This is a genomic window from Bradyrhizobium sp. USDA 4503, from assembly GCF_054055815.1.
The window spans coordinates 4,691,988-4,737,500 of sequence record NZ_JBSRXS010000001.1 but is presented as its reverse complement, the minus strand read 5'-3'; the positions used below and the strand labels follow the sequence as shown (position 1 = coordinate 4,737,500).

34 protein-coding genes and 1 tRNA gene (2 of these 35 running past the window's edge) are annotated in these 45,513 nt (G+C 64.2%); 14 read left to right on the top strand and 21 right to left on the bottom strand.

Features of this window, described 5'->3' with window-relative positions:
- Together ACVMIH_RS22885 and ACVMIH_RS22880 are read left to right on the top strand one after the other, a co-directional pair.
- Positions 1-202, top strand: the final stretch of a protein-coding gene (locus tag ACVMIH_RS22885; RefSeq protein WP_456863435.1) for a hypothetical protein. The gene continues 554 nt to the left of window position 1, outside the view; only the last 202 of its 756 coding nucleotides appear in the window; the start codon falls outside the window, past its left edge; it ends in the stop codon at positions 200-202.
- A 249-nt stretch (positions 203-451) separates the two neighbouring features.
- Entirely contained in the window at positions 452-1,087 is a 636-nt protein-coding gene (locus ACVMIH_RS22880) for a hypothetical protein (protein ID WP_076827472.1), read from the top strand.
- Positions 1,088-1,342: 255 nt separating this feature from the next.
- Here ACVMIH_RS22880 and ACVMIH_RS22875 read toward each other — a convergent pair whose 3' ends face one another.
- Complete coding sequence (locus ACVMIH_RS22875; RefSeq protein WP_057017852.1) at positions 1,343-2,431, bottom strand: TRAP transporter substrate-binding protein; 1,089 nt, start codon at positions 2,429-2,431, stop codon at positions 1,343-1,345.
- Between the two features lie 308 nt (positions 2,432-2,739).
- On the opposite strand from ACVMIH_RS22875, the gene ACVMIH_RS22870 reads away from it, so the two are divergent.
- The gene (locus tag ACVMIH_RS22870) at positions 2,740-3,825 is read left to right on the top strand and encodes an NAD-dependent epimerase/dehydratase family protein (RefSeq protein ID WP_456863432.1); all 1,086 of its coding nucleotides are present in this window, start codon (positions 2,740-2,742) and stop codon (positions 3,823-3,825) included.
- Here ACVMIH_RS22870 and ACVMIH_RS22865 read toward each other — a convergent pair whose 3' ends face one another.
- From ACVMIH_RS22865 to ACVMIH_RS22845, 5 genes are all read right to left on the bottom strand, one after another.
- A complete protein-coding gene (locus tag ACVMIH_RS22865; protein WP_456863429.1) occupies positions 3,826-5,148 on the bottom strand; it encodes an NAD(P)H-dependent oxidoreductase in 1,323 nt (440 codons plus the stop codon).
- Positions 5,149-5,275: 127 nt separating this feature from the next.
- The gene (locus tag ACVMIH_RS22860) at positions 5,276-6,076 is read right to left on the bottom strand and encodes a phytanoyl-CoA dioxygenase family protein (RefSeq protein WP_050425629.1); all 801 of its coding nucleotides are present in this window, start codon (positions 6,074-6,076) and stop codon (positions 5,276-5,278) included.
- Between the two features lie 47 nt (positions 6,077-6,123).
- A complete protein-coding gene (locus tag ACVMIH_RS22855) occupies positions 6,124-6,798 on the bottom strand; it encodes a GntR family transcriptional regulator (RefSeq protein WP_057017850.1) in 675 nt (224 codons plus the stop codon).
- A gap of 235 nt (positions 6,799-7,033) precedes the next feature.
- The gene (locus ACVMIH_RS22850; RefSeq protein ID WP_456863427.1) at positions 7,034-8,284 is read right to left on the bottom strand and encodes a M20/M25/M40 family metallo-hydrolase; all 1,251 of its coding nucleotides are present in this window, start codon (positions 8,282-8,284) and stop codon (positions 7,034-7,036) included.
- A gap of 64 nt (positions 8,285-8,348) precedes the next feature.
- A complete protein-coding gene (locus ACVMIH_RS22845) occupies positions 8,349-9,215 on the bottom strand; it encodes a sigma-70 family RNA polymerase sigma factor (RefSeq protein WP_057017848.1) in 867 nt (288 codons plus the stop codon).
- A 110-nt stretch (positions 9,216-9,325) separates the two neighbouring features.
- Here ACVMIH_RS22845 and ACVMIH_RS22840 point away from each other — a divergent pair, with 110 nt between their 5' ends.
- Positions 9,326-9,781 (top strand): carboxymuconolactone decarboxylase family protein, encoded by a 456-nt coding sequence (locus tag ACVMIH_RS22840; protein ID WP_028341912.1) that lies wholly within the window; start codon positions 9,326-9,328, stop codon positions 9,779-9,781.
- Between the two features lie 169 nt (positions 9,782-9,950).
- On the opposite strand, the gene ACVMIH_RS22835 is transcribed toward ACVMIH_RS22840, so the two are convergent.
- Positions 9,951-10,760 (bottom strand): alpha/beta fold hydrolase, encoded by an 810-nt coding sequence (locus ACVMIH_RS22835; RefSeq protein ID WP_253625376.1) that lies wholly within the window; start codon positions 10,758-10,760, stop codon positions 9,951-9,953.
- A 144-nt stretch (positions 10,761-10,904) separates the two neighbouring features.
- On the opposite strand from ACVMIH_RS22835, the gene ACVMIH_RS22830 reads away from it, so the two are divergent.
- Positions 10,905-11,447 carry a methylated-DNA--[protein]-cysteine S-methyltransferase gene (locus ACVMIH_RS22830; protein WP_057017846.1) on the top strand — a complete coding sequence of 181 codons (543 nt, stop codon included), beginning with the start codon at positions 10,905-10,907 and terminating at the stop codon, positions 11,445-11,447.
- A gap of 230 nt (positions 11,448-11,677) precedes the next feature.
- On the opposite strand, the gene ACVMIH_RS22825 is transcribed toward ACVMIH_RS22830, so the two are convergent.
- The 5 genes from ACVMIH_RS22825 to ACVMIH_RS22805 all read right to left on the bottom strand — a co-directional run bounded on the left by ACVMIH_RS22825 (position 11,678) and on the right by ACVMIH_RS22805 (position 15,431).
- Positions 11,678-12,547 carry an MBL fold metallo-hydrolase gene (locus tag ACVMIH_RS22825; protein ID WP_057017845.1) on the bottom strand — a complete coding sequence of 290 codons (870 nt, stop codon included), beginning with the start codon at positions 12,545-12,547 and terminating at the stop codon, positions 11,678-11,680.
- Between the two features lie 72 nt (positions 12,548-12,619).
- Positions 12,620-12,793, bottom strand: a complete 174-nt coding sequence (locus ACVMIH_RS22820) for a hypothetical protein (protein WP_156436273.1) — start codon at positions 12,791-12,793, stop codon at positions 12,620-12,622.
- A gap of 33 nt (positions 12,794-12,826) precedes the next feature.
- Positions 12,827-13,441 (bottom strand): glutathione S-transferase family protein, encoded by a 615-nt coding sequence (locus tag ACVMIH_RS22815; protein WP_456863424.1) that lies wholly within the window; start codon positions 13,439-13,441, stop codon positions 12,827-12,829.
- Between the two features lie 158 nt (positions 13,442-13,599).
- Positions 13,600-14,442, bottom strand: a complete 843-nt coding sequence (locus ACVMIH_RS22810) for a fumarylacetoacetate hydrolase family protein (protein WP_456863421.1) — start codon at positions 14,440-14,442, stop codon at positions 13,600-13,602.
- 140 nt (positions 14,443-14,582) lie between these two features.
- Complete coding sequence (locus ACVMIH_RS22805) at positions 14,583-15,431, bottom strand: MBL fold metallo-hydrolase (protein ID WP_253625377.1); 849 nt, start codon at positions 15,429-15,431, stop codon at positions 14,583-14,585.
- 118 nt (positions 15,432-15,549) lie between these two features.
- Between ACVMIH_RS22805 and ACVMIH_RS22800 the strand changes: the two genes are divergently transcribed.
- Positions 15,550-15,963, top strand: coding sequence for a DUF3775 domain-containing protein (locus ACVMIH_RS22800; protein ID WP_057017842.1), 414 nt, complete (start codon positions 15,550-15,552; stop codon positions 15,961-15,963).
- A 182-nt stretch (positions 15,964-16,145) separates the two neighbouring features.
- Here ACVMIH_RS22800 and ACVMIH_RS22795 read toward each other — a convergent pair whose 3' ends face one another.
- From ACVMIH_RS22795 to ACVMIH_RS22785, 3 genes are all read right to left on the bottom strand, one after another.
- Positions 16,146-17,135 carry an NADPH:quinone reductase gene (locus ACVMIH_RS22795; protein ID WP_076828120.1) on the bottom strand — a complete coding sequence of 330 codons (990 nt, stop codon included), beginning with the start codon at positions 17,133-17,135 and terminating at the stop codon, positions 16,146-16,148.
- On the bottom strand, positions 17,132-17,914 hold the full coding sequence (locus ACVMIH_RS22790; RefSeq protein ID WP_057017840.1) for an SDR family oxidoreductase: 783 nt from the start codon (positions 17,912-17,914) through the stop codon (positions 17,132-17,134). Before ACVMIH_RS22790 ends, ACVMIH_RS22795 begins: the two co-directional genes overlap by 4 nt.
- 133 nt (positions 17,915-18,047) lie before the next feature.
- Complete coding sequence (locus tag ACVMIH_RS22785) at positions 18,048-18,563, bottom strand: CvpA family protein (protein ID WP_057017839.1); 516 nt, start codon at positions 18,561-18,563, stop codon at positions 18,048-18,050.
- Between the two features lie 110 nt (positions 18,564-18,673).
- On the opposite strand from ACVMIH_RS22785, the gene ACVMIH_RS22780 reads away from it, so the two are divergent.
- Both ACVMIH_RS22780 and ACVMIH_RS22775 read left to right on the top strand, forming a co-directional pair.
- Positions 18,674-19,435: an SDR family NAD(P)-dependent oxidoreductase gene (locus ACVMIH_RS22780; protein WP_057017838.1), complete on the top strand. Its 762-nt coding sequence runs from the start codon at positions 18,674-18,676 to the stop codon at positions 19,433-19,435.
- Positions 19,436-19,742: 307 nt separating this feature from the next.
- Entirely contained in the window at positions 19,743-21,059 is a 1,317-nt protein-coding gene (locus ACVMIH_RS22775; RefSeq protein ID WP_456855478.1) for an ISNCY family transposase, read from the top strand.
- Between the two features lie 254 nt (positions 21,060-21,313).
- On the opposite strand, the gene ACVMIH_RS22770 is transcribed toward ACVMIH_RS22775, so the two are convergent.
- Together ACVMIH_RS22770 and ACVMIH_RS22765 are read right to left on the bottom strand one after the other, a co-directional pair.
- Positions 21,314-22,921, bottom strand: coding sequence for a GMC family oxidoreductase (locus ACVMIH_RS22770; protein WP_456855200.1), 1,608 nt, complete (start codon positions 22,919-22,921; stop codon positions 21,314-21,316).
- A 115-nt stretch (positions 22,922-23,036) separates the two neighbouring features.
- Positions 23,037-24,470: a coniferyl aldehyde dehydrogenase gene (locus tag ACVMIH_RS22765; protein ID WP_057017836.1), complete on the bottom strand. Its 1,434-nt coding sequence runs from the start codon at positions 24,468-24,470 to the stop codon at positions 23,037-23,039.
- 317 nt (positions 24,471-24,787) lie between these two features.
- Between ACVMIH_RS22765 and ACVMIH_RS22760 the strand changes: the two genes are divergently transcribed.
- Positions 24,788-24,864 (top strand) — tRNA-Met (locus ACVMIH_RS22760).
- A gap of 131 nt (positions 24,865-24,995) precedes the next feature.
- Here ACVMIH_RS22760 and ACVMIH_RS22755 read toward each other — a convergent pair.
- Positions 24,996-27,998: a hypothetical protein gene (locus tag ACVMIH_RS22755; protein ID WP_456863418.1), complete on the bottom strand. Its 3,003-nt coding sequence runs from the start codon at positions 27,996-27,998 to the stop codon at positions 24,996-24,998.
- A gap of 406 nt (positions 27,999-28,404) precedes the next feature.
- On the opposite strand from ACVMIH_RS22755, the gene ACVMIH_RS22750 reads away from it, so the two are divergent.
- A complete protein-coding gene (locus tag ACVMIH_RS22750; protein ID WP_057017787.1) occupies positions 28,405-30,546 on the top strand; it encodes a type I secretion system permease/ATPase in 2,142 nt (713 codons plus the stop codon).
- Complete coding sequence (locus tag ACVMIH_RS22745) at positions 30,530-31,942, top strand: HlyD family type I secretion periplasmic adaptor subunit (protein ID WP_057017786.1); 1,413 nt, start codon at positions 30,530-30,532, stop codon at positions 31,940-31,942. Before ACVMIH_RS22750 ends, ACVMIH_RS22745 begins: the two co-directional genes overlap by 17 nt.
- A gap of 19 nt (positions 31,943-31,961) precedes the next feature.
- Here the strand turns inward: ACVMIH_RS22745 and ACVMIH_RS22740 are convergent, their stop codons facing one another.
- Entirely contained in the window at positions 31,962-32,765 is an 804-nt protein-coding gene (locus ACVMIH_RS22740) for an FkbM family methyltransferase (protein WP_057017785.1), read from the bottom strand.
- Positions 32,766-32,909: 144 nt separating this feature from the next.
- Here ACVMIH_RS22740 and ACVMIH_RS22735 point away from each other — a divergent pair, with 144 nt between their 5' ends.
- Together ACVMIH_RS22735 and ACVMIH_RS22730 are read left to right on the top strand one after the other, a co-directional pair.
- Positions 32,910-34,220, top strand: coding sequence for an autotransporter strand-loop-strand O-heptosyltransferase (locus ACVMIH_RS22735; protein ID WP_229189200.1), 1,311 nt, complete (start codon positions 32,910-32,912; stop codon positions 34,218-34,220).
- Positions 34,221-34,259: 39 nt separating this feature from the next.
- Entirely contained in the window at positions 34,260-41,282 is a 7,023-nt protein-coding gene (locus ACVMIH_RS22730) for a beta strand repeat-containing protein (RefSeq protein ID WP_456863412.1), read from the top strand.
- A 161-nt stretch (positions 41,283-41,443) separates the two neighbouring features.
- Here the strand turns inward: ACVMIH_RS22730 and ACVMIH_RS22725 are convergent, their stop codons facing one another.
- The gene (locus ACVMIH_RS22725) at positions 41,444-42,958 is read right to left on the bottom strand and encodes a helicase HerA domain-containing protein (RefSeq protein ID WP_456855262.1); all 1,515 of its coding nucleotides are present in this window, start codon (positions 42,956-42,958) and stop codon (positions 41,444-41,446) included.
- 762 nt (positions 42,959-43,720) lie between these two features.
- On the opposite strand from ACVMIH_RS22725, the gene ACVMIH_RS22720 reads away from it, so the two are divergent.
- On the top strand, positions 43,721-45,010 hold the full coding sequence (locus ACVMIH_RS22720) for an MFS transporter (protein ID WP_057018169.1): 1,290 nt from the start codon (positions 43,721-43,723) through the stop codon (positions 45,008-45,010).
- A 46-nt stretch (positions 45,011-45,056) separates the two neighbouring features.
- Here ACVMIH_RS22720 and ACVMIH_RS22715 read toward each other — a convergent pair whose 3' ends face one another.
- On the bottom strand, positions 45,057-45,513 hold the 3' end of the coding sequence (locus ACVMIH_RS22715; protein WP_057018168.1) for an OpgC domain-containing protein. Its footprint extends 734 nt past the window's final position; only the last 457 of its 1,191 coding nucleotides appear in the window; its start codon lies beyond the right edge, outside the window — the gene reads right to left on this strand; it ends in the stop codon at positions 45,057-45,059.

The window sequence follows — 45,513 nt, the reverse complement described above, 5'->3', positions numbered from 1 at the left end:
CGTCGTCCGCAAGACAAGCGGCGATGCCGAGATTCTGACCCTGACGGTGAGCGATGGCGGCAAGACCATGTACATGCGCTGCATCGTTGCGAAGGGCACGCGCTACACATTGACGATCGAGTTTCCCAATGCCTATCGGGACCTGGTCATTGCAAACAAAGACAGGTTCTTCGAGTCATTCAAGCTGAAGAAGAACTCCTGAGCGGCGGACCGTCAGCGCTCGCCGTGCACGGGTGCGCATAGACTTCGGCCGCGCCGCTGATCGCGATCCCATTGTGCTGCTCGACTGCTGGCTGGGCATTGCGATCAACACTCCTTGAACGCTTTGTGATGATTCGGCCACGATTGACCTTCATCGTCTACGACCAAAGTTCATGGGCCGTTCATTTCGATTTCCGTACCTGTTCCACCCAAGAAGCTCGGCAAAACCTGCCCCAACAAGGAGACTTCCATGCGTGAGATCGTCCGTCCCGTAACTGCTGCGCTGAGCGTCGCGTGTCTTGCGATCGCCATGACCGCGGCGTCGAACAGCGGCGCATTCGCGCAAGCCAAGCAGCAGCAGATGGCGCCGCCGGCCAAGCAGCCCGCGCAAGCCGCGCCACCCGCGCAGGCTGCGGCTCCGGCACAGGACCAGGCCCCGCCGATCAAGCAGATCGCGCTGACCGACAAGCAGGTCGATGGCGCGCTCGCCGCGGCCAAGGAAATGGACCCGATCACCGCGAAGCTTTCCCAGGACGCCAAGCCGGATCCGAAGATCGTCGGCCAACTCGAGGGCATCGCCAAGAAGAACGGCTTCGCCAGCTATGACGAGTACAACAACGTCGTCGACAACATCTCGCTGGTGCTCGGCGGCTTCGATCCGCAGACCAAGAAATATGTCGGTCCCGAGGCCGTGCTGAAGGCGCAGATCGCCCAGGTCCAGGCCGACAAGAAGATGTCGGCCAAGGACAAGAAGGACGCGCTCGCCGACCTCAACGACGCCCTGAAGTCGCCGCCGCCCGCGGTCGAGAACAAGGGCAACATCGATCTCGTGACCAAGAGCTACGACAAGCTGATGGAAGAGTTCGGCGGTAGCGACGACAATTAATGCGTCGCATCGAATCAGGAAGAGAGCCCCGGAGAAATTCTCCGGGGCTTTTTTATTGTCTCGGAACGCGCCCGGCTCAAGATGAACGAAATAATAAGCGCTGCTCCAGCCCCGTCATTGCGAGCCAACGGGTCGCGCGAACGCGCGCCCGATGACAGGCTCCGCGAAGCAATCCATCTCATCGCAAGCGGAGAAATGGATTGCTTCGTCGCTATCGCTCCTCGCAATGACGGCAGTGTAAAGCCATCGTCCGGTTCAGGTGCGCGTGCGCATCCGCATCATGAAGCTGTCGAACGAGAGCTCGGCGACCTGCATCCAGGCCAGCGATTCGTTGCGGTAGGCGGCGAGGCTCGCATGCATCTTGCCAAAATGCGGGTTGCTCTTGGAAAGATCCGCGTAGATCTCGTTGGCCGCGTTGTAGCAGGCTTCCAGCACCTCCTGCGGGAATGGCCGCAACTGCGCGCCGGCCACGATCAGGCGCTTCAGCGCCGGCGGGTTGACCGCGTCATATTTGCCGGTCACCCAGGTGAAGGTGTCCTCGGAAGCCGCCTGGATCGCTGCCTGATAGTGCTTCGGCAGCGCGTTCCACTTGTCCTTGTTCATCACATTGTGGCCCTGGCCGGTGCCTTCCCACCAGCCGGGGTAGTAGTAGAACTTCGCGACCTTGACGAAGCCGAGCTTCTCGTCGTCATACGGCCCGACCCATTCAGCGGCGTCGATGGTTCCTTTTTCCAGCGCCGGATAGATGTCGCCGCCGGCGATCTGCTGCGGCACCCCGCCGACCTTGGCGATGATGGTGCCGGCGAAGCCGCCGACCCGGAATTTCAAGCCCTGGAAATCCGCCATCGACTTGATCTCCTTCCTGAACCAGCCGCCCATCTGGGCGCCGGTCGAGCCGGTCGGAATGCCGATGCAGTTGAATTCTGCGAGCAGATTGTTGAGCAGGTCGGTGCCGCCGCCCCATTGCAGCCAGGAAATGTGCTGGCGCGTGTTGAGGCCGAACGGCAGCGACGTGCCGAAGGTGAAGGCGGGATTCTTGCCCCAGTAATAATACAGCGCGGTGTTGCCCATCTCGACCGTGCCGTTGGAGACGGCGTCCAGCACCTGCAGGCCGGGGACGATCTCGCCGGCGGCGAACGGCTGGATCTGGAAGCGGTTGTCGGTGATCTCGGCGACGCGCTTGCAGAAGAATTCACACCCGCCATAGAGCGTATCGAGCGCCTTCGGCCAGCTCGCCGCGAGCCGCCACCTGACCTCCGGCATCGATTGCGCGACCGCGGGCGCGGCGACCGCCGTCGCAGCCAGCCCGACGCCGCCTGCCTTCAAGAATTCACGACGTTTCATGCGTATCCCTCCTGTGTGCCGATACCTCGACAAGGGGAACGATCTTGATGCCGTCTTTCTTCGCCGATCGATCGACGTTCTGTGATGAATGTGTCCGGTGGCCCTCGACGGGCTCTTGTTGTGGAAATCCGAGTTTCCGGTTCCGCCGGTCAGGATGATCGTTTGCCGGAGGAAATCAAGCGCCTGCCTTCGTTGCAGGTGCGAAGGACAATCGGCGCTGTCGGTCTCATCCGATACCCGCCGCGATGGCTGCCGGCCCTGCCGCGATCTGCTACGCAGGGCGGGTGGGTTGATGGGAGTTCAAGGACATGGCCAACAAGAAAATCGTGGTTGCCGGCGCAACCGGCCTCGTGGGCAACGCCGCCTTGCGACACTTCGGCGCATCCGACGATTGCGAGCGCATTGCGCTGTCGCGCCGCAAGCCACGCGATCTCTATGGCGCGCGGCATGTGCGAATCGATCTCACCAGCGCGGAGGATTGCTGTCGCGCCGCGGCCGAGCTCGCCGGCGCAACGCACCTGATCTACGCCGCGCTCTATGAGGCGCCCAGCCTGGTTGATGGCTGGCGCGATGCCGGCCAGATCGAAACCAACGACCGGATGCTGCGCAATTTGATGGGCGTGCTCGAACCCGTCGCGCCCGATCTCAAGCATGTCGCGCTGCTGCAGGGCACCAAGGCCTATGGCGTGCATGTCCGGCCGCTCACGGTGCCGGCGCGCGAGGGCCGTTCCGAAATGTACGAGCAGCCGAATTTCTATTGGGCGCAGGAGAATTTCCTGCGCGAGCTGCAGCGGGGCAAGAGCTGGCACTGGAGCATCTTGCGCCCGGTCTTGATCATCGGCGAAGCCATGGGCGGCGCGATGGACCTGATCCCGCCGCTCGGCGTCTATGCGGCGGTGCTGCGCGCGCAGGGAAGGCCGCTGGATTATCCGGGCGGCGCGCCGCGCGTCGCGCAAGCGGTCGATGTCGATCTGCTGGCACGCGCGATCGCCTGGTCGGGCGACGCCGAGGCTGCGCGCAATGAAGCGTTCAACGTCACCAATGGCGACGTCTTCACCTGGGAAAATATCTGGCCGGCGGTATCGGATGCGCTCGAGATGACGCCGGGCCGGCACGTGCCGCTGTCGCTGGCGCAGGAATATCCGAAATGGATCGCGCCGTGGGACGAATTGCGCAGGACGCACGACCTGATCGCGCCCGGCCTGGAGGAATTCGTCGGCCTGTCCTTCCAATATGCCGATTACAGCATGCGCTACGGACAGACTGAATCGGGTCCGCCGTCGATCGTCTCGACGGTGAAGATCAACCAGGCCGGCTTCACCGAGATGATGGATACGGAAGCGATGTTCCGGAAGTGGTTCAGGCTGGCGAAGACGAGCCGGCTGCTGCCGTAGTCATTGAGCCGCGCTCCACCGCGAGAACGCTACTTCCATCGCCTTGCGCGTCTTGATCGTATCGTTGCTCTCGTCGACCTCGACATCGCTCCAGCGCACGACAGCGCCATGGGCGACGTCGCTCTTCAGCTTCACCCGATGGGCAAGCCCGATCGGCAATGCGCCGGCGGCGAGGCTGGCGGCGGCCGGCATCAGCTTGCCCCACACGGTGTAGCCGCCTTCGCCGTCGAGCATCTCGCCGGCGCGCAGATTGCGCTTGGCCACCGCTGCGACGTCGCCGCGGAAGCCGCGCGGCTGCCCGGTCGGCTCGTTGCGCAGCGCTGCCGACAGCACGGAGATGTTCAGCTCGAGTCCGATCAGATGATACGGCTTGTACATCGCCGCATAGCGGCCGGAGGCGTCGGTCTTGAGGCCGTACTGCTTGAAGCAATCGGCGGCATAATCGTTGGGCGCCTCCAGCACCACATAGACGCCCCAGCGCAGATCGCGGAACACCGGACGGCCGTCGCGCTCCAGCGACGACACCACTTCGACGATGCCGGATTTCTCCAGCACGCCGCCCTTGTCGCGCGGCCGCATCACATGCGGCAGGTCGTCGACGCCGCAGGGCGGAAACAGCAATCCCTCCGACGGCACGTCGAGGGTGCAGGCGTTGGCGATCGCCGCCATCTCGATCGCGGATTTGGTGCCGTCGAGGAAGGAGTTGAACATCTGCGGATTCATGCCGGCGGATTGCGCCTCGCCGGCGGTGAGCCCGTAATGCTGCCACACACCGTCCGGCGTGACGTCGTGATAGGCCGGCAGGTACTTTGTGCCCTTGCCGGCGGCGACGACGCGGAAGCCGGTCGCGCGGGCCCAGTCGACCATCTCGGCTGTCAGCGCCGGCTGGTCGCCATAGGCCAGCGAATAGACCACGCCGGCCTTGCGTGCCTCCTCGGCGAGCAGCGGCCCCGCCAGCACATCGGCCTCGACATTGACCATCACGACATGTTTGCCGGCGGCAATCGCCGCGCGGGCATGGCGGATGCCGACGGCGGGATTGCCGGTCGCTTCCACCACGACATCGAATGCGCCGCCGGCGATCGCACGCGCGCCGTCGTCGGTGAAGGTGGTGGCGCTGATCCGCGCGTCGTCCCAGCCGACCGTGCGGCACGCCTCGCGGGCCCGGTCACGGTCGAGATCGACGATCACGGGCACCTCAAGCCCCGGCGTGTGCGGCACCTGCGACAGGAACATCGAGCCGAATTTTCCGGCGCCGATCAGGACGACGCGCACCGGCTTGCCGGCGGCGGCGCGGGTTTTGAGGAGGTGATGCAGGTTCATGATGCTTTCCAAACAAAAGGGTCGTTCCGGGGCGCGTGAAACGCGAACCCGGAATCTCGAGATTCCCCGATGCGCAATTGCATCTGCGGTTCACGCTTCGTGTGCCCCGGAATGACGGTCGAAGACTTTACTCCGCCGCCTGCCGCGGTGCACGAGCGAGCCGCAGCAGCGCGTCGTCGGCGACGGTCTGGATCGGCGTGAAGTCGCGGTGCGCGATGTAGTCGGGCCGCGTCGGGGTGCGGATGTAATTCGAGACCGCGTTCAGCGTCAGGTAGACGATCTTGCGCGGGTAGGGCGTGATGTTGCCGCTCGATCCGTGCACCAGATTGCCGTGGAACATCAGCATGCCGCCGGGCTTGCCGGTCGGCGCGACGATGCCGCCCTGCTTCACGAGGCGGGTCACGGTTTCCTCGTCCAGCGTCCACAGCGGATAGGATGTGGTTTCGAGATCGTGCGAGGCTTTCAGATCGCCCGCGGTCTGGCTCTGCGGCACCAGCATCAAGGGGCCGTTGATCGGCATCACCTCGTCGAGGAAGATCGCGATGTTCATCGCGCGCGGCTCCGGCATGCCGTCATCGCGCTTCCAGGTGCCGTAGTCCTGGTGCCACTGCCAGACGTCGCCGGTGAAGGCCGCCTTCGCGTTGATCTTGAACTGATGCATGTAGACCTTCTCGCCGAACAGCTGCTCGATGGGATCGATCATGCGCGGATGCGCGCCGAGGGTGCCGAACGCCTCATTGTAGAGATGCGCGGCGAAGGCCGTGCGCGGCGCGCCGCTCTTCTCGCGCCACACCTCGGGGCGGTTGGCGTCATAGATCGAGACTGCTTCGCGCGCGAGGAAGTCGACCTCTTCCTGGCTGAACAGCTCGGGCAGGAACAGCCAGCCTTCGCGATGGAAAAATTCGACCTGCTCTTGGGTCAGTTTCATGGTGCTTTCCTCCTGTTGTTATTGTCATCCGGGGCGATGCGTGAACGTCACGCCGCCACGTCGATTGCCCTCAGCTTCTCCTCGGTCATCCGTCCTGCCGTCTGCGCATGCGCCAGCGCCGCGGCTTCTGCCGCTGCGGCATTGCCGGAAAAAACATGCGCGGCGATGGTCTCGTGCTCGGTCCAGGCGCTGCCGCGGTAATCGAGCTCGGCGAGCACGGTCGCCATCGAGCGGCGCATATGCGGCCATTGCGGCGCGATCATCTCCTCGATCGCGGAATTGCCGGCGAGGCGATAGATCGCGCTGTGGAAATCGACGTCGAGTGCGATCAGGCGCGCCAGCGGCGTGCCGTCGTCGATCGCGCGTCCGGCTTCGAGCGCGGCTTCGAGTTGCGCGCGTGCCGCGGCATCTTCCTTTACACGCGTAGCGGCAAGCCGTGCCGCCAGCGCATCGATGGCGCCGCGGACTTCATAGAGTTCGCGGATGCGCTGCGGATCGAGCTGCGTCACCTCGAAGCCGCGTTTGCCGCTCTCCGCGACAAGGCCCTGGCGATGCAACAGATGCAGGGCGTGCGAAATCGGCTGGCGCGAGACGCCGAGCCGATCGGCAAGTTCGTTCTGGGTGATGCGCTGGCCAGGCAGCAGCGTGCGGTCGATGATCGCTTCGAGCAATCGCCCGTAAACCTGGTCGATGAGGTTTGGAAGCGGGTCCAACGGGATCATACCGACTGTCCAGTTTGGAATACGGAATTCCGTGTTCGAAAATGAGGTTACTGCGGGTTGGGGGAGCGGTCAAGGCTCCGGTTTGCGACCACGCTAAGCGATTGAGAATGGGCCGGTTTTTGACCGGGCCGCGCTGCGACAGCCGTCCCAACGTCGTGATGGCCGGGCTTGGATGCCGGGACCAGAGCCGCGGATGCCCGGGACAAGCCCGGGCATGACGAGCTTTTCGGAAACGCTACTTCGCCTTGCCCAGCTCCATCAGCGTCCGCGTCATCAGATAGAGCCGCGGCACGATCGAATTGGTGTCGATGTATTCGTCGCGGGCGTGATAGCCCCAGCCGGCGAGGCCGAAGCTTTCGACCACGACCGCCTTGCCGCTGCGCGCGGCGTAGCCGGCGTCGGTCGCGCCGCCGGTCATTTCCGCGATGTCGAGCGTGCGCCCGAGCTCGGTGTAGATCGCCTGTCCCTGCCTGGCGAGCGCGCGGCCGCGATCATCGGCGACGAACGGCGGACGGCCCGCGACGACCTTCACGGTCACCTCGGTGTCCGCGATCAGTCTGTTCTTCGCCTTCTCGTCGAGCGCGGCCTGCAGCTTTTGCACGCCGTCGGGAATGGTGAGGCGGATGTCGGCGCCGGCGGTGGCATGATCGGGGATCTGGTTGCGCACAGTGCCGGCCTTCGCGGTGGTCCAGTTCAGCTGCGTGCCCGGAATCGATTTCGCGATGTCCTGGGTCTGCAGCAATTGATGCGCGAGCTCGATCAGCGCGTTGCGGCCGAGCTGCGGCGCCGCGCCGGCATGCGAGGCCTTGCCTTTCACATCGATCGTGCCGGTGGCGGTGCCGCTGGCGCCGAGCAGCAGGCTTTCATTTTTCGCGACCGGCGGCGCCACCGTCGGCTCGCAGGACAGCACCACGTCGTGCTGGTCGGCGAGCTCTGCGATGATCTCGCCGGAGCCGATCGAGCCGACCTCCTCATCCGGATTGAACGACACCGTGAGCTTGGCGTAATCGCGCCAGCCCGCATCGTTCAGGATCTTGAGCGCATGCAGGATGACGGCGATGCCGCCCTTGTCGTCGGCAATGCCGGGTCCGTAGATCCTGCTGCCGTCGATCTTGTAAGGCTGGGTGTCGAGGATGCCGTGCTCATAAACCGTGTCCATATGCGCGATCAGCATCAGCTTCTTCGTGCCGGTGCCCTCAAAGCTGCCGATCACCATGTCGGCGCCGGCGCCCTTCGTGGTCTTGCGCCGCTCGGTCTTGGCGCCGAGCGCCTTCAGCCGTGCCTCGGTGTAGTCGGCCATCTTCTTCAGGCCTTCGACATCGCCGGAGCCCGACTCGATCAGCACCATGTCGTGCAGGCTCTCGATCACGGCCGGCTGGGCCTGCTCGGCGGCCGCACGCAGCTTCTCGTCTGCGGCGGCAAAGGCGGAGGAGGAGGCAAGGGCGAGCAGGCCGGCCGACGCGAGCAATTTGATGGATAGTTTCATGATTGTCCTCCCTGCGCAGATGCAGAGAGACACTAGCATTGCGACTTTGCTGCCTCCAGCTGTGTCAGCTGCGCTCAAGCACCTCGACATCGAAGGTCTCGATCTCCGAGACGTCGGCGGTCGCATCGATCGCCGCGATCCGGTCGCCTGAGATCGTGACCTGCAGCACGACGCGGAGCGCGCCGCCGAAGATGACGGCAACGCCGATCCCGCCGTCGACCAGCGCGGGCCTCGCCGCCTGCGCGCGTCCCCTAAAGCTTTCGGCAACCGCTGCGGCGCCGCGGATGACGGGTAGCGAGCCGAGCCGCTGCGCAGCCTGATCGGCGCGCACCACGACGTCGGGCGCCAGCACGGCCAGCAGTCCTTCGAAATCGCCGTTGCGGGACGCCGCAAGAAAGGCCTCGACGATGCCGCGCTGCCGGCTGAGATCGGCATCCGGTGCGGGCGGCGTGCCCTGCACGCGACGCCTGGCGCGGCTGGCGAGCTGCCGCGCGGCGGCCGGCGTGCGCCCGACGATCGGCGCGATCTCCTCGAACGGTACCGCGAACATGTCGTGCAGCACGAAAGCCAGCCGCTCGGCCGGCGCCAGCGTTTCCAGCACCACGAGCAGCGCGGCGCCGACGGAATCGGCCATCTCGGTCTCGCGCTCGGACGGATTGTCCGCGATCGGCTCCGGCACATGTGGGCCGATCGGCTCCTCGCGGCGCGATTTGCGCGAGCGCAGCATGTCGAGACAGATGCGCGCGATCACCGTGGTCAGCCAGCCCCCGAGATTGTCGACCGCCGCCGTGTCGGTGCGGCCGAGCCGCAGCCAGGTTTCCTGCACGGCATCGTCGACTTCGGCGGTCGAGCCCAGCATGCGATAGGCCACCGCCCGCAGGCGCGGCCGGTTGGCCTCGAACTGCTCGGTGAGAGAATTTTTCTCGTCCATCGGTCACATTCCCTTTGTCCGCTCCGTCATGGCCATGACGAACGAAACTGCGCCGATGTGACAACAGATCGGCACGGCGCCGTCAAAAGGCAATTCAGGAGAATGACATGATGAAAGCCCGCATGAACCACCCGGTGATGGTTGTTCCCGAGGCCATGAAGGCGCTGCAGGCGCTGAGCGAGAGCACCAAGCCAGCTCTGCCGGAAAAGCTGCTGGAACTGGTGCATCTGCGCGCCAGCCAGATCAATGGCTGCAGCGTCTGCGTCGATATGCACCCAAAGCTCGCCCGGCGTGCCGGCGAGACCGACGAGCGGCTGTTCGCGGTCGGTGCCTGGCGCGACGCGCCGTATTTCACCGAGGCCGAGCGCGCCGCGCTGGCGCTGACCGAAGCGGTGACCCGGCTCAGCGACCGCGAGGATCCGGTGACGGACGCGGTGTGGGACGAGGCGGCCAAGCACTTCGACGAGCAGCAGCTCGCGTCCCTGGTGCTGGGTATCGCGGCGATCAACGTCTGGAACCGGCTCAACGTCGCGGTGCGCCAGCCGGTCGGCGCCTGGAAGGTGTGAGAGAGTAGCTTTCTTACTTCGCCTCTCCCCTTGTGGGAGAGGCCGCCACCGATGCGTCGCATCGGTGGCGGGTGAGGGGTCTGCCTCCGCGGAGAGAACCCCTCACCCGGCACGATGCCGCTGCGCACCATCGCGCCACCCTCTCCCACAAGGGGAAAGGGTGCACCGCTTACGCGGAGAGAAACTCCAGCACGATCTCGCAGTAGCGCTGCGGGGCCTGCTCGAACATCGGATGGGTGGTGCCCGGGATCATCTCGGTGCGCGAACCCTTCACATTGGCGGCGAGCGCGTGCAGCACCTTCGGCAGCACGCCCTTGGTGTTGGCGCCGCCGATGAACAGCGTCGGCGTCTTGATCGCTTCCGCGTCCGCCTTCGAGAATGGCGGGCGTTGGTCGCGGGTCTGGCCGATCAGCGTGGTCGCATTGTCGCGCAACAGCTGCTTGGAGGTTGCCGGAATCCGCTTCCACGCGCCGGGGCCTTCGAGCGCGTCCATGAAGATCTGCAAGCCGCCGTCGATGTCGCCCTTGGCGATTTCCGCCGCGCATGCCGCGAAGCGTGCTGCCAGCGGCGAGGGGCCCGGCTTGAAATCGGGATCGAGGGTCTCGTCGAGCTCGCCGCCCGGCTCGGCGAGGATCAGCTTGCGCAACAGGTCAGGCCGCCGCTGCGCGGCACGGAAGCAGATATGGCCGCCGCGGGAATGCCCCATCAGGTCGACCGGTCTGGTGTCGAATTTTTCGATAAAGGCGATCACGTCGTCGACGTGCTGCGCGATCGAATAGGTGTCGCCGATGCCGTCCCAATGCGCCGGGAAGAAATGCCGCAGGCTGACCGCGATCACGCGGTGCCGCCGCGTCAGCGGGCCGAGCACCGCCGACCAGATCCGGAAGTCGCACAGCGAGCCGTGCACGCAGATCAGCGGCGGGCCCTCTCCGACATCGAGATAGGGCATATCGAAACCGTTGACGTGGAGGCTGTGCATTTTGGGCTCGCGGAGAGGCAGGAGATGTTGTTGATTTGGCCGAAGTTCCCACGGAATTCGGGTGGATAGCAACATTCTCCAAGCCTAGATTCCGGATCAACGGCAGGCTCACGCGAGAGCTGAAGGGAACATCTGGAGCGAGCCATGACCGGCCAGCATTTTGCAATCTTCGAGACCATGATCGGCGCCTGTGGCGTCGTCTGGGGCGAGCACGGCGTTACCGGGGTGCAGCTGCCGATGGGCACCGAGGAGAAGACCCGCAAGCGGATCTTCCAGCGCAACGGCGAGGTCACCGAGGCGGCGCCGCCGGCCGAGGTGCAGCACGCGATCGACGGCATGATCGAGCTGCTCGCCGGCAAGCCGAACGACCTTGCCGACATTGTGCTCGATCTCGACGGCGTGCCGGAATTCAACCGCGGCGTCTACGACATCGCGCGGAAGATCCCGCCGGGCAAGACCGTAACCTATGGCGATATCGCCAAGCAGCTCGGCGGGGTCGAGCTGTCACGCGATGTCGGCCAGGCGCTCGGCCGCAACCCGTGCCCGATCGTGGTGCCTTGCCACCGCGTGCTGGCGGCGGGCAACAAGCCGGGCGGCTTCTCGGCCAATGGCGGCGTCGTCACCAAGCTGAAGATGCTGCAGATCGAAGGCGCGATCGTGAACCACACGCCGAGCTTGTTTGATTGAGGTGCACGCTCTTCTTATCCTCCCCTGGAGGGGAGGATCGGTTCGCATGAAATGCGAACCGAGGTGGGGTGAAGGTCTCTCGTAACGGGCGCTGCCCGCGTTGAGAGATCACCCCACCCCGTCTCACATTGCGCTGGGCCTGATGTGAGCCACCCAGAGAGCGAGCTACGCTCGTCTCGACCCCTCCAGGGGAGGGTGGCAGGGTGCGACTATCGCGAGTTTGGCTCACGTCACACCGTTTCGCACACAAACCCGCTGCCCTTCCGCCTGATCTTGCCAATCGACGGCGAGGGGAAATGCGCGGGGCAGCACAGCGTGTCGGTGTCGCAATAACGCTCCAGGAAGCCGCGCCGCGTCTTCGCGGCTTGCGCCTGGTCGACATCGAACTTCGCCGACAGCTCCGGATAATGCGTCTGGATCGGCGAGTGCATCAGATCGCCCGAAAAGACCGCAGCGTCCTTGCCGCGGCCGAAGGCGAAGGCGACGTGGCCCGGCGTGTGGCCGGGCGTCGGCAGGATGCGAGCATGGTCGCCGATCGCAAAGTCATGGCCGACGATCTCGGCGCGCTTGGCCTCGACCACCGGCAGCACGCTGTCCACGAAAGGCGGGACTTCCGCCTTCGCGTTGCTCTCGGTCCAGTAGTCGAACTCGGCCTTGTCGAACACGTAGCGCGCGTTTGGAAAGGTCGGCACCCAGCGGCCGTTCTCCAGCCGCGTGTTCCAGCCGACGTGATCGACATGCAGATGCGTGCACATCACATAGTCGATGTCAGCGACGGAGAAGCCGGCTGACGCCAGACTGCGCAGATAGTTGTCGTCGGTCTTCATATTCCATTTCGGCCGCGCCGGCCGCGGCTTGTCGTTGCCGATGCAGCTGTCGATCAGGATGGTATGGTGCGGTGTCTTCACGACGTAGGACTGGAACGCCAGGATCAAGGTGTCGCTGTCGTCGAGCGCACCGGTGGCCTGCATCCAGCCGCGGTTCTCGGCGAGCACGTCCGGCGTCAGTCCGGGCAGCATGTCGTGCGCGGGCAGGAACGTGGTCTCCTGCTCGACGATGCGATGAATGGTGAGATCGCCGGCGGCAAACTTCAGGCTCATGGTGATTCCTTGGCGTTGGCGCTTTCGAGCGAGGTGGAGTCCGGTTCGCGTGAAGAAGCGCGCAGGAAAGTTCTAGTGCGCGTCGCGCACGGCGGGAATGATGATGTTGGCAAGGATATCCATCGCCGCAAGGCCTTCCTTCGGCTGGCCGTACCGGGCTGCCGCCGTCATCATCACAAGGTCGAGATCGGAGCCAGGCCGGCGATGCACAAGACCTGCGCCGGGAGGTGAGAGGCGGGGAGGCATTCGCGCGTCACATGCTCCCCGCTGTTGCCGTGGTCACGCCGCCGGCGGCGCCGAGATCTTCACCGACGGCCGCTCCAGCATTTTCTGGTAGAACGCGTCGAGCTTGGGATAGGCCTTGCGCCAGCCGCAATCGGCGAAGCGGAAATCGGCATAGCCGAGCACACAAACGAGGCCGATCTGCGCGATGTCGAACGACGCGCCATCGAGAACATCCGGCCGGTTCTCGAACCGCGCCATGCCGGCCCAGGCCCTGTTCCAGTGATCGTCGTGCCAGGCCTGCCACAGCGAGCCCTGCGGCCGCACCATTTTCTCGTAGCGGCACAGCAGCATGGAATCGAGCATGCCGTTGAGCAGGGAGTGATCGGTCTTCAGCTTCCAGCGCCGCGGGCCGTAGCCCGGGATCAGTCGGCCGCCGCCGAGCTCGTTGAGATATTCGACGATGACGTAGGAATCGAGGATGACGTCGCCATGGTCGAGGATCAGCACCGGCAGTTTCTTCAGCGGCGAGATCTTGGAGTATTCGTCGTTGGCCGTGCCGGGCGCGACGGTCGCCGGCACCAGCTCGATCATGTCGATCAGGCCAAGCTCGATCGCCGCGATGCGCACCTTGCGGGCGAACGGGGAGGCGGGAGAGAAGGTGAGTTTCATGGAGATGACCTCTTTACGAACACACAGTCGTCATCCTGAGAGACCGTGAATGTATGACTCTCGATGACGCAACATACTCGATGTCGTCCCGGCCTAGTGCGCAATTGCGCACGGGAGCCGGGACGACGAGGGGAGAGATTGCGCTGTATCCCCGAAAACTACGCCCCAACGATTTCCTGGCGCTGCTCGCCGAGGCCTTCGATGCCGAGCGTCACGACGTCGCCGACGTTGAGATATTGCGGCGGTTTCATGCCGGTGCCGACGCCGGGCGGGGTGCCGGTCGTGACGATGTCGCCGGGCAGCAGCGTCATGAACTGCGAGACGTAGGAGATGCACTTCGCCATCGTGAAGATCATGGTCGAGGTCGTGCCGGTCTGGCGGCGCTGGCCGTTGACGTCGAGCCACATCGACAGCTTCTGCACGTCGGCGATTTCATCCTTGGTGACGAGCCACGGGCCGACCGGGCCGAACGTGTCGTGCGACTTGCCCTTGGTCCACTGTCCGAGGCGCTCGATCTGGAAGTTGCGCTCGGAGACGTCGTTGCAGATGCAGTAGCCGGCGACGTGGTTCAGCGCGTCGGCCTCCGAGACATATTTGGCGCGGGTGCCGATGATGGCGGCGATCTCGACTTCCCAGTCGAGCTTGGTCGAACCGCGCGGCTTCTCGACCGGATCGTTGGGACCGGACAGCGCGGTGTTGGCCTTCAGGAAGAAGATCGGCTCGGACGGGATCGGGTTGCCGGTTTCCTTGGCGTGGTCGGAATAATTCAGGCCGATCGCGACGAATTTGGAGATGCCGGTGACGGGGGCGCCGAAGCGCGGCTTGCCGGCGACGGCGGGCAGGGAGGCGGGATCGAGGGTAGCAAGCTTCTTCAGCGATTCCGGCGTGTAGGCATCGCCGGTCAGGTCCTTCAGATGGGCCGAGAGGTCGCGGAGCTGGCCGGATTTGTCGATCAGACCGGGCTTTTCCGCACCCTTTTCGCCATAACGAACAAGCTTCATGTTGATCACTCCCTACGATGTCCTGAGGATTGTTACTGATATACCTCGACACGCTTCATGGAACAGCGCGCCGGGAAATTCAACCGCCGTGAGCGCGCTGCATTGCTGCCAAGCCCTATTTCAAGGCCATTTCGGTCCAATCAGCCCAGCGCGATAAACCTGAACGCGTCGCCGTCGCGCTTGATGTGGCCGGCATTGAAATGCCCGCCGATCACCAGCGTCGACGTATCGGCAAAGCGCGCGAACAATTCGCGCCGCGTCGCGGCCGATTGCTGCTGGTCGGAGTCCGCGGTCGACGACCAGTCGAGGTGGTACATCTGGCAGGGATGATGCGCGACATCGCCGGTCAAGAGGCCTTCCTCGCCGCCGGACCTGATGTGGATGCTCATATGGCCGGGGCTGTGTCCGGGCGTCGGGATCAGCGTGATCTCCTCGGTCAGCCGGTGATCGCTCGGCACCAGTTCGGCCTTGCCGGCATCCGCGATCGGCTTCACGGAATCGGCGAACACGGCGGCATGCGCGGGATCGTCGCTATGGTCGCGCCAGTGCTCGTATTCGGTCTTGCCGAACACGTAGCGCGCCTTGGCGAAGGTCGGGACCCATTTACCGCCGACGAGTTTGGTGTTCCAGCCAACATGGTCGACATGCAGATGCGTGCACAGCACGGTGTCGATGCTGTCTGGGGCAAATCCGGCTGTGGTCAGTTTTTCCAGGAACGGATCGCTGCGGTTGTTCCAGGTCGGCACGTTGCGGCCCTGTTTGTCGTTGCCGAGCCCGGTGTCGACGATGATGCGGTGCTCCGGCGTTTCCACCAGCAGCGAATGGATCGACATCTTCAGCCGGCCGTCCTCGTTGGCGAAATGCGGGATCAGCCAGGGCAGGCTCTGGATCTCTTCCCGGCCGGCCAGCGGCAGGATGAAGCGGGTGCTGCCGACCGTCTCGAGCTCGACGACTTTCGTGATCCTGACCTTGCCTACGGTCCAGTGCATGCGGCGTGTCCTCTATTTTTTTGTTGCTCTTGCCGGACCATGCGGGTTTCCGCACGCCGACGCAATGGATCAAGTCGGCGCCTCCTGCGTTACCGCCTCGTTGACGAAGGAGTGTGCAATGCCGGAACTCGCAATCTCCCCTGAAAAGGTCGGCTTCTTGATCGAGAAGGCGCGGGAATTCGACGTCAAGGAGGGGCTCGTCGATCCCGACTCCGGCTCGAACGGCGCCGACGACGACATGATCGATGTGCTGGAGGATGACGGCACCGATCCGGTGGCGCGCGAGATCACCGGCTTCATCAACGCGCTCAGCGAGGACGAGCAGGTCGACCTCGTCGCCCTGATGCGGCTCGGCCGCGGCGACGGCACGATCGAGGAATGGGCCGATCTGCGCCGCGAGGCGGCGCGCGGACGCACCGGCCATGTCGCCAACTATCTGTTGGGCGAGCCGATGCTCGGCGATCTCCTGGCTGAAGGACTCGACGAGTTTGGCCTGGGGCCGAGCGACGAACGCATCACGCCGATCCACTAAGGATGCGGCTCCTTGCTTACCTCGCCCCGCTTGCGGGGAGAGGTCGGAATTCAAGCGTAGCTTGAATTCCGGGTGAGGGGGGCCTCCGCAATCTTTGCCTTCACCGTCTTTGCGGTGACAGCCCCTCACCCCAACCCTCTCCCCGTAAGAACGGGGAGAGGGAGCAGGAAGGAGAAACCGTGCTAACGCGCGCAGTCGACGATCACGGTGCCGATCTTGTCGCCCTTCTCGACGGCGAGATGGGCGTCGGCGGTCTCGGCGAGCGCGAATTGCCCGGCGATATTGTGCACGCGGGTGCCCGACGCCAGCCATTTGGTGATGTCGGCCTGCGCGGCCGCGAGCAGCGGCGGCGGCAGCGCGAACAGCACCAGCGAGCGCACGGTGATGCATTTCTCCATTAATTCGCGCACCGGCAGCGTGGGGGTGCGGTTGCCGTTGGTGGCGTAGACCGCGATCGTCGAGTTCATGGCCATGATCTTCAGCGTGGTCGCGAGATTGCCGCCGAAATCGACGTCGATCACGCGGTCGACACCGCGGTTCTCGGTGAAGGCCATCACCTTCGAGACGACGTCCTCGGTCCGGTAGTTGACGACGGTGTCCGCGCCGGCGAGCCGTGCCTCGACGTCCTTGACCTGCGAACTGACGGTCGCAATCACGCGCGCGCCGCCCCATTTTGCCAATTGCACGGCGTAGTGACCGACCGCGCCGGCGCCGCCGGTAACCAGCACCGTCTGCCCCGAGATCGGACCGTCGGCGAACAGCGCGCACCACGCCGTCATGCAGGGGATGCCGAGCGTAGCTCCAGCTGCGAACGACACGTCCTGCGGCAGCGGCGTCACCAGATAGTCGGCCAGCGTGATGTATTCGGCCGCGGTGCCGAAGGCGCGGCCGTTGCGCTGGCCGTTGAACAGCCAGACGCGGTCGCCGACGGCAAAGCGCGTGACGCCTTCACCGACCTGGTCGATGATCCCGGCACCGTCGCTGTTCGGGATCACGCGCGGGAATTCCATCGCGCGATAGTTGCCGCTGCGGCGGCCGACATCAGCCGGGTTGACGCCGGACGCCTCGAGGCGAACCCGGACTTCACCGGGACCAGCCTCGGGCGTCGGCATCTCGCCGACGGTAAGCACCGTCGGCGCCGCGCCGGTCCGTTCGTACCAAACAGCTCTCACAACGTGCCTGGGAAGGCGCCGCCATCGAGCAGCAGGTTCTGCCCGGTGATGAAGCCGGCCTTGGCCCCGCACAGGAATGCGCAGGCATAGCCGAATTCGTCGGGATCGCCGAAGCGGCCGGCAGGGTTCAGCTTGGCACGCTCGGCCAGCACCTGCTCGGCCGAAATGCCGCGCTTCTCGGCCTCGGGCTTCGCGGTGCCGCGCAGGCGGTCGGTCTCGAACGGGCCCGGCAGCAGGCCGTTGATGGTGACGTTGTTGATCACGGTCTTGCGCGACAGGCCGGCGACGAAGCCGGTGAGGCCGGCGCGGGCGCCGTTGGACAGGCCGAGGATCTCGATCGGTGCCTTCACCGCCGCCGAGGTGATGTTGACGATGCGGCCGAACTTGCGCGCCATCATGCCGTCGACGGTCGCCTTGATCAGCTCGATCGGCGTCAGCATGTTGGCGTCGATCGCCTTGATCCAGTCGTCGCGGGTCCAGTTGCGGAAATCGCCCGGCGGCGGGCCGCCGGCATTGTTGATCAGGATGTCGGGCTCGGGGCAGGCCTTGAGCACGGCTTCGCGTCCCGCCGCCGTCGTGATGTCGCCGACGATCTCGGTGACGGTGACGCCGGGGTGCGCCTTGCGGATTTCGTCGGCGGTCTGCTTCAGCGCCTCGGCGCCGCGCGCCGTCAGGGTAACGTGCACCCCCTCATTGGCGAGCGCGATCGCGCAGGCGCGGCCCAGTCCCTTGCTCGATGCGCAGACGATGGCACGGCGGCCTTTGATTCCAAGATCCACGGTTCACTCCCTGTGATGTCGGTCGGTTTGTAAAGGTTTGATTGCACCAGTCTAGCGAAGCTCGGCGGCGCCGATAAGGGACGTGCAATGCATAAGTGCATGCCGGGCAGGAACAGTGCGGTGGGCCGGCGCCCTAGATGCGTTGCTCGCGCCGCAGCCGCTCGATCGCCATGGTGGCCTCGGGCGGCAGCGAGCGGAATCCGGCCTGTCCGGCCGCGGAGAACAACGGCCGCAATTGCGATCCGTTGAGGAATTGCGGCTGTCTGGCGAGCGGCACCAGCTGATCGAACACCAGCACCAGCGTGGTCACGACGAGGCCGACCCTGATGGCGCCGAGCAGCGCGCCGCCGAGGCGGTCGCCGATCCCGATCTCCGAGCCGATGGTGTCGTCGAGCATCGTCCGCGCCATCTTTCCGAGGATGACGCCAATCAGGAGAAAGAGGCCGAACAGCAGCACGCCATTGGGCGGAAACGGCGACGACGGCAGCGTCGCGATGTGGGGCCCGATCATCGCCAACGCGGCGACTGCAAGCGGCATGGCGACGAGATAGGCCAGGATAGTGACCGCGCTGCGCAACAGGCCGGTCGTGAAGCCGGTCACCACTGCGAACACCGATCCGAGGATGACGGCAAGGTCGAAGAGATTCATGGATGAGGAATTCCTGCCCCAATCTCCTACTGTCCCCTGGTTGATCAAGCCTGCTTACATCAGGGACAATTGTCGCTATCACTCGTCCGCTTCAATCCGGGAACCTGTCGATGTCCGACCTATTCGATGTCAGTAAAGAAATCATCCTCATCACCGGCGCCTCGCAGGGGCTCGGGCGGCAATTCGCCCGCGTGCTGGCGGCACATGGCGCCGCGGTGGTGCTGGCCGCGCGCCAGACCGCGAAGCTGAAAAGCCTCGAGGAGGAGATCAAGGCTAAGGGCGGCCGCGCTGCCGCGGTGCAGATGGATGTCGCGGATATTTCCGGCATCGCGCAAGCGCTCGACGCTGCGGAAGCCGCGCTCGGTCCGGTCACGGTCCTGATCAACAATGCCGGCATTGCGATCGAGAAGCTGTCGACCGAGCAGACCGAGGCGGATTGGGACGCCGTGATCAGCGCTAATCTGAAGGGCGCCTACTTCCTCGCGACCGAACTTGCGCGGCGCATGATGGCGCGCAAGCAGCCGGGCAATATCATCAACGTCGCGTCCGTGCTCGGACAGGGCGTGCTCAAGGCGGTGTCGCCCTATGCGATCTCCAAGGCCGGCATGATCCAGGGCACCAAGGCAATGGCGCTGGAGCTTGCCGGCAACAACATCCGGGTCAACGCGCTGGCGCCGGGCTATATCGATACCGAGATGAACCATGATTTCTGGTCGACGCCGGCGGGCGAGCGGCTTGCCAAGCGCATCCCGCAGCGCCGGGTCGGCGCCGAGTCCGATCTCGACGGCGCGATCATGCTGCTGGCCTCGAACGCCTCGCGCTACATGACCGGGACGGTGGTGACGGTGGATGGCGGGTTCTTGCTGAACTAGCTTTGTAGCCCGGATGAAGCGCAGCGAAATCCGGGGAGCATGCGTGAAGGTCCCGGATAGCGCTTCGCTTCATCCGGGCTACGATTGCAACCCATCAGGTCACGAGCACGGCCCGAGGCAGTCGGGCGCGGTTTCTGGATAATAGAAGAATGCCGCTGATTTGCCCGACGAGTCAAGTCGCCGTGTCGAAGTGTCAGTAGCTCGTGATCTGTCGCCTGTTTGTAGCTCGTGAAGTGTCGTGTTTTCGGTGCTCCGGAACAAGGGGGGCACGATGGGCACGGCATCCATTCACGAGGGTGTACGACGGATGCGGTTTTCAGATTTGCTGGATCGGACGGAGGCGAAGGAACTGACGCAGGAGGCAGCTTCGGAGGTTCTTGGGATCAGTGTTCGGACGTTTCAACGCTGGGCGGAGCGCTATGAGGCGGAGGGCGACGACGGGCTTGTCGACCGCCGGCTGGGGCGTCGTTCGCCACGGCGGGCGCCGGAGGAGGCGCTGGAACGGATGCTTGCGCTGTACCGGGACAAGTACGCGGACTTCACGGTGAAGCACTTCCACGAGCAGATGCAAAAGCGGCACGACTATGTGCTGGGCTATACGGTGACGAAGCTGGCGCTGCACGCGGCGGGGCTGGTGCGGAAGGCTCCGAAGCGTTCGGCGCACCGCAAGAAGCGGCCGCGGCGGCCGCTTCGGGGCATGCTGCTGCACCAGGACGGATCGCGCCACGTTTGGATCGAAGGCCTGCCCGCGAGGGACCTGATCGTCACGATGGACGATGCGACCAGCGAGGTCTACTCGATGGTGCTGGTCGAGGAAGAAGGAACGGCCTCGACCTTCCAGGCCTTGCGCGAAGTGATTGGCGAGCATGGCCTGTTCTGCGCGCTCTACACCGACCGCGGCAGCCATTATTTCCTGACCCCAAAAGCTGGCGAGAAGGTCTCGAAGACGCAACAAACCCAGGTGGGACGGGCTTTGTCGCATCTTGGGATCGAGCATATCGCAGCCTATTCGCCGCAGGCGCGCGGGCGTTCCGAGCGGGTGTTCGGCACCTTGCAGGATCGGCTGCCGAAGGAGCTGCGGCTTGCCGGGATCACGACGGTTGAGGCTGCCAACGCGTGGCTGAAGGCGCATTACATCCCCGGGCACAACGCCGCGTTTGCGATCAAGCCCGAACAGGAAGGCACGGCATTCGTGGCCGATCGGCATGAGGCCTGGCGCGAGGCGCTGTGCGTGATCGAGGAGCGAACCGTCGCCAACGACAATACCGTTGCATGGAACGGTCGGCGGCTGCAGCTGCCGCAGAGCCGGCTCAGGCCTCACTTCGTCAAGGCTGTGGTGCGCCTCCATGAGTATCCCGATGGCACCGTCAGCGTGTTCCTCGGACCGCATCGATTGGCGAGGTTTGCGCCTGACGGACAGCAGATCAGCCCCGACGCGCTTCAGCCTGGCGGCGTGCTCGGAGCCGTCAAGGACAAGCCCTGGCGGGCGCGCAAGCGCGCGTCCTTGACCGCTCCTGCGCGCGCCGCCGTCGAGAAAGCGCGGGTCGGGACGGAGAAACGGGCTTCAAGTCGAACAAAGAAACTCACCCACAGGGCTAAAACCGCCACAACAGCCGTGGCATGATCAATCAGGGAAAGCCGTCCCCGCCTTCCGGCTCCCCTGCAAATCAGAAACGAAGGCGACAGATCACGAGCTACAAAAACACGACATCTTCACCCGCTACGGACAGTCGCCGTGTCGAAGCCGGCAGCCCCAGCCCCCCCCCCCCCGGCTCCTTTGCATGGGGTTGTTTTCGATATTTTGGCAATGCGGCCCTGCGACGGCAGCCTCATAGGGGGGCAAAGGCGCTCTTGCGCCGTGCCCACCCTACGCATTGGTCACCCCGCCCGCATCTCCGCCCTGATCATGTCGGCCGCCTTCTCGCCGATCATGATGGTCGGTGCATTGGTGTTGCCGCCTATCAGGGTCGGCATGATCGAGGCGTCGACTACGCGCAGGCCTTCGAGCCCGTGCACGCGCAGCTTCGGATCGACCACCGCGAGCGGATCGCCGGTGCCCATCTTGCAGGTGCCGACCGGGTGATAGACTGTGTCGACGCGCTCGCGCAGAATGCTGCGGATATCGTCGTCGGTGCGGACGTTGGACGTGAACACATCCTTCTGCTGCAGGGCGCGCAGCGCCGGCGCCTCCATCAGCCGCCGCGTGGTCTTGTAGCCCGCCACCATCGATTCGAGATCGTCTTCCTCGCCGAGGAAGTTCGGGTCGATCAGCGGCGCCCGCATCGGGTCGCTGCCGGCCAGCGCGACGCTGCCGCGGCTCTTCGGCCGCAGCAGGCAGACATGGCAGGAGAAGCCGGTGCCGCCGTGGCGCTTGCGGCCGTGGTCGTCGACCATCGCCATGCCGAAATGCAGCTGGATGTCGGGGATGTCGAGATCGGGCCGCGTCTTCAGGAAGCCGCCGCATTCGGCGAAGTTCGAGGTGAGGGGGCCGCGGCGCTCGCGCCGATATTGCATGATGGCGCGGACGAGCCGCGGCATGCCCTTCAGCGAGATGCCGGCGAAGTTCGGATTGTCGGACATGTAGCCGAAGATGAAATCGGGATGGTCCTGCAGGTTTTGGCCGACGCCGGGCAGATGATGCACGCTGGCGAGGCCGTGCTTGCCGAGCGCTGCGGCATCGCCGACGCCCGACAGCATCAACAGCTGCGGCGACTGGAACGCGCCGGCGGCAAGCAGGACTTCGCGCCGCGCGCGGATTTGCTTCAGCTCCTTGCCCTGGCGGTATTCGACGCCGACCGCGCGCTTACCCTCGAACAGGATGCGCGTCGCGTGCGCATTGGTCTCGACGCGAAGGTTGGGACGCCTGCCGATATGCGGATGCACATAGGCGCGTGCCGCGCTCCAGCGCTCGCCGTTGCGTTGCGTTACCTGGTAGATGCCGAGGCCCTCATGGTCGTCGGCATTGAAATCCTCGCGGATGCGGAATTGCGCCTCTTGCGCCGCCTGCAGGAAGGTCTGCTGGATCGGATTGCCGGAGCGCAGCTTGTTGACGGCGAGCGGGCCACCCTTGCCGTGATACTCGCCGTCGAAATCGGAATTGTCTTCCGAGCGCTTGAAATAGGGCAGCACGTCGGCGAACGCCCAGCCGGTATTGCCGAGCGCGGCCCAGTGGTCGTAATCGGCGCGATGGCCGCGAATGTAGACCATGGCGTTGATCGCCGAGGAGCCGCCGAGCCCCTTGCCGCGCGGCTGATAGCCGATGCGGCCGTTGAGGCCTTTCTGCGGCACGGTGTTGAAGGCCCAGTTGTTGACGGTGCCCGCGACCATCAGCACCAGGGCGCCCGGCGTGGTGACGACCCAATTGTCATTGGTGCCGCCGGCATCGAGAAGCGCCACCGACGTCGCCGGATCCTCCGACAGCCGCCCCGCCACCGCGCAGCCGCCGGAGCCCGCGCCCACCACCACGAAATCGAATGTGTCAGTCACGCATCTTCCCCCTTGGTCTTCGTTTTGCGTCATTGCGAGCGCAGCGAAGCAATCCATCTATCCGTTATGCGGCGCTATGGATTGCTTCGCTGCGCTCGCAATGACGGTGTGAATCCTACGACAACATCCGCATCAGCTTCTCCAGCCGCGCGACCTTCGCGCCATAGGGCGGATAGAGATCGGCAAGCCGGTTGAAGCGCGAGCGGTAGAACACCGGCTTGAACTTGGTCAGCGTCTTGAACCCCCACTCGCCGTGATAGGCGCCGGTGCCGGAGGCGCCGACGCCGCCCATCGGTTGATAGGCCTGCGCGAAGTGGAACAGGCAGTCATTGACGGTGACGCCGCCGGACACCGTGCGCGCCAGCACCGCATCGCGGGCGGCGCTGTCGGTGCCGAACCAGTACAGCGCCAGCGGGCGATCGCGGCTGTTGACGAAGGCGATCGCTTCCGTCGCATCGCGCACGCCGATGACCGGCAACAGCGGCCCGAAGATCTCTTCCTGCATCACCGTCATGTCCGGCGTCGCGCCGACGATCACGGTCGGCGGAAATTTGCGCCCCGCCTTCCACTCGCGGTCGTTCGGCGTTGCCGGCTGCATGATGGTCGCGCCCTTCGCGGCGGCGTCGGCGACCAGCCCCTCGAGCCGTGCATAGTGCCGATCCGAGACGATCGACGTGTAATCGGTGTTATCGGGATCGGTACCGAACATGTGCTGCATGTGGCCCTGCAGCCGCATCGCGAAGGGCTGCACCGCGGCCTGCGGTACCAGCACGTAATCGGGTGCGATGCAGGTCTGGCCGGCATTCAGCAGCTTGCCATAGGCGATGCGCTGCGCGGCTTCATCGATGTCGGCGGAGCCGTCGACGATCACGGGCGACTTGCCGCCGAGCTCGAGCGTCACCGGCGTCAGATTGCGGCCACAGGCTTCGGCCACCAGCCGGCCGACCCGCGTCGAACCGGTGAAGATCAGATGATCGAACGGCAGCGCGGCAAACGCCTTTGCGATTTCGTCGTCGATCTCGGTGACCGCGAGCTCGGTGACGTCGAATTTCTTGGCGATCGTCTCCATCAACAGCTCGGCGAAGCGCGGCACCAGCTCGCTCGGCTTGATGATGGCGCGGTTGCCGGCCGCGATCGCGGCGACCGCGGGCGCCAGGGTCAGCTGCAGCGGATAATTCCACGGCGCGATGATGCCGACCACGCCGAGCGGCTGCGGCATCAGCCGGTTCTTGGCCGGCGCGAACTGCACCGTGGTCGGGACCTTCCGCGGCGCCATCCAGCCCTTGAGGTGCTTGGCGGCGTGCCTGATCTCGCCGAGCACCAGCATGGTCTCGGCGATCGCGGTCTCGACGGTGGAGCGGTGGCCGAAATCGGCCGAGATCGCCGCCTCGAATCGCGCCTCATTCTCGGTCAGCGCGGCGCGCAGGCGGCGCAGCCGGTCGAGCCGTGCCTGCAATGTCGGCGCCGGCTCGCTGCGCGACAGCTCGAACTGGCGATGAAAGGCCTCCTCAAGCGCATGCAGCCCCGGGCTCTTCAATGGCCGGTCCATGGCATTTCCCCCTCGGATGACGCATTCTTGACTGATTTGTTGCGCGCCAAGCTCCGCTTTTGCGCGCGGTCTGGCAAGGCTCGGTTCCCGGCGGTAAATCCTGCCGGGACGGCCGGCGATTTCGACGTCACAAAATCCTCAAAAACCCGCATCCGGGGCTTTCCAAACCGGGCTCACGTTGATACATACGCCCCGCACCCGATGGCTTCGGCCCGGGTCGCCTTCTCAGGAAGCCCCCGGACGGATCGATCGGCGCCGTTGAAAAGCGTTGGCCGGCCGGCTCAGGCACCCTTTCTGCAAGGCACGCAACGGTTTAACGCGGGGTGGAGCAGCCCGGTAGCTCGTCAGGCTCATAACCTGAAGGTCATAGGTTCAAATCCTATCCCCGCAACCAAGTCCGGACCAACCGGTTCCGACAAAATGGCCCGCATTTCGCGGGCCATTTTGCTTTGGGAGGACAATCGGGCCTCGTGTCGTCGACCGATTGGGTGCAGATCACGGCGTTTCCGCAACGCGGGCCGCTCCCTAGACGATGAAATGGAATTCGTGCCACGCACTCCAGCTGATGCCATCGCTGGCGCGAACCCAGAGGTCGTCAGGCACGGTACCGCCCTGGAATGACGTGCTCGCAATTTGGGCCGCGCTGACGTTGATGGCGGTGCCGGTGGGCTGCGTATTCCCGCCAATGCTCCAGTGGCCGCTGCTTGCCGACGGCGTCGAATCCCAGAGTTGATATTGTGCGATACTGTCGCCGTCGGCATCCGAGACTGAAAACAGGGTTAAGGCGGCCACGCTCTGGTTGGCCGTCGCGTGGAAGTCGGACGCGGTCACCAACGGAGCGCTGTCAACCGGCGCGGTGACGTGAAACTCCTTCCACGCGCCCCAGGCAAAGCCGTCGTAAGCCCTCACCCAGAGATCGTCCGAACCCGAGCCGCTTTGAAAGCTTGTGCTCGAAAGCTGGGCTGCCGTGACATTGATGGCGGCATTGGTGCCTTGGGCGACTCCCCCGACCACCCAGTGCCCGCTGCTCGCATCCGCCGTCGAATCCCACACCTGATAGTTTGTGATGGTGTCGGCATCCGCGTCGGTGATCGAGAACAGCGTCGAGGCCGCGACGTCCTGGCCGTGGCTCGCCGAATAGTCGGCGGCCGTGACGATCGGAAGGTTGTCGACCGGCGCATTGACGTGGAACTCTTTCCAGTTGCTCCATGTCATGCCATCAAAGGCTCGGACCCAGAGGTCGTCGGAGCCCGAGCCGCTCTGGAACGATGTATTGGCCAGTTGTGCCGCGCTCACATCGATGCTCTGGCCGGTGGGCTGCGCGATGCCGGCCACGACAAAATGCCCGCTGGCAGGATCGGCGGTCGAGTCCCAGAACTGATAGTTGGTCATTGCATCGCTGTCGGCGTCGCTGACCGTGAACAGGCTTGCCGCCGCGATATCCTGGCCATGGGTGGCAGTCACGTCCGACACGATCGCCACAGGAACATGGTCGATCGGCGCGTTGACGTGGAACTCCTTCCAGTTGCTCCATGTCATGCCATCAAAGGCTCGTACCCAGAGGTCGTCAGAACCCGATCCGCTCTGGAACGATGTACTGGCCAGTTGCGCCGCACTCACATCGATGTTCTGGCCGGTGGGCTGTATGACGCCGCCCACGACAAAATGCCCGCTGGCAGGATCGGCGGTCGAGTCCCAGAACTGATAGTTGGTGATCGTATCGCTGTCGGCGTCGCTGACCGTGAACAGGCTTGTCGCCGCGATAGTCTGGCCATGGGTGGCGGCCAGATCCGACGCGCTCACCACAGGAGCATGGTCGATCGGCGCGTTGACGTGGAACTCTTTCCAGGCCCCCCATCCGGTGCCGTCATTGGCTCGCACCCAGAGATCATCCGAGCCGGAGCCGGTCTGGAACGAGGTATTGGTCAATTGTGCGGCCGTCACATCGATGGCTATGTTGGAAGCCTGCGCTACTCCGCCGATCACCCAATGGCCGCTGGCGGGATCGGTCGTTGAATCCCAAACCTGATAGCCGACGATCGTGTCTCCATCGGAGTCGGTCGCACTGAAGAGACTCGATGCGGCGATGTTCTGTTTGTGGGTGGCCGAAACGTCGGTTGCGTTGGCCACCGGCGGATGGTCCGCAAATGGGGTTGCCGTGAGCCGGGTCCACGCGCCCCAGAGATATCCGTCATATGCCCGGACCCAGAGCGTGTCTGAGGCTGTGCCGAATATATAACTCACTTGCGAGATGTTGGCGGCCGAGATGTCGATTTCGGCATTGGTGGCTTGCGTGACACCGTTGATGGCCCAATGCCCGCGGCCCTCGGTGTCCCACAACGCATATTGGGTGATCGCGTCGCCATCCGCGTCGCTGGCCGAGAACAGTCCCGATCCAGCCACCGAGAGCTGCCCGCGCGTGCCGGTCACGTTGGTGGCCGTGACCGTTGGGGCGCGATCGGCCGGAGAAATCACAAAGGATTTCCAGTCGCTCCACAAATAGCCGTCGAAGGCTCTGATCCACAGCGTGTCCGAGCCGGGTCCGGCCTGGTAACTCGTTTGAGCCAGCTGCGAAGCGCTGATGTCGATCTCGGTGTTGGTGCCCTGAACTGTTCCGTTCACCGTCCAGTGACCGTAGCCGTTGCTGTCCCACAGGGCATATTGGGTGATGCTATCGCCCGCGGCCATGTTCACCGAGAACAGTGACGAGGCGGAAAAAACCTGATTTCGAGCCGCGGCCTGATCGGCCGCCGTCACGACCGGTGTCGTCCGGATGCTGTATCCGAGATCCTTCAGAACTCCGATGTCCAGGTTGGAGATCGCGTACTGGTAATTGCCGTAGAAAACGATCCCGTTCATCAGGTCCAGCGTGAGAGGATCCTGAACGGTCGAGGGACTGGCGTAGAGGTCGGATTGCTGATTGCCGAAGTGGTAGTAGTTCTGGGTGGTGCTGTTCGTGGTCAAAGGCACCGGGCCGCCGTAAGCGGCCTCGGCATTGGCACCGACAAAGTAAGCGCCGTATGCGGTCTTTTGTATCAGGGTGTCGAACGTCGATTCGTAGGCGCCGGCCAGCTGGCCGCTCTGGTTGTACCAGCCCACCATGCCGAAGCCATGCATGAGCTCGTGGAGAAAAACGTCGATCGGATTGATCACGTTTCCAGGGACCTGACTGGAGTAGGTCAGGCCGTAGTCCAGGTCGATGTACTGGAAGTAGCCGGGGTCGATGTTGATGGTGATGTCGCTCGTCGTGCCGGGGACATGCTGTCCGGTGGTCAGCTCGTACTGGCTGGATGGCTCATACACGGCGAGCCCGCCGCTTGAGCCGATGTAGTAGCTGGAGGTAGGCCCGCCATCGGCACGGCCAACGGCGGTCGGCAGGATGTTGAGCGACACAACCAGAGTGCCGATGCCCAGGATATATTGCTGCCAAATGTTGAGGGCCTGCTCAAGATCGTAAACGAGAGACGCGTCAGCGGATCCGCCGACGTTCGACGGATCGTTCAATGTTACTGAATAATTCCAGGGCATCTCGGTCGGACTTTCAATCTATGGTAGCGCCGGCGCAATAAGTGACATTCAACTGACTGCCGCGGTGTAGTCAACAGACGTCAAGGGGGCCGGCGCCGACGCGGCATCCGTGCCGCGATCCGTAAGACTACGGACCTCGGCCCGAGTTCGAACGGCTCCGCTAAGGGTTCCTCGATCGGCATGATCGAGCTCGCGAATCCGGCGCGGCCGTTCATAACGCCAATTGCATCTCGCCGGAGAGCCATAGTACTCTGGCTGTCATATTCATCTGCTGCTCTTTGGTTCGCTGCGAACAGTCAGTTTGCACTGACGGCGAAGTTGTAAGGGCGGGGGCAGGGCGCGCTTACGGCAATCCCGGCTCATTCGACTGCAGTCAATTTCAGCTACTCAACAGATTAATCGTGAAATGATTGAAACGCGGGGCGGCAGCACAGCAGACAGCGGGATAGTTGCACTCGTGATGTTGCTGCGTTTTCACGGTATCCCGGCCGATGTCGATCAGATTCGTCATCAATTCGGGAATGGCTCGTTCGCAACGCCGGAGATGCTGCGCTACGCGCGCTCGACCGGCGTCAAGGCCCGCGAGGTGAGCAGCAACTGGCTGAGGCTGGAGAAGGTCCCGCTTCCGGCCATTGCCCTGTTGCGCGACGGCGGCCATCTGATCCTTGCCAAGGTGGGCGCAGACAAGATCCTCGTTCAGTCACCCCTGTCAGAGCGCCCGGAGTTGATCACGAGGGCCGACCTGGAGGCGGTGTGGGCCGGCCGGCTGATCCTGGTGAGCCGCCGGGCGGGACTGGTCAACCTTGCCCGTCGCTTTGATTTGTCATGGTTCCTGGGAGCCATTCACAAATATCGCTACCATTTCCTGGAGGTGTTGATCGCCTCCTTTTTCTTGCAGCTGTTTGCGCTCGTGTCGCCGCTGTTCTTCCAGGTGGTGATCGACAAGGTCCTCGTTAATCACACGCTCAGTACGCTCGATGTGCTCGCGGTGGGTTTGATAGGCATTGCGGTTTTTGAGACGGCCCTCGGCATATTGCGGACATACCTGTTCTCTCACGTGACGAACAGGATCGACGTCGAACTGGGAGCCCGCCTGTTCCGGCACCTCATAGGCCTTCCGATTGCCTATTTTCAGGCGCGCCGGGTCGGCGACTCGGTTGCGCGGGTCCGCGAGCTCGAGAATATTCGCAACTTCCTGACCGGCTCTGCCCTGACGGTGGTGATCGATCTGTTCTTCACCGCAGTTTTCATCGCGGTGATGTTCGTCTACTCGCCGATCCTGACCTGGATCGTCCTTGGATCCTTCCCGCTCTATGTCGGTATCTCGGCCGGCGCGACGCCGCTGTTCCGTCAGCGGCTGGACACCAAATTCGAGCGCGGCGCCGAAAACCAGGCCTTTCTTGTCGAGAGCGTAACGGGTGTCGAGACGATCAAGGCCATGGCGCTCGAACCGCAGATGCAGCGCCGCTGGGAGGAGCAGCTTGCCGAGTACGTTGCCGCGAGCTTCCGCGTGCTCAGCCTGGCGAATGTTGCGAGCCAATCGGTTCAGTTCGTGAGCAAGCTCGTCACCGCGGTGATCCTTTACGCCGGTGCCAAGCTGGTGATCGACGGCAGCCTTACGGTGGGCGAGCTGATCGCCTTCAACATGTTCTCCTCGCGCGTCAGCGCTCCGGTCCTGAGACTGGCGCAGCTCTGGCAGGACTTCCATCAGGCCAGGCTCTCGGTCGCGCGGCTGGGCGATATCCTGAACACGCCGGCGGAGCAGACGTTCAATCCCGGTCGCGCGGTGCCGCCTCCCATCAAGGGCCAGGTCACACTCGAGCACGTATCCTTCCGATATCGTGTGGATGGGCCGGAAGTGCTGCACGACATCAACATCAACATTCCCGCCGGCCAGGTCGTCGGCATCGTCGGTCCGTCCGGCTCAGGCAAGAGCACCTTCACGAAGCTGGTCCAGCGCCTTTACGTCCCGGAAAAGGGCAGGGTTCTCGTCGATGGAGTCGATCTTGCGATGGTCGATCCGGCGTGGCTGCGTCGCCAGGTCGGCGTCGTCCTGCAAGAGAACGTGCTGTTCAATCGCAGTGTGCGGGAAAACATCGCGCTCGCCGACCCGGCCGCTCCGATGCAGCAGGTGATCGCGGCGGCCCAGCTTGCGGGAGCTCATGAGTTCATTCTGGAGCTGCCGGAAGGCTACGACACTGTCGTAGGCGAGCGCGGCAACAGCCTGTCGGGAGGGCAGCGGCAGCGTATCGCGATCGCGCGGGCCCTTATCACCGACCCGCGCATCCTGATCTTCGACGAAGCGACCAGCTCGCTGGACTATGAAAGCGAAAGGGTCATTCAGGACAATATGAACCGGATCGTGAGGGGGCGAACGGTCTTTGTCATTGCGCATCGTCTGTCCGCGGTCAGGCGCACCGATCGAATCATCACCATCGATCGCGGGCGGCTCGTCGAACAGGGATCCCACGAGGAGCTGCTCAGCACAGGCGGAAGATACGCGTCACTGTACCGGTTGCAGGCGGGGATCCATGAAGTCGGCTCGTGAAGCGCTTCCGGCCGGGGGCAAATCGAGGGACGAACTGGCTTTCCTGCCGGCCGCCCTCGAAATCGTCGAGACGCCGCCATCTCCGACGGCCAGGCTTACCGGCGTCCTGATTGCCGCGTTGTTCTGTTGCGCGGTCGCGTGGGCCGGTCTCGGCAAGATTGACATCGTTGCCTCTGCATCGGGAAAGATCGTGCCGGGCGATCGTGTCAAGCTGGTTCAGCCGCTCGAAATCGGCGTGGTCCGGGCCATTCACGTTCGCGACGGCCAGACCGTCAAGGCGGGCGAGGTTCTGATCGAGCTGGATCCGACGAGCAATCAGGCCGAGCTTCAGCACCTGAAAAACGATCTTCTCTCGGCATTGCTGGACATTTCGCGCACGCGCTCCGCACTCGACGGAAACACCGGCGCGCTTGACGGGGCGCCGGACGACACGCCGCCTGCCTTGATTAAAATGCACCTGGAGTTCTTGCGGAGCCAGGATTCGGAGCAGCGCGCCAAGCTGGCGGAACTGGATCGGCAACGGGTCCAGAAGGTCGCGGAGACCAGGACAATCGAGGCCGGCATCGCGAAGATCGATGCTTTGCTTCCGGTGCTGCAAGAGCGGGTCGGGGTTCGCAAGTACTTGGCCGACAGGGAGTACGGCTCGAAGCTGCAATATTTGTCGGAGCTCCAGGAACTCGTCGGGCTGCAGCAGGACATCCTGGTGCAGCGGAGCAAGCTCGAAGAGGCCAATGCAGCCGTGGCAGCCCTCGATGAGACGCGCGCCAAGCTCGTCTCGGAATACCGCCACCGCTTGTACGATGATCTGGCCAAGGCGACGCAGAAGGCCGGCAGCCTCAAGGACGAGGTGGCCAAGGCCGAGCACCGGACGAAGCTTCAGAAGCTTGCGGCGCCCATCGATGGCGTGGTGCAGCAACTGGCTGTGCACACGGTCGGCGGGGTCGTAACTCCCGCCCAGACGCTCGCGGTGGTGGTGCCGAGCGATAATCAGATCGAAATCGAAGCGATGGTTTCAAATCGCGACATCGGCTTTGTGCACCCGGGTCAGGACGCCGAGATCAAGGTCGATACTTTCAACTTCACGCGTTACGGCCTGCTGCACGGCAGGATCGTCAGCGTCTCGCGCGATTCTGTCTCCCGGGACAGGTCGCGGGACTCGGCCCGTGAGACGAATGGCGGAGGGACGGAAGAAAGCAGCGAGCCGAAGGGTCAGGCGCCGGCGTATATCGCGCATGTCTCAATTGACCGGACCAAGATGATCATCGACGACAAGGAGATCAGTCTTTCGCCGGGAATGGCCGTCACCGTCCAAATCCGGACGGGCGCCCGCAGCGTCATGAGCTATTTGCTGTCGCCGATCATGCGCTACCGGCAGGATGCTCTCCGAGAGCGGTGAAAGCCGGCAGGTCGACCCGTCATGACGGGGTCCGGGATTCCACGTGGCTCAAGCTTGGATCGGATTCGTGTATCGCAAGGCAGTTTTGCCCGGCGTCGTACGTCCGATATCCATGGCTGTTCAGCCTGCGAACGAGTTCAGCCTTGTCGGTCTTGATGAATTCGGCGTGGATGACGGGGTGATGCTGCTGGATCGTTGCGCTGGCCCCTTCCAGCACCTTCAATTCCATCCCTTCGACGTCGATCTTGATCAGATCGCAGCGGCTGAGCTTCAGGGAATCCAGGGTGACCATCGCCGTTTCGGTGCTGTTGGCCTCGGAATAATCGACCTTTTGGCCGATTTGCTCGGTAGCCGGGCGTCGCGTCACCTCCAGGCTCCCGAAGCTCGCGGGCTCCTGGTGGCTTAAGTTCGGCACCCGGGTTTTCCCGGTTTCCGACGAAATAACCGCGTGTATGGCCTTCGCATTAAAGCAGTTGTTGATCGCGATGTTGCCGGCAAGCGCATAATAGACCCGCTCCTGCGCTTCGATCGCAAGGACCGAGCCCCAGCCGTCCATATGTTTGGACCATTCGATGGTGTGAACGCCGATGTTTGCCCCGCAATCGATCGCGACGACGCCATCGCCCCGATAGGTTCTTCGCAGTGCAAGAAGGCCCTTCGTCAGCTCGATTTCGGTGGCATCGAACACGCCGTGCTCGAGGATCTGGATCCCGACTCCAAAGGTGTGCTCACCCGCCGTGTGGTAGTCCAGCCGGTTTACGATCAGCGGGCCGTGCGCTGACGCTGCGATGACGAATGGGACCTTGCTGGGGTTGCGGCTCATCGTTTGTATTTCTTTGTGTCTGCGCCAGCGGAAGCGGCCGGGAGGGGTACTCGCCAAGGTTTCGTCCGTTGACGCGGTTGTCAATCTCGCTTACGTTCCGTCTACTTTTTAAGCGTAATCTATATTTTAGGGCAGGGGATATTCGTGAATGCCATTGCCGTCGCGCCGGCGATCGGGCTGAATCGCTCGATTGACCATGTGACTGACCAACCCAAAGTAATCGTTGATCGTTCGACCAGCGCCGTACCGGTCAAGTCGGACGCTGTTTCGTCAGATGCCGACGCGCCGAAGCCTGCCTATCCCGCGGCCGCCGAACTGCCGACTCAAGTGGGTCCCAAGGGACTGCGCTTCGACTTCAACGATGGCGCCCGGGTATTCTGTCCCGAGGCCGAAACTCCCTGGCGCGTGCGGATCTGGGACGCCGAGTGCGGCAATCTTCTTTTCGAGACGCAGTTCGCGGGCGGCCGGGTCAACAGCTCAAAGCGATACTATGTTCGTTTCCGGATCGAGGTTCTGCAGGGCGATGATGTCGTGTTCTCGCACGAGTACAATGCGAGGGACCGTCACGTCCTGATCCAGCTTCCTATCGGCACCCTGGGCGACACGATCGGCTGGTTTCCCTATGTGGCGAAGTTCGGGGAAGCGCATGGGTGCAGGCTGACCTGTGCGATGGCGGAAAAGTTGATTCCGCTGTTCCGGGATGCGTATCCCGAGATCAACTTCGTCACCCACGAGGAAATTCAGACCGACCGCTACTACGCCACGTACAGCGTCGGATTGTTCTTCGACGACAAGAACTTCGTGTTCCAGCCGAGCGACTTCCGCCATGTCGGGCTGCACCGGACCGCGGGCTACATCCTCGGCGTCGATCCCGCCGAGGTGGCGCCCCGCATCTCGCTTGCGGATGATCGCAGGCCCTTTCCCGAGCCTTACGTCTGCATCGCGGTGCAGAGCACCACGCAATGCAAATACTGGAATAACCCCGCCGGCTGGCGGGAGCTGACCGGCTTTCTCACGCAAGCCGGCTACCGCGTGATCTGCATCGATCAGAAACCGACGCACGGCCACGAGCTGGTATGGAATCACATTCCCAACGGCGCGGAGGACTGGACCGGTGATCGGCCGATCCAGGAGCGGGCGAACCTGCTCAAGCACGCGGCGTTTTTCGTCGGCCTTTCCAGCGGCCTCTCATGGCTGGCCTGGGCGGTCGGCACCCCGGTCGTGATGATCTCGGGATTCACGCATCCGACAAATGAATTTGCTACGCCGTACCGGGTCATCAACTATCACGCGTGCAACAGCTGCTGGAACGATCCGGCAGTTCGATTCGACCACAAGGATTTCTTCTGGTGTCCCCGCCACAAGGGGACGCCGCGTCAGTTCGAATGCACAAGGCTGATCACCGTGGATCACGTCAAGTCGGTGATTAGAACGATTCCTGGATTTAAGCTTTAGCCGTTTTCAAGCACTGTTTTTTTGGGGGGCCGCGCTGCCATGAGCACAACATTTGTAAGCTCGGGTGTTACCAGCTCAGGACTGATCGAAACGGGGTCCAATATTCTCGAGGTCCTCAACGGAGGCTCGGCAGTTTCGACGGGGCTATCTGGCGGCGGCCAGCTCCTGGTCGACTCCGGCGGCTACGCGGTCCGCACCGCGATTTCCAGCGGCGGCAGTGCCGTCATCAGCGCAGGTGGCGGGGCCGATCATCTCACCGTCTCGAACGGCGGCACGCTCAACGTGGCCGGCATGGTCAACAGCAATACCGCCGTGTTGACCGGCGGTGTCGAGAATGTCCTGTCCGGCGGGTTCATCTCCGGCGCGAGCGGATCGGGGACCGGAATTTCGGGCGGCACGGTCAACCTGCTGGCTGGCGGCTCGGCCGCCTTCGTCGGGGTGTCGAGCGGCGGCACCTTCAACGTAATGGGCAAGGTGCTCAGCAACGTTGGTATCTACACCGGCGGCGTGGAGAACGTCTCCTCGGGTGGTTTTATCTCCGGCAACAACAGTGCCGGCACCGGCGTTTCCGGCGGCACCCTGAATCTGTTGGCAGGCGGCTCGGCCGCCTATGTCGCCGTCTCGAACGGCGGTGTCTTCAACGTCGCGGGCACGGTGCTGAGCACCGTCGGGGTGTATAGCGGCGGCGTAGAGAACGTGCTGTCGGGCGGCGTGGTCCTCGGCGTGTCCGGAGGCTTCGGCACCGCGATCTCCGGCGGCACGGTGAACGTGCAGACGGGCGGGTCGGCGACCGCAATGTTCGTCTATGCCGGCGGTGCGCTGAACGACAGCGGCGTCGTCACCAACCAGTTCGTGCTCAGCGGCGGCGTCGAAACCGTTTCGTCCGGCGGTCTTGCGTCGGGGGCGCAAATCTCGGCCGGCGGTCTGCTCGACGTTCTCGCCGGGGGCTCGGCGACGGGTATCGGCGATGCCGGGAGGGTGATCATCGAGGCCGGCGGCATTGCCGACCACATCCTGGTTTCGTCCGGCGGCGTGCTCAGCGTCGGCGGCACCATTACCAGCAATACCGGCGTGTTGGCCGGCGGCGTCGAGACTGTCTTGTCCGGCGGGCTCATCTCTGGTGCGGCCGGCTCCGGAACGGGAATTTCGGGCGGCACGATCAACCTGCAGGCTGGCGGATCGGCCTTCTACGTCGGCGTTTCGAGCGGCGGCACGTTCAACGTGTCCGGTTATGTGGGCGCAGGGTCCGTATACAACGGAGGCGTGGAAACCGTTTATTCGGGTGGGCTGATCTCGGGTGGCGCTGGAATCGGAACAGGGGTCTCTGCCGGCGGCACACTAACCGTACTCGCGGGCGGCTCGGCCGCATGGGTGGGCGTTTCGAGTGGCGGCATTTTCAACGTGTCCGGCACCTTCCTCAACAATGGCGGCGTCTTTGCCGGCGGCGTGGAGAACGTCTATTCGGGCGGTCTGATCTCGGGCGCGAGCGGATCCGGAACGGGAATTTCGGGCGGCACGCTCAACCTGTTCGCGGGCGGCTCGGCCGCCTTCGTCGGCGTATCGAGCGGCGGCACGTTCAACGTGGCGGGCACAGTGCTGAGCAACGTCTCTGTCAACAGCGGCGGTGTCGAGAACATTCTTTCGGGTGGTGTTGTCACCGGCGTCACGAGCTCGGGGACGGGCATATCCGGCGGTACCGTCAACGTATTTGGCGGCGGCGCGCTGGATCACGCGACGGTTTCCAGCGGCGGCGTTCTGAACATCTCTGCCGGTGGCACGGCGCACCACCTGACGGTGTCGGGCGGCGGCACCATGAATGTCAGAGGCACAACCACCAGCAACGTGCTGGTCACGGACGGTGGTGTCGAGAACGTGCTGTCCGGAGGACTGATCTCCGGAACTTCCGGCTCCGGGACCGTCATTTCCTCCGGCGGCATCGTGAACCTGCAAGCCGGCGGTGCTGCGGCCTATCTGACCGTTTCGAGCGGCGGCACGTTCAATGTGTCGGGCACCGTGCTCAGCAATGTGACCGTTTCTGCCGGCGGCGTTGAGAACGTCTTCTCGGGTGGTATTGTCGGCGGCGCGTCAGGCTCCGGGACGTCCATTTCCGGCGGCACACTCAACGTCCTTGCGGGCGGTTCACTTGCTCACGTGACGGCCTGGAGCGGTGGCGCTCTGAACGTTTCGGCCGGCGGTACCGCGCACAACATCACGGTGTCGAGTGGCGGCACCATGAGTGTTGCCGGCACGATCACCAGCAACACGACGATCACCGACGGCGGTGTCGAGAACGTGCTGTCCGGCGGCCTGATCTCCGGGGCGTCGAGTGCGGCGACCGTCATTTCCGCGGGCGGCATACTGAACGTTCAGGCCGGTGGTTCGGCTGCTCACGTCGGCGTGTCGAGCGGCGGTACCTTCAATGTCGCGGGCAATGTGCTGAGCAATACAGCAGTCTTCAGCGGTGGCGTCGAGAACGTCTTGTCCGGAGGATCGATCTCAGGGGCGAGCGGATCGGGGACTGGGGTTTCGGGCGGTACCTTGAACTTGTCCGCTGGCGCCACGGCTTCCTTTGTCGGCGTGTATAACGGCGGCATCTTCAATGTTGCGGGCACCGTGCTGAGAAATAACGGCGTCAATGCCGGCGGTGTCGAGAATGTGTTGTCTGGCGGCCTGATCACCGGCGCCATCAGCTCCGGGACCGGCGTCAACTCGGGCGGCGTACTGAACGTCCAGGCCGGCGGCTCGGCGGCGTTCGTCGCCGTTTCGAGCGGCGGCACGCTCAACGTGTCGGGCACCGTGCTCAGCACGGTCGGCGTCTATACCGGCGGCGTCGAGAATGTCTTCTCGGGTGGTGTCGTCACCGGCACATCGGTCTCCGGCACGGGCACGGGCATAGCCGGCGGCACGGTCAACGTATTCTCGGGCGGTGCGCTGGCCCACGCGGGGGTGTCCAGCGGCGGCGTCCTGAATGTTTTCGCCGGCGCTACGGTGCACGACGTCGGGGTGTCGAGCGGCGGCACGTTCAACGTTGCCGGCACGGTGACCAGCCACGTCGCGGTATTTGCCGGCGGCACCGAGATCGTATCGTCGGGCGGCTTCACGGGGCCGGTCATCATTTCCGGCGGCTTGCTCGAATTGCAGGCCGGGAGCGTCGCGAGCGGCGGCATCACCTTCAGCGGCTCGGGCGGGCAGCTCAAGATCGATGGCACGTCGATATCCACCACCATCAGCGGGCTGGTGCTGGGCGACAGCATCGATCTGGCAGGCCTCAATTTCGTATCCGGCGGGTCGGCGACCTTGCTTCCGGGCAATATCCTGCATGTCACGGAGGGGGCTTCCACCTTCGACCTGCAGCTCGATCAGACGCCCGGCGTGCGATTCGGCGTCAGCGCGGATTCCGGCACCGGCACGCTGATCACGGCGCGTGCCGACAGCGCGCCGGTCACGTCCGCGTCCGACATACACGCAATCCTTGGCCAGAGTTTTGTAACGGCTTCCAGCCTCTTCAGCGTGTCGGACGCCGACGGCGATACGATCACCCAATACGCGTTCTGGGACACCGAGGGTAACGGACATTGGGCCATTAATGGTGTCACCCAGGCCACCAACACCGAGATCGATGTGTCCGCGGCGAACCTGTCGCAGGTCAGCTACGTATTTGGTCCCACTGGATCGACGGACTCGCTCTACGTGCGGGCCAATGACGGCACGCTTTGGGGCGGCTGGACCAAATTTTCGGCAACGGCATTTGCGGACACCGCACCGACCGTGAACGCAAACAACGTCACTGCAGCGCACGGTCAGACATCGGTTGCCGCATCGAGCCTGTTCACGGTGTCCGATCCGGATCCCGATACGATGACCCAGTTCGCCTTCTGGGACACCGGCGGAAACGGCCACTGGGTGGTGAATGGTGTTGCCCAGGCCGCCGGCGTCGAGATCGATGTTCCGGCGTCGCAGCTGTCGCAGGTGAGCTACGTCTTCGGGCCGACAGGGTCGGCCCCTGACACGCTGTATATCAGGGCGAATGACGGGACATTGTGGGGAGGTTGGAAGAGCTTCACGGCAACGCCGGGACCCGATCGGGCTCCGGTCGTCACAGCGCCGAACCTGACTGGAAGCCACCTGCAGCAGTCGGATCCCGCGACCAGCATCTTCACGGCCACGGATCCAGACGGCGATCCGATCACCCAGTACGCCCTTTGGGACACCGGTGGCAACGGCCACTGGGTGGTGAACGGTGTCGCCCAATCCGCCGGCGTCGAGATCGATGTCTCTGCAGCGCAGCTGTCGCAGGTGAGCTACGTGTTCGGCCCTGGCGGCTCAGCGCCCGATACGCTCTACGTGCGGGCCAGCGACGGAATGTTGTGGGGAGCCTGGACGGCGTTCACGGCGATGCCGGGACCCGACACTGCTCCGGTCGTTACCGCATCGAACGTGAAGGCGGCCCATGGGCAGACGTCGGCGCTCGCCTCGAGCCTGTTCACGGTCTCGGACAACGAGAGCGATACCATCACCCAGTACGCGTTCTGGGATACCGGAGGAAACGGTCACTGGGTGGTGAATGGCGTCGCCCAGGCCGCCGGCGTCGAGATCGACGTTGCGGCGGCGAACCTGTCGCAGGTGAGCTACGTGTTCGGTCCGGGCGGCTCGACGCCCGATACGCTCTATGTGCGCGCCAATGACGGCTCGTTGTGGGGAGCCTGGAAGAGCTTCACGGCAACGCCGGGACCCGACACTGCTCCGGTCGTCACGGCATCGAACGTGGCGGCGATTCATGGGCAGACGTCGGCGCTCGCCTCGAACCTGTTCACGGTCTCGGACAATGAGAACGACACGATCACCCAGTACGCCTTCTGGGATACCGGTGGAAACGGCCACTGGGTGGTGAATGGCGTCGCGCAGTCCGCCGGCGTCGAGATCGACGTTGCGGCAGCGAACCTGTCGCAGGTGAGCTATGTGTTCGGACCGGGCGGCTCGACGCCCGATACGCTCTATGTGCGCGCCAATGACGGTAGCATGTGGGGAGCCTGGAAGAGCTTCACGGCAACGCCGGGACCGGACACTGCTCCGACCGTCACGGCATCGAACGTGACGGCGATTCATGGGCAGACGTCGGCTCTGGCCTCGAACCTGTTCACGGTCTCGGACAGCGAGAACGACACGATCACCCAGTACGCGTTCTGGGACACCGGAGGAAATGGCCACTGGGTGGTGAACGGTGTCGCCCAGTCCGCCGGCGTCGAGATCGACGTTGCGGCGGCGAATCTGTCGCAGGTGAGCTATGTGTTCGGTCCGGGCGGCTCGACGCCCGATACGCTCTATGTGCGCGCCAATGACGGCTCGTTGTGGGGAGCCTGGAAGAGCTTCACGGCAACGCCGGGACCCGACACTGCTCCGGTCGTCACGGCATCGAACGTGACGGCGATTCATGGGCAGACGTCGGCGCTCGCCTCGAACCTGTTCACGGTCTCGGACAATGAGAACGACACGATCACCCAGTACGCCTTCTGGGATACCGGTGGAAACGGCCACTGGGTGGTGAATGGCGTCGCGCAGTCCGCCGGCGTCGAGATCGACGTTGCGGCAGCGAACCTGTCGCAGGTGAGCTATGTGTTCGGACCGGGCGGCTCGACGCCCGATACGCTCTATGTGCGCGCCAATGACGGTAGCATGTGGGGAGCCTGGAAGAGCTTCACGGCAACGCCGGGACCGGACACTGCTCCGACCGTCACGGCATCGAACGTGACGGCGATTCATGGGCAGACGTCGGCTCTGGCCTCGAACCTGTTCACGGTCTCGGACAGCGAGAACGACACGATCACCCAGTACGCGTTCTGGGACACCGGAGGAAACGGTCACTGGGTGGTGAATGGCGTCGCCCAGGCCGCCGGCGTTGAGATCGACGTTGCGGCGGCGAATCTGTCGCAGGTGAGCTACGTGTTCGGTCCCGGCGGCTCGACGCCCGATACGCTCTACGTGCGCGCCAATGACGGCAGCATGTGGGGAGCTTGGAAGAGCTTCACGGCAACGCCGGGACCCGACACTGCTCCGGTCGTTACCGCATCGAACGTGACCGGGATTCACGGCCATTCGATCGCGGCCACGAGCCTGTTCTCGGTCACGGACGCCGAGAACGATACGATCACCCAGTACGCCTTCTGGGACACCGGCGGGAACGGCCATTGGGTTGTGAACGGTGTCGCCCAGGCCGCCAACTCCGAGATCGATGTGAGCGCGGCCAACCTGTCACAGGTGAGCTACGTCTTCGGCCCCGGTGGCTCGCCATCGGATACGCTCTGGGTTAAGGCCAATGACGGCAGCATGTGGAGCGCCTGGAAGAGCTTCACGGCCACCGCAACGAACCAGGCGCCGACAGTCTCGGTCTCGAACGTGACGACAGTCTCGGGGCAGGTCTTCGCGGCTTCGAGCCTGGTCAGCGCGACGGACGCGGATGGCGATACCATCACGAAATATGCGTTGTGGGATTCCAACACGAACGGGCGTTGGAATGTCAACGGCGTGAACCAGTCTGCGAATACAGAGATCGACGTCACTTCGGCACAACTTGCCCAGACGACCTATCAGGCCGGTTCCGGCACCGACCAGCTCTGGATCCGGGCCTATGATGGCAGTGCGTGGGGTGTCTGGCAGCCTTTCAACGTAACGGGAGAGAGCCCCAGCACTGCCACCATCGCAGCGGGTACCACCCTGGAATTGACGGGGGCTTCGAACGCCGCCGTTACGTTCCTGGGCAGCACGGGGACGCTGAAGCTCGACAATTCCGCGAGCTTCACCGGAACTGTCGCCGGGATGTCCGGTTCGGACACGATCGATTTCGCGAATATCAATTTCGCGAACGTTCAAACGCCGACCTTCAGCGGAAACGCCTCGGGCGGAACGCTCACGGTGACGGACGGCACTGTCACCGCCAGCATTGCGCTGCTGGGCAACTACATGGCTTCCACATTCACGGCCTCGAGCGACGGCCATGGCGGTACCTCGGTTGTCGATCCGCCGGCGATGCAGGTCAGTCAGCTTGCGCAGCCGCAGCATGCGTAAGGGCTTGAGATAGGCGGCTGTGGAGGGCCTGTTGCGGGCCCTCCGCAACCAAGATCCCTCAACCGGCAAAGATGAAAAGGCCCGCCTCCTGGCGGGCCTTTTTCCAGTCTTGCAGCGCTTCCGCGATGCCGCTCAACACTTAACGCCTGCTCAGCACCTGATCACAGCGACGAGCCGTTACAGGCTGCTTCCGCCGCCTGGTCGTCCACATTCGGGTCGGCCGCGGCGGTGGCCCAGGCGAGCTCGACGAGGGTGACGATCCGCCGACCGGCACCGTCGAGCTGGCAGACGATCAGGCCTTGTTCCTCGATGTAGGTCAGAAGATGCCGGGCGCGGCGCAGCGAATGCGTGCCGTAGGCGCGGGCGATCGCGGCATCGCTCGGGCACGGCCAGCCCTCTTTCGCGGCGCGCGCGATCATCATGAAGACGCCCTGCATGTCCTCGGGCAGCAGGGCCGCACGCAGCGAGACGTCCTGCCAGGCGTCGTCGTCCGCGACATCGGCGCCGAGCCCGGCGCGGGCGCGCGTCAGCATCCGGCGGAAGTCGGTCAGCTCCGGCACCACGGCACCGAGACCCTCGATCCGGCAGCGGACCACGAACTCCTGATAGAGCACGCCGATGGCGCGAAAGCCTGCGTCGGGTTCGGCGAGGATGGCGCGCAGGATACGGTCCAGCCGTTCCCGCCGCTCGGCCAATTGCTCGGCGCTCGGCGGCGGCTCCGCAGCTTCGGGATCTGGCTCCGCTGCCGGCTGCTTGGCGGCCATCAACTGGCTGAGCAGGTCCGGCGACGGCGTCCGGCGTTGCGGCCGCGCCGCTTCCGGCGGCGGAGCGGCGAGGATGATCGCGCGCGCGTCCTCCAGTGCCGCTTCAGGCAGCGGCATCAACCGCGGCGCCGCATTGCGCGGCTGGGTGTCGGTCGGACCGATGCGCAAGCCCAGTGGACGGCGAGAGAGCGCAGGTCCCAGCGCCATGAATTGCCCGCGCTCGAGGTCGCGGAAGGCTTCCGCCTGCCGCCGTTCCATGCCGAGCAGGTCGGCGGCGCGCGCCATGTCGATATCGAGGAAGGTGCGGCCCATCAGGAAGTTCGACGCTTCGGCCGCGACATTCTTGGCGAGCTTCGCCAGCCGCTGGGTTGCGATGATCCCGGCAAGCCCGCGCTTGCGGCCGCGGCACATCAAATTGGTCATTGCACCGAGCGAAAGCTTGCGCGCCTCGTCAGACACCTCGCCCGCGACCGCCGGTGCGAACAGCTGCGCCTCGTCCACCACCACCAGCATCGGATACCAGTGATCGCGGGCGACGTCGAACAGCCCGCCGAGGAAGGCTGCGGCGCGCCGCATCTGGTTCTCCGCGTCGAGCCCTTCGAGATTGAGCACCGTGGAGACGCGATGGATGCGCACGCGCTCGCCGGCGACCTGCAGGCTTCGCTCGGTGTGGTCCTCGGCGTCGATGACGAGGTGGCCGAATCGTTCGGCCAGGGTGACGAAATCACCTTCGGGATCGATGATGGTCTGCTGCACCCAGGGGGCGCTCTGCTCCAGCAGCCGGCGCAGCAGATGGGATTTGCCGGAACCCGAGTTGCCCTGCACCAGCAGGCGTGTCGCCAATAGCTCCTCGAGGTCGATGGCCGCCGAAGTGCCGGCCGTCGTTTGTCCCATCTCGATCGCTACGGTCATGTCCCGACTCAAATTGCCCTTGCGGAGAGGCGGCTTAACAAGCTGATCGCGCCGCGTCGAGCGAACCGCACCATCATCCCCAGGCGCGGGGAGGGGGACGGTGTTGATGCTCGCCGGACGAGATGAAGATTGATCGAGCCACTACAACGTGTTTAGCTTGCATGTCTGATGTAGATTTTTTCGAACCAGTTCCTGTTCAGCTGCGCGATCCGGCCCGGTTCGGACCCGCTCTTATTTAAGCAGCCCGTCGAACTCTCAGCCCGTCGAACTCAATGTCTGAGTTCAACTACGACGCATTCATTTCCTACATTCTTCCCGATCCAAACGGGATTGATCCCAGCTTGCAAGGCTCGCGTTGTCGAAGGCATCCGCCAAAAATCGAAGGTTTCACGGATCTTATCCCCGCTCACGCGCGCATGTGGCGGAGCGATCCTGATGTCGGGAGCGAGATCGCGTAAATCTTTCCGGCGTCGGTATTGATCTTTGCCGTTATCGCGTTCGGGCAGGTCTCGGCGCCCCTCGGCGACGGGATCTGGGACCAGCCTCCTGGCTCGCACTTGCCGTGCCGCCGCTGGTCATCATCGCTTTCTACATTTTCCGGCGTTCCGTGCGTGCTTCGTAGAAGGAGCGGGCGTTCGCAGTGACGTCGATGTGATCGGCGTCGCTATTCTCATGCCGGATACCTCCGTCCCGTTTGCCGGTGGTGTCTCGGCGCGCAAACCTCGTCATAGTCCGCCGCACAAAAGAAACGTGCGAGGAAACATGACTGAGAGCATCGTTGATGCCGTAGCGCCGTCGGTCGCGGCGCCTGGCGCAGTGTCGCCGCGAAAAGTGTTTTGGGCGACCTGGTTCGGCTGGATGCTCGATGGCTTCGATTCGTCGATGTACGCCTACATCCTGGTCGGCGCGTTGAGCGAATTGCTGCCGGCCAGCGGCATTGAGCCGAGCAAGGCCAATATCGGCATCTATGGCGGGCTGTTGTTCTCGATCTTCATGCTGGGCTGGGCCTGCTCGATGGTCTGGGGCTGGGCCGCGGACCGTTACGGACGGGTCCGGATCATGTGCTGGACGGTGCTGGTCTACTCGCTGTTCACGGCGCTGTGCGGGCTTGCGACCGGTATCGTGATGTTCGCATTGTTTCGCTTTGTTGCCGGCTTCGGCATCGGCGGCGAATGGGCCGCGGGCACGCCGCTGCTGCAGGAATCCGTGCCGGAGAATACGCGGGTGCGGCTCGCCGGATGGCTGCACACGGCGACGCCGACCGGGCTATTCCTCGCCGCCGCCGTCACGCTTGCGATTGGCAGCACGCTGGGCTGGCGCGGCATGTTCCTGCTCGGCATTCTGCCCGCGCTGCTGATCGCGTATCTGCGCAGCAACATTCCCGAACCCGAGCGCAGGGCTGCGCACGAGCAGCCGTCGGTCGCGGCCTTGTTTGCCGGCGACCAGGCGCGCACCACCTGGGCCGCGGCGCTGATGATGGCCTGCATCATCTTCGGCCTTTGGTCGTCGAACTTCTGGGCCCCGACCGTGATCTCGACCAAGCTGGTCGCCGCGGGCGCGACGCCGGCGCACGCGCAGGAGATGGGCGCGGTGGCCGGCCTGATCACCAATGTCGGCACGCTGATCGGCTGCCTCCTTGTACCATGGCTAACTACCTGGCTCGGCAGCCGGCGCCGCACCGCGGTGCTGTTCTTCGTCGGCGGGCTGATCTCCGTCGTGGTCTCCTATGAGGTCGCGATCGAATGGCTCGACAGCCTGACGCTGTTCATGGTGCTGCTGCCGGTGCTCGGCTTCTTCACCAATGGTGTGTTCGGCCTGTTCACGATCTGGCTGCCGGAGATGTTTCCTTCGGCGCTGCGCGGCTCGGGCTCCGGCTTCGCCTTCAGCATGGGCCGCGTGCTCGGCGCCGCCGGCCCGACCCTGATCGGCGCGCTCGCCGCCCGCACCGGCAGCTTCCCGCTGGCGATTTCGATGCTGTCGCTGATCTATGTAGTCGGCCTGCCGCTGATCGCCCTGGCGCCGGAGACGGCCGGCAAGCCGCTGGCGAGATAGCAGGCTACTTTGCACGTTGCGCGCGGCTTCGGCCGCGCGCCGTCACTTACTCCGCCGGCTTCGCGGTCGCTGGCGTCTGCGCGGCCACGGGCGTCTGCGCAGCTACGGGTACCTTCGCGGGCGCCTTGTCGACCTTCTTCGACCAGGAGCGGTAATAGGCGAGTGCGGTCATCAGCACGATGCCAACAATGCTGACCGCGATTTGCATCCAGATGCTGCCGGAGACCTCGACCAGCAGCACATGCGCGATGACCGCGAGGAAAACGCCGGTGCAGAACACTTCGAGCGACTGCTGGCCGCATTTGATGATCGGCTGGAAGATCGGCCATTCATATCCGGGCCATTCGCGCGGCAGGAAGCGGGTGACGAAGAAGGCGAGGACGATGAAGTGCAGCACGCGATAAGGCGCAAGGTTGGTCTTGTCGTTCGGATTGAAGGCGTCATAGAGCCAGGCCGGCATCGCCTGTCCGAGCTCCGGGAAGCGGCCCGCCAAGGTCATGACC

Coding starts and splice junctions, on each gene's coding strand:
- ACVMIH_RS22880 (WP_076827472.1), top strand. CDS start 452: ATGCGTGAGATCGTCCGTCCCGTAACTGCTGCGCTGAGCGTCGCGTGT.
- ACVMIH_RS22875 (WP_057017852.1), bottom strand. CDS start 2,431: ATGAAACGTCGTGAATTCTTGAAGGCAGGCGGCGTCGGGCTGGCTGCG.
- ACVMIH_RS22870 (WP_456863432.1), top strand. CDS start 2,740: ATGGCCAACAAGAAAATCGTGGTTGCCGGCGCAACCGGCCTCGTGGGC.
- ACVMIH_RS22865 (WP_456863429.1), bottom strand. CDS start 5,148: ATGAACCTGCATCACCTCCTCAAAACCCGCGCCGCCGCCGGCAAGCCG.
- ACVMIH_RS22860 (WP_050425629.1), bottom strand. CDS start 6,076: ATGAAACTGACCCAAGAGCAGGTCGAATTTTTCCATCGCGAAGGCTGG.
- ACVMIH_RS22855 (WP_057017850.1), bottom strand. CDS start 6,798: ATGATCCCGTTGGACCCGCTTCCAAACCTCATCGACCAGGTTTACGGG.
- ACVMIH_RS22850 (WP_456863427.1), bottom strand. CDS start 8,284: ATGAAACTATCCATCAAATTGCTCGCGTCGGCCGGCCTGCTCGCCCTT.
- ACVMIH_RS22845 (WP_057017848.1), bottom strand. CDS start 9,215: ATGGACGAGAAAAATTCTCTCACCGAGCAGTTCGAGGCCAACCGGCCG.
- ACVMIH_RS22840 (WP_028341912.1), top strand. CDS start 9,326: ATGAAAGCCCGCATGAACCACCCGGTGATGGTTGTTCCCGAGGCCATG.
- ACVMIH_RS22835 (WP_253625376.1), bottom strand. CDS start 10,760: ATGCACAGCCTCCACGTCAACGGTTTCGATATGCCCTATCTCGATGTC.
- ACVMIH_RS22830 (WP_057017846.1), top strand. CDS start 10,905: ATGACCGGCCAGCATTTTGCAATCTTCGAGACCATGATCGGCGCCTGT.
- ACVMIH_RS22825 (WP_057017845.1), bottom strand. CDS start 12,547: ATGAGCCTGAAGTTTGCCGCCGGCGATCTCACCATTCATCGCATCGTC.
- ACVMIH_RS22820 (WP_156436273.1), bottom strand. CDS start 12,793: ATGCCTCCCCGCCTCTCACCTCCCGGCGCAGGTCTTGTGCATCGCCGG.
- ACVMIH_RS22815 (WP_456863424.1), bottom strand. CDS start 13,441: ATGAAACTCACCTTCTCTCCCGCCTCCCCGTTCGCCCGCAAGGTGCGC.
- ACVMIH_RS22810 (WP_456863421.1), bottom strand. CDS start 14,442: ATGAAGCTTGTTCGTTATGGCGAAAAGGGTGCGGAAAAGCCCGGTCTG.
- ACVMIH_RS22805 (WP_253625377.1), bottom strand. CDS start 15,431: ATGCACTGGACCGTAGGCAAGGTCAGGATCACGAAAGTCGTCGAGCTC.
- ACVMIH_RS22800 (WP_057017842.1), top strand. CDS start 15,550: ATGCCGGAACTCGCAATCTCCCCTGAAAAGGTCGGCTTCTTGATCGAG.
- ACVMIH_RS22785 (WP_057017839.1), bottom strand. CDS start 18,563: ATGAATCTCTTCGACCTTGCCGTCATCCTCGGATCGGTGTTCGCAGTG.
- ACVMIH_RS22780 (WP_057017838.1), top strand. CDS start 18,674: ATGTCCGACCTATTCGATGTCAGTAAAGAAATCATCCTCATCACCGGC.
- ACVMIH_RS22775 (WP_456855478.1), top strand. CDS start 19,743: ATGCGGTTTTCAGATTTGCTGGATCGGACGGAGGCGAAGGAACTGACG.
- ACVMIH_RS22765 (WP_057017836.1), bottom strand. CDS start 24,470: ATGGACCGGCCATTGAAGAGCCCGGGGCTGCATGCGCTTGAGGAGGCC.
- ACVMIH_RS22755 (WP_456863418.1), bottom strand. CDS start 27,998: ATGCCCTGGAATTATTCAGTAACATTGAACGATCCGTCGAACGTCGGC.
- ACVMIH_RS22750 (WP_057017787.1), top strand. CDS start 28,405: ATGATTGAAACGCGGGGCGGCAGCACAGCAGACAGCGGGATAGTTGCA.
- ACVMIH_RS22745 (WP_057017786.1), top strand. CDS start 30,530: ATGAAGTCGGCTCGTGAAGCGCTTCCGGCCGGGGGCAAATCGAGGGAC.
- ACVMIH_RS22740 (WP_057017785.1), bottom strand. CDS start 32,765: ATGAGCCGCAACCCCAGCAAGGTCCCATTCGTCATCGCAGCGTCAGCG.
- ACVMIH_RS22730 (WP_456863412.1), top strand. CDS start 34,260: ATGAGCACAACATTTGTAAGCTCGGGTGTTACCAGCTCAGGACTGATC.
- ACVMIH_RS22725 (WP_456855262.1), bottom strand. CDS start 42,958: ATGACCGTAGCGATCGAGATGGGACAAACGACGGCCGGCACTTCGGCG.
- ACVMIH_RS22720 (WP_057018169.1), top strand. CDS start 43,721: ATGACTGAGAGCATCGTTGATGCCGTAGCGCCGTCGGTCGCGGCGCCT.